This window comes from Paenibacillus sp. PastF-3, assembly GCF_029893135.1.
GTDB lineage: Bacteria > Bacillota > Bacilli > Paenibacillales > Paenibacillaceae > Paenibacillus_AQ > Paenibacillus_AQ nitricinens.
Window position 1 is genome coordinate 57,672 of sequence record NZ_JARXWM010000021.1, and the last position, 53,088, is coordinate 110,759.

The window sequence follows — 53,088 nt, forward strand, 5'->3', positions numbered from 1 at the left end:
CCAAATACGATTCAATTAAAAACATCTGGTCTAAGCTCTCTGGTGAGATTGATCGTATGTACAAGCAAATCCAAGATACTCCTCCTATAGCAAATGATGCTACCACTAAATTAGATACAGGAATATTCAATCAGTACCAGGATGCTTTTAGTGATGAGGTAGATAAATTATCCAATTCTTAGATTAAAATAAATCCCTGCCAACCCCTCAGGTTGCAGGGATTTGTTATACATGCTGAGATTTCAACAACTACTTTATTCTTGTGGCGATAAGCTGGATCGTTTCATCAGAGTCTTTTACAAGACATTTCAAAGTAATGCCCAGTACAAGTGAAAATAAAGAGATCAAAAAACAAATGACTGTAATCATTGCTCCTCTTAAGTCATTTGTGAAATTATAACGCAAGATTTCTGAGAAGCTGCTAGTCGAAAAGAAAATTATAATCAAAATAAAAAACAATCCAAAAACACAAAATAAAATGTTTGATATTTTATTAACTCTTTCAAAATAACTCATTTATTCAACTCCTCTGATCAAGATAATAATCCACCAAGACATAAATGGTACCGGCAATACCAAAGGATTTGTGAACAACCCAAGAGAAAGGAAAAATTATAATTGGGTAAAGAACGGCTGAAAAAAGAAATGCTAAGAAAATAAAAACAAACCCTATATTTTGAACCCCATAGTATTCAGTCGTGTTGATTTTATTTCCTTCCCATAGCTCTAATCCAAAAGTGGCCAAGGTGAATAAAATCGTGAAACAAACCATAACATGATATGCTTAACTACACGCAAAGTAAAATTTCAAGCTTTATATATCAGCCGTTTCATTCATAAGTTCTATTGTTAAATCTGCTTCCAATAATCATTTAGCACTTGGTTCTATTGAAGTTAAAAAAGGTTTTTGCCCTATTCTACTATTATAGGAAACAAAGTACTCCTCATTTATATTAATCAACTTAAATATTCCTTTTGGGATTGTGACTGTAGTTTGATCACCGCTCATATTTTGTACTACTATTTCTCTTTTATCTACTGACACTACATTAACAACAGCAGATGTACCTGCCATCAAAAGGTACCATATTATAAATAAAAATATGATCAAAGGAAGAAAAGAGAAGATTTTACGATTATTCATATCTATCACCTCAGAGTAAGGATCATATAATGGACATGATAGTTACCTCCTATCCATTCCCGAACAATTCTTGTATATATTTTTCCGACATATATTCTCTAAACTCTTTATCTAATAAGTATATTTCATCTTGTTTTATCCACTGGTAGTTAAAAACAGTTCCACAGTCTTCTCCTTCACCCTCTCCAGTGAATCTCCACTTTTCAGGTAATCTTGTTTTTGGAATCAGAAGATAGTCATGTCTTTCAACATTTGCTTCTATATAATCCTTATAATAATATTGTGTTCCTATTTTCTTTACTAATTTAAATTGTTTAAGTCCACTTTCTTCTTGAATTTCCCTGAATAAGGCTTCTTCTTCTGTTTCCCCGGCATCGACATTACCACCTACTAATCTAAAGGGTACTTCTGGTACATTCAGATAAACTAATAAGGTTTTTTCTCCAACTTCATTGTCTTGCAAAATAAAACCGTATACCTTCTTTCTAATCGGTTTCCCTATCTTCATTCATCATGTCCCCCTATTTAGCTTCTTATTAACGATAATAAAAAAGTATTTGATCATTGATCAAATACTCCTCGCGTACGGTATTATGAAATATATACTCCCTTGAGGTCATCAAGTTATACTAGTCGAACATACCATAAATTTACTTTATTGTATTCTGAAAACCTAAATTAAACAAGAGTAACTCTTGTTTTTTGACAGAATACTTCCTCACACTCACTCCGCTTCTGTTTAGCACATTACAATCTATTGTGCATTTTATATAGAGAAGCTTAATAGAAAGGGGTGAATCAGAATGGCAACTCGTCAACCTGATTTAGTGTTGATCACTTGGAGCAGAAATCCTTTGGTTCGTGGCTCTGCGCGTAGGATTATTTCTGTCCGCATCATTGGAGATGCTGAGCCTTGTCGACCTAGCTTAAGACCCAACGGGCTACTTGACACCGCCTTAGCTTGTTTATTAGATAATGACGTTGGTTTTAAAGTGGTGTTTCGTAAAAAAACTTCAAGGATTAGCGGCTATTTGCTGCTACAACGCCATTAATATTTTTAAGGGGCAGTTAAGTTGCTGCTCTTTTTTTTAGCGTTAAATAGAATCTGAATCTGATTGAAATTAGGTGAGTCCATGAACTTACAAGATGTAAAAAAGAGCTATGATTTAATTGTAAGCTTAGGTATGTCTTGTGCTCCTGCTATAAATATGCAAAGAAATAACCTGAGAACATTCTCCATGCCTCTCGACTGGATGATTTCTTATTCATTAACTGATGTAAACAGACTTTATAAAAATAGATTTCAGAATTTCATGGAGTTAACAAATCTGCAAATGCTCGAAGAGACACATTTTTTTCTAGAGGATGGCGTACCTGCTTATCCTAATGGGAACAAAAATGCTTTAGTGAAATCATATTTTATTCAGGACACCTTTTATAACATTATCTCGGTACATGATTTTCCAATCACCTTGGGTAAGCATTGGTCTACGACCTATTCATCTTATAAAGCAAAGCTGGATCTACGAATTAAGAGATTTTGGGACAAATTACTATGCAGTAAAAAAATTCTATTCATTAGATGGTTCGCCACATACGAACAGGCTGTAGAGCTACAAGCGATTTTGTCTGATATATTAAAGCCGAACGAATTCACTGTCCTTATCCTTTATCCCGTTCGTGAATTAACATCAGTACGAGAAATCCATTGGAATATTAATCATATTTGTGTGTTAGAATTTCCTGATGATATGAACGATTATGCTAGCTGGGATTATATTTTGAAAGATATACAAGTAACGAGCGATTAATTTATCTCCTATTTAAAAATGACCCTCTCATGGGTCATTAATGTTGACGGCTTCGGTCCATCAAATGATTAATCATTTCTTGCGCAGCAAAAACATATGGGTTCAGATATAACCTACTGATACTTACAAATATAGCAATAGGGTTACTGACTCCAAAATCACTTTGGCTCCAAAGTGATTTTGGATTTATAAGTTCAGGCTCTGCAAGATCATACTTTTCCATCAGCCTTTCCTTTGTTCCACTATCCATTACAGCTCCGTTTTCTTTATCCGCAAAAACTGCTCCTGATGAAAAATACGCCATGATCATTACAAAGGAAATGATGAGTATTGCTAGTTTCTTTTTACGCATAATACATCTCCTAATTCTTTCTATGTTCTATACTAAACTCTAAACCTTATACCAACTCAAATATTTCTCGGGTAATCGCAGGAAATCTATGTATTCGACAATCTTGATCATATGTAGATAATATTCTATGCATTAAATGGAATAAATAGGTTCAAAATCTATAATACACCTTACTCCATATAAAAACAAAAGCACCCCACAGCTAAAATTAGTAGGGTACTTTGTATTTGTATGATTCGCTGATATTTTACTATATCCAAATTCGGCAGAGTATTTTTATGGGGTTGGAGTTCCTCCGTTGGCATTTAGCGTTTCGCCACTGATATAGCTTGATTCCTGGCTAGCAAGAAATACATATGCCGGAGCCATCTCTGCAGGCTGTCCCGGACGACCTAGTGGTGTGTTCGCACCGAACTCCTTCAGCACCTCTTCCGGTTGTCCACCCACCACTTGAAGAGGTGTCCATACAGGACCTGGAGCCACTACATTCACTCGAATCCCCTTATCAGCGACTTGCTGGGCGAGAGATTTACTGAATGTATTGATAGCAGCCTTGGTCGTCGCGTAGTCCAATAGAATCGGCGAGGGGTTATAGGCTTGGATGGAAGAAGTGTTGATGATGGTGCTGCCTGGTTGCATATGCTTCACTGCCGCTTTGCACAGCCAGAACATGGCATACACATTCGTCTTAAAGGTATCGTCAAAATGCTTGGTAGTAAGATCAGCAATATCGGGGACGAATTGCTGCTTGCCCGCGATATTGGCTAAAATATCAATTCCTCCTAGCTGCTTAACCGCAGTATCGACGAGCTGTTCACAGTATTCCTCATCTTTTAGGTCACCTGGAATGGCGATTGCGGTACGTCCTGCTTCCTGCACCAGCCTGAGAACCTCTTTAGCATCTTCTTCTTCCTCCGGCATGTAGGATAGAACAATATCTGCGCCTTCACGAGCAAAAGCAATCGCAACGGCACGACCTATCCCGCTGTCCGCCCCTGTAACAATCGCTTTTCGACCTGTCAGACGTCCGGTGCCTTGATAGGTATCTTCACCTGTATCAGGTACGGGATTCATCTTCTTCTGGAGCCCCGGCTCTTGTTGCTGCTGTTGAAATTCAGGTCCTGCCTTGATGTACTGAGTGGTAGGATCTTGCATCGTATATTGGTTAGACATCGATCAATTCCTCCTTTATTTTTAGAAAACCATTTTTATTTAACGAACTCTTTGTTATGTAAACACAACAGTACACCGCTAAACATACCTCATCGATAGCACAGTCCTGAATATTTCCACAAAAATACCCCAACAACCTGATAAGGTGCTAGGGTATCTCATACTCTAAGTATCATTGATCATTTAATGGCCTTAAATTTCCTCAGACCTGTCTGGAACCGACTCATAACGAGTACGTATTTCATGATTTTTAGCGTAGATATATAAATCTAAAGCCACTATTCCTCTACGTGTCAATTTTACAAGCTGGACGAAAAAGTAGATTCCCAAGCCAATGGATATCATCCAAATTAAAAAGAACAAAACACCTACTCCCCCTCCGAAAAAAAGACCTGTGTGTTCCATACGATTTATCCGCTCCTTAGGAAATTCCATTTTTTATCAGTCTATATTAAATAAGATTAAATAAATATATGGAAACTCACACATGAATCGGGACACCCTCCACACAGTTTCGCGTATACATTACATAAAGGAGTGATAAATCATGGGCTTTTTTATTTTCCTCTTTGTTCTGTTAGCGCTACTTAACATCTTTTTCCCACAATTCGGATGGTACATGAGATACGGTTGGATGATCAAAGGCGACGTTGAGCCGAGTGAGGCTTATTTATTAATGACCCGCGTCAGCAGTATAGTGGCACTTATTGTCCTCTTTTTTATCTGGTCTAGCTTCTGACTTATCCTAACGCTCTTAATACATCCTCAATCTTGCGCTGATGCGACAATACGCCGTAATTCATCCAGGCCATAAAATCCACCTCATATACGCAACCGTTACGCACAGCAGGCAAGCTGCACCAGAGTTGTGTATCCAGCAGTTCCCGTCCTCCCCCTTCAAGCTGATCAAAGGTAATAAACAAATGGTCCGCCGTCAGATTGGCAAGCTCTTCTTTTGTCAGGTTCACCCGATTCTTTCCACGGGTCAACTTCCGAACCAAGCTGTGGGGCTGCAAGCCCAAATCATGATGAAGCACGCTACCTGTATACCCCAAATGCTCACATCCATAGAGAGTGATTCCGTAGACTGAGATTCTTAAACAAGCGATGGTCTGACTATGGACGGAACGGGTAAGCAGCTGCTTGGCTTGCTGTGCCCGATGCTCATAATTGCCTATCACTTCCTGGACACGCTCCGTTCTGCCAAAGACCGCTGCTGCAGAATATAATGTGGCACGCCAATCCTCTTGATGAACAGGCAGCTTGAACAACGGAGCGATCCGGCTGCACTCCTCCAGATGCCAGCGATGAAAGCCATTATCCAGCAAGATCAATTCGGGCGTATACCGGGAGAGCTCCTGCCAATTACGAGTCGAAATATCTACCGCAGGCACATCATGGAGAGCCAGGTACTCTTGCTTCCCCCACTCAGCGTGAGAATATTGCGCCACAGGAGTAATATCTAGAGCCAGCAGATAATCTTCCAAAAAAGGAGCGAACACCCTCATTCCATCCTGATGGAAGCTTCTGTATTGGCCGGGCGTAACACCAACCGATCTTTTAAAACGCCGATTAAAATAATACTCATTGCTGTACCCGACGGATAACGCGATTTCATGTAAGCGGTCATTCGTGAGCAGCAACTGCTGCTGCGCCCTTTCGATACGAAGCCCGTTCAAATGCTCCAAGGGAATCCGCCCTGTCACTTCTTTAAAGGTTTGTGTGTAGCGCGCACGTGTAATGCCTGCAACTTCAGCCAGTTGATCGACGGTTACAGCTTGATTATAATGTTCCTCCATATAGTGAATGGAACGCTGGATTGCCTCATGATCACCTGTGATCTGAACGACAGAGGAATTTGCACGCATGATTAACAGCAGCAGCTCCTGAAAGCGCGTATGGCCTGCGAACCATTCGATCTCATCTGTGCTTCTACGGCTATTGTAGATAGCCTCTAGCAATAATTTACATTGTGAAAAGGGTCTACAGCTTAACAACCCAGATCGAAGGATGTCCTCTTTAGTCCTTCTTTCTATTTCACTCTGCCTGTTTTCCCCGGTTTCGATGATTTCAAAAGTAAGCCGATAAAAGCTAAGCCCCCGCTCCTCGCCATTGATTTTGCTTAATAACCCAGGTTCGAACAAGAACCCAGTACCTTTTTCCAGTGGAAACTGCCTCGACTCAGCCTCAACGTACCCCTGTCCTTCCGATACAATGAGTAGCGTATGATCCTGAAATACTTCACTCTGTCCGCTTCCTGACAGGGATTGGGTCTCTATATTTATCAAGCTATAGAATAGCTTCCTTCTATTGCTGTCTTGCAAATCTTTTGCCATTCTCCCGCCCCCAATTGAGAATCATTTTCATTCACTTCAGTGTAAAACAAAAAAGAAGGTCTATCAAGGGTGCTGATAGACCTTCTTTTTGCTATTCCTTCAAGGCGGCTGCCGTTTATTTCACCATAGCTTCCAGCAGGTCATCAAGCTTCATCGAATTGGCTGTGATGGCACCAGTCTGCCAATGGGAACGTTCCATTCTATAAACATTCCCGTTCTTCACTGCGGGCAGGCTCTTCCACAGCGGCCCATCAAGAATTTGGATCGCTTCCTGATTCCCTTCAGTATCCCAGCCCCCGTTGTCAGGGAATACGATGATATGATCCGCTTCGAGCTGAGGAATAAGCTCTTCGGAAATAATAGATTGATATTCGGTCATTTCTGCAGCCATAGGCACGGGTGTCAGGCCAAATTGAGAATAAATCACACCGATAAAACGGTTTTTAACACCGAACAAAGCAAAGGTCTTATCCGCTACGTTGAGCCGGATCACTGCTACTTTTTCTTGCCCCAGAGCTTGTTGCAGTTTAGCTTTTCCATCTGCCACTTTCTGATCATACTCGGCGAGTACAGCCTCAGCCTTCTCCGGAATACCGAGCGCATCTGCAATCGCTGTAAGCACTTGTCTTGAGTCCTGCAGTGCCGCCTCAGGGAGACGATAGGTTGGTGCTATCTTGGAATATTGTTCATACCTCGCCGCATCCGCGCCTCCGTCCGCAATAATCAAGTCAGGGTCTTTCTCCAATAACGCTTCCAAGCTTCCGGTAATATCAAATTCTGGCACATCGAGATTTAAGTAATCCTGTTTGCCCCAGCTTGGATGATACCACTGAACCACCGGGGTAATCCCCAATGCCTTCAAATAATCTTCAAGGTAAATCCCGGCCACCCGTTTAGGGTTGACTGGAATCTCAACATCTCCGAATTCCCCTGTAATCGTCCGAGTTGCAACCTCTTCCGAAGCATTTGCACTTCCTTCGCTCGGTGTGCTGCTAGCTGAGGTTGATTCCTCTGCATTCTCTGTTTTAGCAACATTATCTTTCGTAATATTGCTATTCGTTCCGCATGCCGCCAGCGCGGTCAATACCATAATAAGTACTGCTGACCATAAAAACTTCCGACCCCATCTTACCATTATCCCTTCACTCCAATGCTATATTTTCATTGATTATCATTCTCAATAATCATTATCACAATAGTAGCATGACTTTTATAGCTTTCAATGCACTTTCTCCGCAAAAATCTTATACAAACTATTAACTAGTTTCTTCCCTTCCTCACAAATTTCTTTTTATTTACGATTGATTTATACCATGCTTTCGCTTACAATAAACTCATAAACGCGCGTTTATGAAAAGAGGGGAAACATGCGCAGCGAAGACATAGCTAAGTTGGCCGGGGTTTCCCGAAGTACGGTATCCCGCGTGATCAACAATTATTCTAACGTCCCTGAAGAGACCCGGGCCAAAGTGCTGCGGGTGATTGAGCAACATCAGTACGAACCGAACAGCTTTGCAAGGGCTTTAGCCGGTAAGAAGACCGATACGATCGGACTCTTCGCCATCAGTATGAACGAGAAGGAGAATACTACCCGAATTTATCAAAACAATTACTTTGCTCCATTCGTTGATGCCGTAGTCGACACCTCGAATGCCCGCGGATGTTATGTACTGATTCATACGGTGTACTCTCCCGACGATTTCATCAAGGTAAAGCAAGCTTTTCTCCAAAAACGGATTGACGGCGGTATCATTGTCGGCACTCAAAAGGATATTAATATCGTCCGAGAAATGGTAGGGCTCGACTCTCCTCTCGTATTAATTGATTATGATATTTCTGAGATTATGTCGGAGCATCTGGACCGCAATCATCTGGCCATTGTGAACTCCAAAGATTACGAGGGCACCACAGAAGCAATTGAATATTTGATCTCTCTGGGTCATCAAGAGATTGGCATCATCTGTGGTCAAATGAATACGTACTCTGGACGAGAGCGTTATACGGCTTATGAAGATACACTGAAGAAACATGGCCTGCCTGTAAATGAGAGATTTATTCTGAAAGGTGATTTTCTGAAAGAGACTGCTTACGAAGAGGTTAAGAAGCTTCTTGCTTCTGGAGAACCTTTGCCAACGGCCTTCTTCTCCTCCAACGATGATATGGCTATATCAGCGATGGAAGCGTTCTCCGAGCACGGAATCATTATCCCTGAGGATATCTCCATTGCCGGATTTGATGACATTCAGCTAGCATCCCGTATCCAGCCTAAGCTGACCTCTGTACGCTTGCCGATCTATGAAATGTCTAAGGCTGCAGTTGAAAAAGTAATCGAGCTGTGTGATTCACAGCAACCTACGTTCAGCACGATCAGCTTTCCAGCTCGTTTAGTGGAGAGAGATTCCTGTCAACCGCCGAAGAAATAGCTTAGGATCAATTCTTCACTGAAGAAATCTACATATTTTTTCGTGAAGCTGCTATGATTCGGTATCGATGATTGAAGTTACTGTTTAATTATCCTGCTTGAAGCCAATGAAAAAAACTCCCTTCCCTCGAGGGAATTTTTTCTGAAACTTATAAACGCGCGTTCACAATCGAAAGGAGACTTTCTCACATGAAATTCGGTACCTTTGACGACACTCGTAAAGAGTATGTAATTAACACACCTAAAACCCCTTACCCTTGGATTAACTATCTTGGTAATGAGCAATTTTTCGGACTTATTTCTAATACAGCTGGTGGTTACACCTTTTATAGAGACGCTCGTCTCAGAAGATTGACCCGCTACCGTTACAACAATATCCCACTGGATACTGGCGGCCGCTACTACTATCTTTATGACGATGGTGATTTCTGGACCCCAGGCTGGATGCCCGTAAAACGCGATCTCGACTTCTACGAATGCCGTCACGGTCTTGGTTACACTTCCATTACTGGCGAACGGAACGGAATTTCTGTGAACCAGCTTGCTTTTGTACCTATGGGTCATAATGCTGAAGTTCATCGTCTTATCGTGAAGAACACTGGCTCCGCTAAAAAGTCCGTGAAACTGTTCTCTTTTGCCGAATTCTGTCTCTGGAATGCACAAGATGATATGACCAACTTCCAACGCAATCTCAGCACTGGTGAGGTTGAAGTGAAGGATTCCGTTATCTATCACAAAACAGAATATCGTGAGCGCAGAAATCACTATGCTTTTTACTCCGTAAATAAAGAAATCGCTGGTTTCGATACGGATCGTGAAGCTTTCGTAGGGATGTACAACGGTCTGGAAAGCCCGCAAGCTGTAGTTGCAGGTGAACCTACTAACTCCGTAGCCAGCGGCTGGTCCCCTATCGGATCACATGCACTGAACATTACGCTTGAACCAGGCGAAGAACAAAGCTTCATCTTTGTGCTCGGCTACATCGAGAACCCTGAAGAAGATAAATGGGAATCCCTGAACGTAATCAACAAAAAACCAGCAGAAGCTATGATCGCGCAATTTGCTACAGATGCTCAAGTAGACGCTGCACTCGCTGCACTTGCTGCTCACTGGGATAATCTGCTGTCTAAGTATCAAATCCAAAGCGGCGACGAGAAACTGGATCGCATGGTTAACATCTGGAATCCATATCAATGTATGGTTACCTTCAACATGTCCCGTTCGGCTTCCTACTTTGAATCTGGTATTGGCCGTGGTATGGGCTTCCGCGACTCCAACCAAGACTTGCTCGGATTTGTGCACCAAATCCCTGAACGTGCTAAAGAACGTATTCTTGATATTGCAGCTACTCAATTTGAAGATGGCAGTGCCTATCACCAATACCAACCGCTCACTAAAAAAGGTAACAACGAAGTCGGCACCGGATTTAACGATGATCCGCTTTGGTTGATCCTAGGAACGGCTGCTTACATTAAAGAAACTGGCGACACTTCGATTCTTGATGAGCAGGTTCCTTTTGACAGCGATCCGGATAACACCGCTACTCTGTTTGAGCACTTGAAACGTTCCTTTGAGCATGTAACTAACAATCTCGGACCTCACGGCTTGCCACTGATCGGGCGCGCAGACTGGAACGACTGCTTGAACCTCAACTGCTTCTCTACTGAGCCGGGTGAATCCTTCCAAACTACTGCCAACATCGAAGGCCGCGTTGCGGAATCCGTATTTATCGCAGGCTTGTTCGTCTTCGTTGGACCGGACTATACTGAAATCTGCCGGATGCGCGGACTTAACGATGTAGCTGTGGATGCTGAAGCTAAGATTGACAACATGCGTGAAATCACACTGACGCACGGCTTCGATGGCGATTGGTTCCTGCGCGCTTATGATCACTATGGCGACAAGATTGGTTCCAAAGAAAACGAAGAAGGTAAAATCTTCATCGAACCACAAGGGATCTGTGTTATGGCTGGTATCGGTGTGGAAGATGGCCAAGCCGAAAAAGCGCTGTCTTCTGTTCAAGAGCATTTGGATACTAAATACGGTATCGTATTGCAACAGCCACCCTATTCCAAGTACTATCTGAACCTCGGTGAAATTTCTACGTACCCTCCGGGCTACAAAGAAAATGCCGGTATTTTCTGCCACAATAACCCTTGGATCATGATCGCTGAAACGGTACTCGGACATGGCGACAGAGCGTTCGAAATTTACGCAAAAATTGCTCCTGCATACCTGGAGGATATCAGCGAAATTCACCGCACAGAGCCTTATGTCTATTCCCAAATGATCGCAGGGAAAGATGCCGTTCGTCACGGGGAAGCTAAAAACTCCTGGTTGACTGGTACTGCTGCATGGAACTATGTAGCGATCACTCAATCGATCCTTGGTATTCAAGCCGATTTCAATGGTCTGAAGATCGATCCTTGTATTCCTACAGAGTGGGACAGCTTTGAAATCACACGTGTCTTCCGTGGAGATACTTACGTGATTCAAATCCAGAACCCGAACCATGTCTCCAAAGGTGTAGCTAGTCTTACCCTGGATGGCGTAGCTGTAGAAGGTAACATCATCGCTCCTGTTGGAGATGGCGCTGTTCACCAAGTAGTTGTACAACTGGGTTAATGCTTTTATTTAAAAAATCCGCTCAACCGTTCGTTTGAACGATTAAGCGGATCTAAACTAAACACTAGATGACTCCTGAGCTCTTCAGGGGTCATCTTTTTTTACCCTTCCACAACATCTGCTCTTAACTCACTCGCAACCTCAAGCATTCTCGGGATTACAGCTTCATTGCTGCCAGACACGTAAATATCCCCTTGATAATGTCTAAATGGGATTGTAGCATCACCAAAGCTCCACATAAAGAAATCTCCTTCAATGGTCATCGTAGTGGCGCCTGCTACTGTAAAAACGGATGTATAGGTGAAATCAGGTTTGGACGCGAAATACTGCTTGCACTCTTCTAAAGATATCGTTTGTGCCGAATCTCCATCATTCTGCATAGCTCTCGTAATTCGATAACGTTTGCTCATTGTGATGCCTCCAATATGTTCTGTAAAATAATCAACTACCTTGTCCCGATCAAATATAGCATACAATAAAGCTTACAATAAAGCGTAAATTCCAGCTATCCGAAACCATCCGATATGGCGAAAAAACCTGCAAAAGTACATTATTCTAGGATGAACATGCGCAGGGGGCGTAACGTGTCTACCTACCTCCTCATCAAAAAAAGGGACAGGCTGTAAAATACGGCCGCCCCGATCAGTGAATACTGTTAAACAGTAACCAGTCTCGCTATCTTTGCCTACCTATCTCTTACAGATTATCTTCCGGAATCCATACCTTCATTTCGCCACTGCCACGATTTCCCCATAAGTAATATGGAATAGCCTTAACCTTAACAGGTTGAAGGGGTGCTTTCTTTCTGCTGTAAAGTCCACCACTCCAGCCCTCTTGATCTACACGTAGTCCATCTGCCTCGACAACAACAGTACCACCAAGCAAAGTGTCATCAAAAACCGCAGTGAGTTTACTGTCTTCTATTAAAGAAATAGAGCTTAAAGGCTCACCATTATCGATACTTTCAAGGCAATACACAAGCGGTCCGCGTTGAATCGTTACTTTTTGTGCATCTGCACGCAAATTGGGATGAGCGTAAATGCGATGTGCCTCCATTGGGTCATTCACTTCGATTATGTCTCCTGCTCTCCACATTCTCCGAATAACGAGGTATCCCTGCTCCATGTTCTCAGCAGTATTCAGCGCTTCCCCATTGACTCTGATCTCCATTCCCAGACTCCACGATGGAATCCGCAAAGCAATCCCGAACTCCGCATCTACTTCAGGATTAATCTTCATTGACACTGTGCCTTCCCATGGATAGTTGCTCTCTTGATGAATCGTAACATCCGTTCCACTCAGCTTAGTGTTTAGCTCACTTCCAATATACAAATTCGTATAAAGTGTATCGCCATGAACCGTGTAAATATATTGATTGAGCGAAGTCAGTAGACGTGCCACATTCGGAGGGCAGCAGGCGCAGCCAAACCAGCCTTGACGCTCAGACTTCACATGATGTTTCTCGGGGTTGCAACTGCATGCCTGAGGCCACACTTCCAGTGGGTTCACATAAAAATAGTGCTTGCCATCCTGTGCCATCGAGCCCAACACATTGTTGTAAAGCGCCCGCTCCATGACATCGGCATAACGTGCATCCGGTGACATTCTCAGCATACGCTGTGCAAAAAAGATCAGCCCAATAGAAGCACAAGTCTCTGCGTACACCGAATCGTTTGGCAGATCATAATCAAAGGTGAACGCCTCACCTCTATGTGTAGAGCCGATCCCGCCTGTAATGTACATTTGCTTGTTCGTAATGTTATTCCACAGTCTCTCGCATGCTTCACGGAGTGATTCATCTCCCGTAATAGCGGCAAGATCAGCCATAGCAGTATACATATAAACCGCACGTACAGCATGGCCTACAGCCACCTCCTGCTCTCTTACTGGAAGATGACTCTGGTAATATTTCAAATCAAGAACTTCCTTCCGACCTGTGAAAAAATTGATGCCACCCAAATTATCCCATTGTTCCTTTAAGAAATTCGGTTGTTGACCCCGCTCATTAATAAAAAAACTGCTGAGCTTCAAATATCGTTCCTCACCTGTCAATTGATACAGCTTAACGAGCGCGAGTTCAATCTCCTGATGGCCATCATATCCCCGCAATTTGCCTTCTTCCGGTCCAAATATAGAATCGATATGATCGACCATCCGGCACATGATGTCGAGCAGTTTTCTTTTGCCAGTAGCTTCATAGTAAGAAACGGCAGCCTCAATGAAATGTCCAGCACAGTACAGCTCATGACAATCGTTCAGATTGGTCCAGCGTTTACCCGGTTCTTTTATCGTAAAATAAGTATTTAAGTATCCATCTTCCTGCTGGGCCTCGCCAATGAGGTCAATCACTTCATCCGCTTGACACTCTAGCTCAGGATTTCGTGTGATGCTTAAGGAATAACCAACGGCCTCCAGCCACTTAGCCACATCACTATCTTGAAATACCCAGCCGTAAAACTCGCCTGTCTTCCGGCCCGCAGCAATCTCAAAATTAGCAATGGCATGACTGGGTTCAGCTCCTGGTGCTCTATCATGCAATGCTTCATATTGATAGGGGATAACAACGTCCTGGACCAGCCTAATGTATCTGCCCCAGAAATCATCTTGAATGGTAACAGTTTGATCTTTTACAACTTCTTGATCTTGTATATTTTTGTTCATCATCATCTTCCCCTCAGCCTTATTTCATACTCGCTAATTGTAATTATAGGGGGTAGAATAGATTAAAAATACAATCAGAAGCAACCCCTTTTTTGTACTATTTCACACTTTAGAAAGGAGGGATAATTACAAAATGGACCCTTCATGTATACATTTCGCTGCGCCGCCATTTCCTTATTTTCTAGAATGCAATCGCACGGTTTATCAACCAGGAGATCAGCATCCTAGTAGAAGCCATATTGGGGTATTTGATCTGCTTATTGTAGAACAAGGCTGTCTATTTATCGGTGAAGAACATAATCAATGGGAGGTTTCCGCGGGACATACTCTACTTCTGCTACCTGATCGCTATCATTATTCCGTTAAGGCATGCGAAGAGACCACTTCATTCATATGGATTCATTTTCATACCCTCGCAGTTTGGTCCATTTCTGAGGGTGAACCCGTGTATATTAACCGTGAGACACATTTTCGGCAGTTTCTTACTCATCCGTATACCATTCGAGTGTCACAGTTCGGCCCCCTCCCTGACCCTTTTGAACGGAGCGGACAAGCCGAGATGCTATTACAGCTGTCTACGGGTCGGCGTTCCAGCGCAGTTTGGCAGCAGCAACGGATATTTGAAGAAATGCTGCGGATGATGGATCTAGCACAGCATGATACATCAGAAAGTCATGCGGTGGAAATCGCAGAGCAGACAGAGACTTATATCCGTAATCATTATACGGAGCCTCTCTCCAATGCCTCACTCGCGGACGCACTGCATTTTCACTATAACTACCTTACCCGCTGCATGAAACGAGTATATGGGCTGACTCCAATGGAATATTTGACGGATTACCGCTTGGAGCAAGCCAAGCTATTGCTTCTTAAGACAGAGCTCTCTATAGCCGGAATCGCAGAACGTACCGGCTTCGAGAGCGCCGCCTACTTCTCGCGTCGATTTGCTCAGCAGATTGGAATTTCTCCGCTTCGCTTCCGTAAGCGTTACTCCCGTTAAAAACACAGCCGCATGTCTCAAATTATTGGAGATGTGCGGCTTGTGTTTCATGAGATGCGTTTGCTAATGCGATTGGACAACACTCCGCTTGCTCACGCTTACCTATAACTCAATGTAAATCACTTTGCTCGATCCTCCGAATGTATAAGTAGCTTGATTAAAATGAAATTAACTACGGTGGTCCGATGAGTTGGCTAAGCGTAAACGGACAATCGCTACGTAAGGAAGGATGTTGTTGTTTGTTTGGTTTGTTGGTTTGGAAGCCGGATTCATAATCAGGTTTTTTTGTTCAACTGCAATTTTTTGGAAGTGACAAGCATATTTATAGACATGCCTTTAATGTGGAGATGTTAAATATGCGGCCATTAAGATACCTTATCATTCTTTTAGGAAGCTTACTCGTTGCTGCGGGAACTAATTTTTTTCTCGTACCATATAAAATCCTGGATGGGGGAATAATAGGGATAGCCCTCATTATTAATTATTTATCCGACGCTAAAATTGGCGTAGCTATAATTCTCTGCAGCTTCCCTATCTTTCTGCTCGCTTGGTTAAAGGAACGCGATATCTTTTACAACAGTGTACTCGGCCTATTGATTTCATCCTTTCTGATCGAGCTTCTCGGTCCTTTCCAATATCACTTTCTGTATTATTTTGAGTTTGGTTCCATTTCTAGCGCCATTATTGGCGGTTTTTTGATGGGAACGGGACTTGGGATTATGCTGCGGTTTAAAGCAAGTACGGGTGGCACCGATCTGCTCGCACAATTTATAAAAAGGTATGTCCCGCTAAATCTTGGACTCATCATTTTTTTGACAGACTTCATTATTATCGGGGCTGGAGGTATTCTGATTTCCAAGGAAACCTTCTTCCACTCCATCCTCACGATTATCTCTGGGGGTGTGGCTACAGGTCTGTGCACCCTTGAAACTAAAAATAAATGGAAGAAAATATGAATATACACGATCATATGTTCGTATTATAATAATGAGATAAAATATAAGGTACCTCTACCTCACCTGGAGCGTGTGAACCTATGAATAAAGAGCGTGTCGTTATGCTATCTGATTGTCAAAGCTTCTATGCCTCCGTAGAAAAAGCCTCTAATCCGCTGTACAGCAATAAGCCGCTGATCGTTGCTGGAGACCCAGCTAGACGGAGCGGTATTGTGCTGGCTGCCTGCCCTATAGCCAAATCCTATGGCATTACTACCGCCGAGACGTTGAAGGAAGCGCTGGCAAAATGCCCCGAAGTCATCGTGGTCAGACCACATATGCAGCAATATATCGATGTCTCCTCTCAAATCACAGATATTCTACGTAAGTTTAGCGACCAGGTAGAGCCCTATTCTATCGATGAACAGTTTATTGATGTCAGCGGTAGCCTCAGCTTATTTGGCAGTCCAAGGGAAATCGCTGCCGCCATTCAGGATCTAATTCGTAGAAACACAGGTGTGCGTGCGCGCATCGGCATAGGATATTCCAAGGTTACCGCCAAAATGGCTTGCGACCTGTGGGCCAAGAAGAACGCGGATGGTATATTCACCCTCGCTCACGAGGAGCTTCCGAATATGCTCTGGCCCCTCCCTATTAGCGAGCTGTTCATGGTAGGTCGCCGTATGTCCGCCCACTTCCAGAGTATGGGTATTTCAACAATTGGCCATTTAGCGCAGATGCCGCTAAGCGAGCTAAAATGGCGCATGCGGGAGAAATTCCACAAAAAATGCGATATCGACGCCGAGCTATATTGGCGGATAGCCAATGGCATCGATGACAGCCCCGTGAGCCCAAGCACCTATGAAGTCGCACCCAAAAGTGTCAGGCACCAAATGACGCTTCCACGGGATTACAATAAGCTGCAAGATATTAAGACCATCATTCTTGAGCTATCTGAGCTTGTATGTAGACGTTGCCGCAAATTGTTAATGCATGGTGCAGTCGTGTCTATCGGCTGCCAAGGTGCCAGCTTTGATGACCCAACAGGCTTCTCAAGACAGACTACAATGAGCGATCCTACAAATGCCACCCTACTGGTAAATGAGGCAGCTCTTTCTCTCTTCAAACTCCACTGGGACGGTCAGCCTGTGCGTAGAATCCACTTAAGCCTGTCCAGTCTATCTGACGAAAGCCAGTACCAGCTGACCCTATTTGAGTCTCGCCCTCGCTATCGAGAACTCGAACGTGCGACCGATGCCCTCAAGAATAAATACGGGGAGACGATCATTGGGCGAGCAGCTTCTTTTACAGATGCCGGGCAGCTTAAGGACAGATCTGGAAAGATTGGCGGACACTATAAATAAAAACTATATTAAAATACACACCATATCGTTTATAATGCTATATTGGGGTTGTTATTTTCACGTAGATGAAGCGACAATCGAAATATGTAAACATAGATAATCACATTCCTGAGGAGGACCGGAGAAGTTGGATAGCACGAGCAACACTAACACTACGTATTATGAAATCGTTGATCTCTGTCTTCTTGCTGGCAAGATCATGCTGCAGAATGGTGCAGAAACATCCAGAGTGGAAGATACGATGACACGAATGGCAGGATCTCTCGGGTTCCCAGGAGCACATAGCTATGTGACGCCAACCGTTATTATGTTCACCACAAATAGAATAGAACCTGTTAAGTTATACAGAATTGCGGAGCGGACAACAGATCTGCAGAAGGTATCGGAGGTCAATGACATTTCTCGGCGTCTAAGCGAACGTCAGATTACAGCTGAGGAAGCTCGTGCAAAATTAGGAGAAGTCGATGAAGCCTCACCTGTCTATCCCGTATGGCTGCAGATCTTAGCAGCCGCTCTTACTGGTGCTTGCTTCACCGTTATGTTTAAAGGCAGTTTGTGGGATGCTCTCCCCGCCTTGCCGATTTCCGGACTAGGCTTCGCTGCGGTCATCTATTTGCATCGTTTAGTGCAGACTAAATTCTTTGCAGAGTTTTCTGCTTCCTTCCTGATCGGACTTCTAGCCTTCTGTTCTGTAAAGCTGGGGATAGGTCAAGAGATGGACAAAATCATTATCGGCTCCGTTATGCCTCTAGTACCCGGGCTACTCATTACCAATGCCGTTCGTGATCTGATGGCCGGCCATCTGGTCTCAGGCATATCTAAGGGAGCCGATGCCTTTCTAACTGCATTTGCGATCGGTACAGGTATCGGGCTTGTACTATCACTATTTTAATATCCATGTGAAAGAGGTTAGCCCTTCATGATTTTGCAACTTATAACCAGTTTTATCGCTGCGGCAACCTTCTGTATTCTATTTAATGCGCCTAAGCGCTCACTACTACAGTGTGGTTTTGCCGGAATGGTGGGCTGGATGGTGTATGTGCTTCTTAATGTAGATTTCGGGCCTGTCGTAGCTACGTTTGCAGCTAGTGTAATAGTGGGCATCGTCAGCCAATTTTTCGCGCGATCCTTCAAAATGCCGGTTATTATTTTTAGTGTAGGTGGTATTATCCCGCTTGTTCCGGGTGGTCTCGCTTACGATGCTATGCGTAAATTTGTGGAAGAGGACTATACCCTGGCTGTAGAAATCGCTGTTCGGGCATTAATGCTCTCTGGAGCCATTGCAGCTGGACTCGTACTAAGTGATGTAATTGGACAAATGTTCCGTCGTCGTGCAATCAAATAACAGCATACTTCTTCAAAAAAAAGAAATCGCCTGTTGGTACAATGGTGGTCACCCATCCATCTCCCAAGGAGCGATTTCTTTGTTCATCTCTATGCAAATACTGCTTCAGGGAAGGCTAAAGGCGCACTCGGATGAATACTATTGATGCTAGTGTTCTTGATCCAGGACAGCCCTACAGTACCCTCACCCGCATGAACAGCCACAGCAGGAATATAGGTCATAATCTCAGTTCGTAAGTCAGGTGCCATTGCTTTTATGTCCTCTTCTAGCTTGAGTGCCATCTCTAAATTATTAGAATGCATGATACATACATCACTAACAAGCCCTACATCCTGTTTAAATATCTCCAAAAGCGCCTGTTGCGTCTTCTTCATTGTACGGATTTTCTCCACAACAACGACCTTTCCTTCGTCAAAACGAAGCAGCAAGTTTATGCGCAGCAATTGGCTAAGTACAAATTGTGTTCCAGAAACACGTCCACTGCGATGAAGCTGTGTCAAGCTTGCAGGAATTAAGTAAAAGGACATATTCTCAATAATATTTTCAATCTTCGCTTTAATTTCTAATCCAGTAAAGCCCTTCTTCTGCCAATGTATACCGCGCATGATCATTTCCCGGATCGGATAAGCGCCAACCTTGGCATCAATTCCAATCACATTGGCCTCCGCTATTTCGGCGCCTTGCATCGAAGCATTATAGGTGCCGCTAAGCTCTGACGATAGATGTACAGCGATAATTTCATCGTATTCTTCCTTCAGCCGTTCATATAGCTCAATAAACTCACCGATTGGAGGCTGTGAGCTGCCTACCTTTTCATGCTGGCGCATTTTCTCATAGAAGTCATCAATCGTAATATCTATATTTTCTTTATAACATTCGTTGTTGATAATAATCCGTAACGGAATAATATATACATGATTATTCTTAGCGAACTCCGGATCTATGATACTTGTACTGTCGGTTACCCAGGCAATTGATTTCATGGTCATTTGTCACTTCTCTCTCTCATAAAAAGGAATAGTAGAATGAATGAGGAGACAAGGGCCAAAAATTTCAGACCATTGAATCACACGCTCACCCTGAATAATCAACTTAAGAATTGAACAGCGGTTAAGGACTCCGCGTATTCGTAAATTATACAGGATAACAAGTGTGAATATAGGCAAAACAGGCCGTTCATGCAAATTTTAATCCATTTAATTCAACATTATTCGACATTTTTTCACATTATATATGACGAATATACCTATCCTAATAGCGCCACTTCATGTTATGAAAAAGCTAAACCACAGCAAAAATATCCCCGTCCCCACCCTCACCGTTCTTCCATAAATCAACGCGCGGTAGTTACATTAATAGGTACACTTTACATTTGTAACAGTACGGGGCTAAATTATAATTTGGTCAGATATGGCCCGGCATCTGTCGATGGTCCAACTTTCCCTGTTGGCGGGCTGCGTTCACCTTTATGAAGATTAGTTACCTTCTGCTGTGGTAAATCTTTTTACGGTGTTGTCAAGGATACCGTCCAGTTCTTCTCCTGAATCTTAAAATCCAACTCGCGGTAAGCTTTGGACAGCTCATCCATCTGCTTCTGAATTTGAGCGACATCCACCGTTCTCTGAAAACGAACCTCCGTGCGGCTGTAACGATCCTGAGTAATAGAAGCCTGTTCGAGCAAATCGCTAAACAGCTTCCGTAGCTGTAACATTTTGTCCCGTTCCGCTAGCGCATCGGCGATACTCCAAATCTCATTGAAGGCTACGGATGAATTCGTTCGATTGATCGCTCGGATCAGAATTGTCTGTTCATTCACAGCTCTTTCTAACTCCTGCAAAAGAACTTCAGGTTGTTCAGCCGGCTCCTCACCCTCTTGAACTTTAACGACTCGCTCCAGCCGCTGCTTTAGCTGCGCGATTTTACGGGTTAGATCACTTCGATTCACTAACGCTTCCGCAAGTTTCATATCTGGATTCCCCCTAAAATTTTTTGATAGCTGGCGATATCCAGCCTCCGGCCAAATTTAGAGCCAATCTCCTTAAAGTAAGCACATTGTTCATATCCATTTTTCAGAAAAAGTTGGCAACTGCGCTCATTCTCTGAGCATACAGTAGCCACTAACACATGAAAATCCATCTCGACAGCCTTTTTTTCAATAAAGCGTAAGGCATGCCCTCCTATTCTTTTACCCACACAAGCTGGTTTCAAATACACACTGATCTCCCCAGAGCTATCATAAGCCGGTTTACTCTTATGTCTAGCAATCAGCACATAACCCTGAATGATATTATCCCAGGATAAAATCACGTACGATTTGAATCGCGGATCATCATTCATTACGGATTGACGCATTTCGTCCAAACTTAAGGGCTCCGTGTGAAACGATACCGTGGTGTTCAGCACATAGTAGTTATAAATATCAAGGACATCCGCCAAATGCTCTTCCCGAATTTCAGTGAATAACAAGCTTTCTCCCACTACTTTGTTCAGCACAGCTAATCCTCCCAAATCGATGTCTCTAAATGATCTACGAACTTGCGTAATTTACCGGCTAGCTTGCGGTTAATGGTTCCATCCTGATACATCTGCTGCACCTTATCCCGCTGCTCTTGAATGGCTTTTAGCTTCATTTCAAGCTTTTGATCATCAACCAGACCATCCTTTGTCCAGCCTTTCCCTTGCTCAAGACGAGAAATTAGCTGCTCATAACTGCTGGCAACCTTCTCGGCTGCACTTCGGTTGTTCTCGTTCTTACTGACATCAATAGCAGCTATAGCAGCATGGGCCATGGCAATTTTCGCTTCTTTAGCACACTCAGTCCGTTCCAGCATTTGTTGGCTAGCTTCCCCTTCATTCTGTCCTGAGAACATTCCCGCAAACAGCCGTCTAATCTCGGTAATCGATATTCTGATTTGTGAATTTAGACTTCTGGCTAGAAAAACCTCACTATGATCCAAGAATTCTCCCAGCTTCTGAGCCACTGAGGCGGGAATCTCATTGTTCTCTAGCAATCGGTTCAGTTCTTTACGTTCAGCTTGCAGACCTACAATCCTCGCTTCAACACCCAGTCGGCGGAAGTTCTCAAGTACTGGATCATTCGCTTGGTCCTCACGGTTTAGACTATAAACCTTTTCTCTAAATTCACTCAAAGCCGGTTGTGCGGATTCCTTACTTTCTTCTGTCATCATACTTTGCAGCATGGTTAAACCGGCAGCAATAACTTTAGACTTGGCCGCCTGCTCGGCTCCTGTCTCACCTGATTCGGCAACTGGCTCTTCTTTACCTGCTAGGATCGGCAAAAAGATACTGGCGATCAGAAGCGACATTAGAATAACACCTGCGGCGATAAAGATGATTAAGTCACGCTCAGGAAATGGCGATCCATCCCCAAGAAAAAAGGGAATCGAGAATGCACCCGCTAAGGTAACCGCTCCACGCACTCCTGAAATCGTGAGGATTACTAGTGACTTAACAGATGATTCCTCCATTTTTCGCATACGAGATCCTACTAAAGAGAACACATACACCCATACAAACCGTAGTACAAACAGCAGCAAAGTAATGGCTAATACAAAACCTACAACTATAAGATTATCCACGGCCGTATCACGGTAGATCACTTCAATAACGTCTGGAATAGATAAGCCAAGAATAAGGAAGACCAGGCCATTCAATATATAGAGCAGAACAGACCATGTACTAGCGGATACCAGTTGTAGCTTATACTGCGGAGATACGGCACGGTCCTTCTCAACCGCATGAATAATCCCCCCTGCAACCACTGCCAAAATGCCAGATACCCCTATCTCTTCACTGATCAAATAAATAATAAAAGGAGTTAGGATTTGCAGCAGCACATGCACTGTGATATCCTCCATCCCCAGTCTGCGAATAATTACACTTAGCCGAATCAGAAGAAAAGCCAATAATGCCCCAACGATCAACCCGCCTACAGCTATAACTACAAAGCTAATGGAGGCTTTTGGTAAAGAAAACAAACCCGTAACTGCTGCAGCAATGGCAAAGTTAAAGGCAACAAGTCCGGAGGCATCATTCATTAATGATTCGCCCTCTAGAATGCGATGAATACTCTTAGGAAGATGCACCCTTCCAGCGATTGCGCTGACCGCGACCGCATCTGTAGGTGATAAGATCGCTGCCAGCGCAAATGCAGCTGCTAGCGGTATCGTTGGAATCATCCAGTTTATCGAATATCCAGCAATAAGCACCGTAGCAAAAACCAATCCCAGCGCTAGCATTAAGATCGGACCCCGTAAGTTCCATAATTCATTTCTTGGTGTCCGTTTCCCATCATTGAACAAAAGCGGTGCAATAAACAATACGAAAAACAGCTCTGGTTCCAATGTCACATGTATTCCCAAAGGCATTAACACAACCATTACACCCAGACCAATTTGAATTAACGGTATTGGCACAAAGGGAATAAATCGGTTTATGATGTTCGATATTGCGATAAGGCCCAGTAGGACGAGTACAACTAGAAAAGTCTCCAAACCACATCAACTCCCTTTTTAATTTGGTTATTATATCGTAAAGCTTCGGGTAAGGGAAAAATTTAGAAATAGAAGTTCTCATAATAATGTCCCCAAGAAATTACACAAAAAATACATCAGATGAATATTGACAATAATATTTATTTATGTTATAATTATAAATTACACTATTGAAATTATATTTTATTTTAAGTATTATATGCATTAGCCTAACGGCATCGCTCTTATCATCAATCACGGAGGGATCTTATGCATATTGCTAGTGGAATAGAAATGTTAGAGATTACAGCACAGGTTATGGGCGGGAGTGACACGATTTACCCCACACTGCTCTGGGATCACAATTCTGCTGTACTCGTTGACACTGGATTTCCGGGCCTGCTCCCAAAATTCAAAGAAGCTCTAAAAGAAACCCACGTGCCTTGGGAACAACTACGCACCGTAATCATCACACATCAAGATCTAGATCACATCGGGAGCTTACCTGATTTACTGTCAGAAGAATGTCTAGAACTGACAGTTCTGGCTCACGAAATCGAGCAGCCTTATATTGAAGGAGAGCGAATGCTCCTCAAACACACCCCTGAAGCTTTAGCTGCGGCAGAAGCCATGATCCCCCCTCATGTACCAGAGGAATGGCGCCGCGCTTTCCTATCCGTGTTATCTCATCCCCCTAAAGGAAGAGTAGATCGAACCATAGTAGACGGGGAAATACTGCCTCTTGCCGGTGGAATTACGATTATCCATACACCAGGACATAGCCCTGGACATCTGAGTCTATACCATCATGATAGCCGTACGCTAATTGCCGCGGATGCTCTTACCGTTCAAGGCGGTGAGCTGCACGGCCCCACGCCTTCGGCAACGCCTGACATGAAGCAAGCTTTATCCTCTCTAACGAAGTTCGCCGATTATGAGATTGAAACGGTCATTTGCTATCATGGCGGAATTTATCGCGGAAACGCAAACAAACGGATTGCTGAAATTGCGGAAGCAAGAGAATAAACTGATGCAAGAAAGCAGAGCCCTGATCTGGCTCTGCTTTCTTTTTATACATAGTCCCTACTCGTTATACTCACTTATGATTCCGAAACCACTGTAAACCGTTCACGAATATGCTGCGGCTGTTCAATTTCATCTACAATAGCAATCGCATAATCATCATAGCTGACATAGCTCTCACCCTTGGAATTCACAAGCAGATGATCTTTGCCTTTCACATAAGAACCCGTTCTAGTCCCAATTGCAAAATTAGCGGATGGACTAACGAAAGTCCAAGACAGCGAATCTGTACCTTGCAGGATTTCCAGGTTCTTCCCTTGATTCATAGCCGTTGGCTTGATAAAGTCAGGGAAATCAGGAGTATCTGCCACTTTAAACGTCTTAGCCTCATCTACATATAGACTTCCCGCACCTCCAACTACAATTAATCTTATATTAGGGGCATCCTTTAATGCTTCAATAAGCACATTTCCGGCATCCACATGCAGATGCTCTTGTCCGAACGGTGCTCCAAAAGCATTCACAACAACATCAAAACCCTTCAAATCTTCAGCGGTAAGTGCAAATACATCCTTTTCGATGACCTTTGCCTTACGAGTTGCAACTTTCGATGCATCCCGTACAAAGGCTGTAACTTCATGGCCTCTATCTAACGCTTCCTGAGTGATTCGACTTCCGGCTTTACCACTTGCTCCAACAACTGCGATCTTCATAAGCTTGTCCTCCTGTATATGTTTAAGATTTTTTTACTGTAGTATTTATATTAAGGAGCTCCTGAACGATGCTTCGGTCGATATCCAGATCTAACTTTCTCCCCAGTTCGTACATTATTCTTAAACGCACTATTCAAAATGATCGTATGGAAGAAGATTTCATCTCCACATAATGTGTTCTCATAGGCCCTTTTGAATGATTCCAACAACCCTTATCCATTGGTGATTAGTTATTTGGTATGACTTTTCACTATAAGTCTGATTCCAATATTCCACGGATCTTTGAATGTAGGGATTCCATTCTCTTCTACAACGGTGTAACCCGCCTGCTTAACACGCTCCACTACAGACGTACGCTCCGCTTCATTCGGAAGAAGTAAGGTGAAATAATCAATTCCTACTGCATCTGCAGGTGCCACAGGTGCGCCTTGCCCCGCCCATATATTCAATCCAATGTGGTGGTGATACCCACCTGCAGAGATAAACATTGCCGCACTGCCATAATTAGCCACTAGATCAAAACCAAGCAAACCAACGTAGAACTCCTTCGCCTTAGTTAAATTACCCACATGAAAGTGTACATGTCCGATCACCGTTCCAGCTGGAAGCCCATTCCATTCCAACCCTTCAGAAGCCGCCAACAAACCATCTACATCCACTGGGTCCGTTGTCATCATTACATGCCCTTCCGCATCATACTTCCATGTATCCCTAGGACGATCTCGATAAATTTCGATTCCGTTGTTATCCGGGTCCTGAATATACAGCGCTTCACTCACCAAATGATCTCCCTGGCCCACATCAATTCCCAAAGCGATCAAATTGCGCACAACGAGTCCCAAGCTAGGACGATCCGGAACAAGAATAGCAAAATGATACAGTCCAGCTACGGAGTTTGGACGAAGCACCCTTGCATTCTCAATCTCCCGCAGAATCAATAACACATTCTGACCATCAGCAGTCATTTCCACCTCACGGCCAGATTGCCGCAGAACACTTAACCCCACTACGTTCTGATAAAAGGTGAGCGAACGCTCTAAATTACTTACTCTAATTTGCACCAGACCAATCTCTACGTCCGGATGAAGTGTTGTTTTAGTTGTCATTATGTTTCCTCCCACTATTCCTGTAACTTAATCAGTTACAAATTAACTATCTTTAGTATAGTTACCTTCTATATGTTTGTCAATTACCAACAAAAAAATCATGCTGACTGATTCACAGCCAAACATGATTCATAAGAACACTTCATCCATTTACTAATAATCATCTGTTATATTCAAACAAATTATTCTTTTGCCGATTACACCCTCTCTGAATTTATATTGAATTCTTCGAACATGCTTCTTCTCCATCACAAAAATAACATCCGCCCAGCCCACATGCCCCTCAGAAAGTTTGATTCTCTGTTCCAGCAGATCTCACATCATGACCATCGATTCCTTGAAATATCTTCTCTGCAGTTAGACTTGCCAGCGATTCTGACTGCACACAAACAGTAGTTTAATTGAGAGCACCTTCCTTATCCGAGTAAAACCTTATTTCGTTTGTCCGTTTAGATAAACCCTCCTATTTAAGGAGGCATCCGAAACCCAGGTTGTTAATAAGTCTTTGTTAAAAAGATATTCATTACCAACTCTGATGTAAGGAAACATAGTTCCTTGAAAAATGCCCGATCTGCTTAAATTCTCATGCTCCGTTTTAATAATATTCATCACTTGATCTTCAGTCATATTTAAGTATAAGGCCGTCTCTTTAATATCGATCAAAAGCTTATCTGCCGTTACTATGGATGGCGTCTGGTCTTGATCAACTTCCAACTCTTTATCGCCATTAGTTATTAAACATCCAATAATAAATGAAACTCCTAGAATAAGACTCGCCACGATCATTGAGATTTGATTAGACTTCATTGATCACCTCCACCATACACTTCTTGAAGTGGTTTGTAGCTTGGGTGTTCTTCGATTTGCGTAACGACAACACCTCGCTCCGAGTCCATCACACGGTAGGCTTTTGCTTCTTCTCTGGTTGATATCACCTTATATTCATTATCTCTGTAGATGATGGCACAGTTATTATCCACTGCGATTCCGCGTATACCCCCACCATTAACCATACGCGAAAAATCCTCAACCCGAATATCCTCATCATAATGCGGACAATGAATACCTGGCAGAATCCCCAGCGCTTCAAGCTTAATATACTGCCAGTTCCCTTCATCATCAAAGGCTTCAGAGTCACTATGCCCATATTCAAACCAGCAAATGGAACCTGCACTCAGCCCTGCTAATATGGTCCCAGCGGTGTACGCTTCTTTTAGAAGCACATCCACGCCGGTATTTTTCCAAATTTCAAGCATCTTTCGGGTATTGCCTCCACCAACATAAATCAGATCAGCGGATATAATTAACTCTGCGATTTCTTCATGGGTATTGGTTTGGCTCACAAGCAATAAATGACTTGTTTCACATCCTAGAATCTCGCCATACACTTTGTTGAACGTATCACAATAACCTGGTGCATCACTGCTAGCTGTTGGTATGAATAACGCTTTCGGATTAGCTTTCTGGGTTAACTTCACAACTTCACGATCCATTTCAAGCGTTTCTAGATCGATTAGCTCCCCCCCGCCGATTACCACGATAGTCCCCATAATTCCCCCTACTTTCACTAGGATCTGTTTTTTCCCTTTCCGTATTCCTCTGCTAAAATACTGTAAATCTCCAAATCAATGAGCCCTTTACCTGACCATACATGGGCTTGTCTTAACGTCCCCTCTTTCATAAAGCCACTTTTCAAAAGGACCCGCTTGGACCGCTCATTAAAAGGCATGACTTCAGCTTGAATTCGATTGACCTCTGCCGTCTCAAATAAATATTTTTTCACCGTTTCAACGGCCTGAGTTGCAATCCCTTTTCCCCAATAAGACTCCGCCAAAAAATAACCAATCGTGACCATATCCACTTTTTGATTAAAATCCATAGCTTCGATAATACCTAGCAGTATGTATGGATTATTTTTACGGAAAATTCCCCACTTCACTCTTAACCCTTTATTAAAATCACGCTCGAAATGTCCGATCATATTCTTTACTGTATCTTTATTATGTTTCGGAATGATTCCGCAGTACTCAAACACTTGATCATTGCTATAAATACCAAATACCTCTTCAAGGTTACTAACTTCAATTTTTTTGAGGATCAGTTGCTCTGTTTCTAAAATAGGGAATTGCTCAAACACCTGACTAAGCTTCAATACGTTCCCTCCGTTACTTTTTGATGGCATGAATTAAGGTTGCCTTAAATTATCCCCGACCATTCCCTCTGTACTGCGCAGTTCTAAGCTCTCGAATATAGGGCTCTGTGGCTGGCATAATCGCATCTATGGCTTGTTGAATGGCTAACTCAATATCATAAGGAACTCTTACAAATTGTATATTCAAAGATGCTGTTGTCAGGCCCCCATACTCCCCCTCCAAAATCACATATGATGCCTGAGTGACATCAAGAGGATTCCCCACACTGCCCACATTAAATAAAGTCTTCCCTTCTAAATGTTGAATAAAAGCATTGTGAATATCCCCATAGCCTACGATATCCGCTTGTCGTTTCTCCTGACAGAGATCGGAATAACCAAACATAGACAGTCGCTTCTCATAATCATCCCAAGGCTGAATCCGTTCATAGTAACTTCTTGGCGAAGCATGAAATAATCGGATAAACTTACCACTCATCATAAACTCAATCGAGAACGGTAATGTGCCTAAATAAGCCAAACGGTCCTTCCCTAACAATTCCCGGCACCACTGGGCCATCTCAAAATCAACATCCTGATTCATTAGATCATCCCAGTTTCCCATAACACTGATTTCACAATTGTTCTTAATGATATCAACGGCTAGATCTGAATTCGGCCCTTTTCCAACAATATCCCCTAGGCACAATATCCTGCTAATTCCACGCTGCTTAATATCCTCTAATACGGCTGTCAAAGCCGGGACATTCCCATGAATATCTGAGATTAATGCGATCTGTTCCACTGTAAATCCTCCGTTCATTTTTCCACTTCACCATCTTAGAGTTTCCCTATATGAAGTATTATCTGTTTTCTGCCTTCTAAATACAGATTCTATGATTACGCCCTACTTCCCTTCTTTGAGTCACTGCTCTCAATCCCCGAAATGGCATGAAAGATATATTTCTAATAAAAAAAAGACCACAAGCATGTTAGCACATGTTGTGGTCTTCATTCTAAGTTGCGATATGAGATGGTTATATTTCAGGCATTTCATTCACAATCTGCTCCAAAGTAACCTCTTGAAGGACATTCTCCATTGCCTTTTGCGCGAGAGAGAATACGGGTACAATGGCGCTAGCTATATTTTTGCCGACTGGACATTCAGGGTTAGGGTGCTCATGAACTGAGAACAACGAATCCTCCTCCACCGCGTTTACTGCCTTATAAATCTGAAGCAGTGTAATCTCAGCGGCACTACGTGACAGCGAGGCTCCTGCGACTCCAGGGCGGGCTGTTACCAGTCCTGCTTTTTGCAGCATACTCGTTAGCCGGCGGATAACAACAGGGTTCGTGTTCACACTACCAGCTATCCACTCCGAGGTACTTTTGCCCTCTTTATTACTGTCGATTAACGTTAATATATGAATGGCTACCGCAAATCGGGTGCTAATGTTCACTATAAATCTCTCCTTCTGCCTTACTGTCGTACAATTAACAAGTGCATTAATCAGATGCAACAATAATAGTTACATTTTATGCATTTGTCAAACACGGAGGAGATGTCACTTCAGGATCGTAATTAATGAATATTATGCTTTTTGAAATTACCGCCCTTAACTTCTGCAACATCATATACTACGACAAAAGCGTTAGGGTCAATTTCATGAATGATTTCTTTGATTTTGCTTTCTTCCAGACGGTTAATTACACAGGTGATTTCTTTGAATTGTTCATTCGAGTAACCACCGTAAGCATCTGTATAGGTTGCCCCGCGACCCAATCGGTCACGAATCGTTTCTACCATGATTTCCGGCTGAACGGTGATGATTTTAAACGTTTTAGAACCGCTCAGTCCTTCTTCAACAATATGAATCACTTTAGAAGCAATAAAATAAGCAAGTGCGGATAGAATCGCCCCTTGTAGACCAAATGCAGTTGAAACAACAATAAAGACAAACATGTTTAGGAATAAGATTAGATCACTTGTCCCAAAAGGTATTTTTCGTGAAAGCAATACAGCCAACATGTCGATCCCATCTAACGCCCCACCATTACGTAACGCTAAACCCATACCAAAACCGATGATAATCCCGCCTACAACAGTAATTAATAATGTATCCCCTTCAATAATCGTTGGCACATGGTGCATAAGGCTTGTACCAATAGCTAGTGAAGCAATACCAATAATGGAATAAATAGCAAAGCTTTTACCAATTTGCTTATATCCCAGCCAAACAAAAGGGATGTTAATTATAACAATTAGCAGCCCTAACGGTAATCCAAACAGCTGTGAGCCCACGATACTTAGGCCTGTCACACCACCATCTGAAACATTGTTAGGGATTAATACGGACTCCAGACCATATGAAGTAATAAGTGCCCCTATAATAATTAATATGACTTTTGAAAATATCTTCAGTTTATTTGATTTTTGATGCTGTCTTATACTATGCATTCCATTTCCCCGCTTCAAATTAGTTTTTTATATCACTGCAAGTGAATAACATCCACTGGACAAAAGCCGATAAAAAATAGTCTATAATAAATGTCACCACTTTTGCAAATCAGTCGCCGCTAGTATACTATCGATTATTTTACCCAGATGACTTAAAATAATTTTATCGTTCCATAAAAAATGAAAAACCAGACTACGAAAATTCGTAATCTGGTAATCTGGTAATCTGGTATTCTTATCTATCATACCTTCATATATTCGTTATATAATTCCTCAAAATTATCGTATCGCTCAACTTTCCTTCCTACCTTATTGTATTCTTCCAAATATTCATCCATGACCTGCAGGAACTGCTCTTTAAATAAATGCAGATGATCTGAATCAAAACACTGCATAAGATCAAACTTTTTTGTTCCCCTTGATTCTGTCATTTCATCAAGAAAATTTTGTGTGCCCATGGCTGCATAATAAGCATAAGATTTATCATTTGATTCCACACTGGCTATAACCTTATTACGGCTGTTACACCATAATTCCTCATAGCTGCCACCAAGATTATCATAGGTTGGAATAGGCTGAATCACAAAAGTCTTATACATTTTATTATATAAATTATTAACGCTTTCTAAAAATCTATAGGATGCACTTCTGATTTCAACGATTGTCTTCGCATCAATCACAGCTAAATATCTATTTTCAAAATCATCAGGAATATACCGATACGTAGCTATTTCCTCCGGATATCTCTTAAGTCCCCTTTTAAAATAGGTATTGTTCAAATGTGTTAGCGCATTCACCAAGTTGTATACAACTTCGCTTGAAGCATATCTCACTGCTCCGATATCTTCAAAAAGTAATGTATTTGTATATTCTTGCTTTGCTATGTCTATACTCTTTTTCGCTCTACTAATACATTCACTCCCTATAGGCTTTGCCAAAGCATCGAGTGCTCTTTGTCTATATAAATTTAGCTTTTCCAGATATTCAGGTTTCGCACAATATAACAGCTCTAGATCTATTAGACACGAAATCATCGGACTCTCAAGATTCGCTTGTTCTTCTATCCTTGTTTCCCATGGCGTACAGTATATGTCGTAGCCAACATCCTCCAAAATAAAACATGAAGATATCCCCCAGCCTTGGGCCGTGTTATTAATTATGATTAGATCAAGATCGCTTTTTTCATGAAAATCTCCGGTACTGAAAGAACCTGTAAGCCCAATGATTGCAATGTCATCAGGAAAATCTCTCTTAGCACGTTCAATAACCATATGAATAAGTCTGTCGTTTTTATTTAAAATTTTTTGTCTAATACCAGCATCCATATCCAATCCACCTCTAAATTCAATTTAATTCCATTGTAGATGGATATGGCTCAAGTAAATATTCCGACTTTATATATATTCAATCTATACCAAGAAAATTTCATCTAAAACTCTTCCGTCACAAGGATTAAAATCAATCCCTAAAATCTTTGCCATCGTAGGAGCTATATCTACCATTTCCAGATCCCCTATAGGAAAATCACTTTTCACCTTATTCCCTGAGATCACCAAGTTGCATCTATAATCCTCTTTATTGGGAGAGTAGCCATGCGTAGCATATTTAATCCCTTGTTTGTTCAAATCAACAATCGTAGGTTCATCCATGCTCTCATCGAAACAATAGCCTCTCCTAGCTTCAAGCATATATTTAGCGGATGGGCCCACATGAAGTTGATTCAGCTGCTCTCTAGTATACATTTCCTCTATACCTGAAGCGTCATCTTTCATATATTCCTGAATAACAGCTAACGCTAATTGTTCAGCTTCTTCATCACCTTCTTTAATATGCAGATAAGCGGCTCCGCCCCCACACTGAAAGTAAGCCCTCCACTTCATTTCGCCGTTATCTTCATAGATCAACCCTTTTTCCTGCAAAAGGTTGTTCAGATGCACTTTATACCTAACATTGAACTGGCCATGGTCACCCAATACCAAAAAAATCGTATCCTCCTTTATTCCGGCATCATCCACTGCTTGCATAATATCACCTAACCGTTTATCCATACGTGTGATTACCTGCATCACTTCATCGCTGTCAGTGCCGTAGACATGCTTGGCGTCATCCAGATCAATCAAATGCATCATAAGAAGATTTGGCTTTTTGCGCTTAATCGTTTCTATCGCACACTTTGTCGTGAAGTCATCCAGATAGGGCTGCTCAATCCCTTTTCGAAGCCGGCCGTATTTCAGCTCCATTTCGATACAATATAAGGGGCTCCCGCTTTTCAACACCTTCAGTGCCTGGTTTTCGTTATTGATGGCTCTGATTTCAGGGATATTGTATTGGATGGAGGATTTCCCTGATACCGGCCAGAGGATTCCAGAGGTACTTAAGTTATGCTCGCGCGCAGCATCATAAATCGTAGGCACCTTTATCGCATTTCTAAACCAGAACCAGCTTTGCTCCTTCTCCTTCACAAACGGCTGAAACGGATTGTTATGATGGATACCATGCTTATCTGGATATACACCGGTTGCTATCGTAGTGTGCACCACATAAGTGAGCGTAGGATATACACTTTTTAATTGATTACTATGTGCTCCGCTCTTTATCAATTTCGATAAGTTTGGAAGACGGCTGGCCATTTCCCATTGATCTTCTGAAAAGGCATCGTAAGAGATGACAATCAGATATTTGGCCATTGCCGTTTGTTCTACGCTTGACTTCATAGGATAAGTCCCTTCGGTTCATCTTGTTCAAGCTGCTCTTTAGGTAAAGTTATAAATACGAAGAATCCAATAATGAATAGTGGAATAATCGCTAAAATACTAAATTTAGCGTTGCCTGTCAGGGTAGTCGTTAAAGACATTACAGCAGGACCAACAATCGCCGCAAACTTGCCAAAGATATTGTAAAACCCAAAGAATTCATTGGATTTTTCCTTAGGAATAATCTTAGCATAATAAGATCTGCTGAGCGCTTGAATCCCTCCCTGGGCAGAACCAATTAGCGCTCCCAAAATAAATATATGCCACACTGAAGTAATAAAGTAAGCCGCGATACAGGAAATGATATATGTAAAAATCCCCACAATGATCATCGTTCTAGCGGAGTATTTTTTAGCGAGATTACCGTACAGGATAGCACATGGAAATGCGATAATCTGGATCACTAATAAGATTCCCAGTAGAGTAAAGGTATCAAAAGCATCCGCACCCAGAACCGATGTCGCATAGGGTACTACCATTTTAATAATGGTATCTACTCCATCAATATAGAGAAAGTAGGCGATCAAGAATACAAATACTACTTTATGCTGTCTGACATTTTTAAACGTGTCCCCTAGTCTTTTAAAGCTATTAATGATCGGTTTTGGTTCAGGTTCTATGTAATATCTTTGCTGCACATCCTTGATCATAGGCATGGTCAGCAGTCCCCACCAAAGGGCGGTGATTATAAATCCAATCTGATAGCCAACCGATTTATCCATTCCCATAAACAGAATCAGCAGTAGGCTAATACCGAATGGAATGACGCTGGCGATATATCCAAAAGCAAACCCTTTTGAGGATACCTTATCCATCCTTTCATCCGTGGTTACATCCACCAGAAAAGAGTCATAAAAAATATTGGCCCCGGCAAAACCTATGACTGACAAAATATAAAAAACAATCAATAACTGCCACTGCCCACTCGCAGGTGCAACGAAAGCCAGCGAAGCAGTAGCTATCACGCCGATCAATGAGAAAAATATGAAGAAGCGTTTTTTCTTATCCTTATAATCTGCCATCGTCCCTAAAATCGGGCTAAGGATAGCCACCAGAATACTCGCTATGGAATTAAAATACCCCAAATCCATGCTGCTGTTAACATTCGAAAACATCCCAAAAACAATGGGCAGTAAAGCCGTTGTAACTGCCATCGAATAAGCCGAATTTCCACAGTCATATAAAATCCATGATTTTTCCTCTTTACTTAGTTTCATCTAACAGCCACCTTTTCACCTAGTTCCTTCAGTTATATCACTTAAGCATATGTGGCATGTTAAATGTATGTAAAACTACACTTCATAATTCCAATGGAGAGCCGATCCTCATGTTCTCTCCTGTATTGTCAAACTCTTGAGGATCTCAGCAACTTGTAGAGCATACTTTTTACTCAAACGTGACTTACCAAGATTACTCTTCACAATCTTAATAATCCGGTGATCAGGGCTCTTAGCAAATTTCTCCAGCATGGCAAAACCCGCTTCAGGTTCACTCGCCACAAATACACTTAAGCTGTATTCAAGTCCCTTAGATAATACACGAAAATGCTCAGCTTCCTCATATTGCACTTCCCCACTCCCCATACTCTCGATGATTCGAGTAGCCAACTGAAGACAATAAAGCGTATTCTCTTTCTTTTTTAAAAGAGGAGGATGAGCTAACGCTGCTACAAAAGCTCGTTGTTCAAACCCATTCGCACCCTCCTCCCACATGTCGATCAGCTGCCTGACAAGGGCAAAATCATCCTCCCCTATACTTTGCAGCGCCATAGCAGACGCTTCACGCATCCTCCACCTGGAGTCGTTCATAGCTGTCTTAATGATGCTCTGAATCATAATTTGCTGATCTTCTTTAGCGTAGCTGTAATAAGCACCCAGCGCTCTAACCGCACAAAACGGCAGAAACTCACGGGGATCATTCACCCCAGCTTCTGCCTCTGTAAGATTAGCCCATGAAATAAGAAACTCCCAGTCTGTTTCTGTTAGTTTAGGATGAGCGAAATATTCGGAAAAATTTCCTGAGAGCTCCAAATTCACTCGCGGCCCGGGAAGATTGCTCTCCTTCATCAGCAAATCTCTAAGTTGTACCCACTGTTCTGTATCGCTTACCCATTGCTGAAACAGCATAACCATCATTTTTTGTCCAGCCATCTCTGATCCCTCCGGTATTTAACTTCAGATTCGAACAATCCCCTGCATCTCATATGGATAATCAATCTGCTTTTTTACCGAATTCTTTGCTGCTTCTCCAGCCAAGTGTGAAATCAGATATAACCCCAGATCAATGGAAGTGGAAACTCCACCACCTGTAATCACATTACCATCATGCACAATACGGGTCTCTAAGACTTCTTCACAGTAAGGTTTTAGTAATTCATAGGCAGATGGATGGGTAGTAGCTTTTTTCCCTTTTAGCAGCCCCGCAGCCCCAAGCAGCAGTGAGCCTGTGCAGACGGATACCTTATAAGGAACATTGTGAGCACCTGCAATCCACGATACAAAAGCTTCATCATACTGGAGTTTACGTGTCCCCATTCCTCCAGGTACAAATACCATGTCATACTCCGAAAGCACTGGCAGCACTTTTCCAGCTTTAACTGTGAAACCTAACTCATCCGTCACTTCCTCCGACGCTGCACATATATCCCAAGACAAATTTTTGCCGATTTCAAATTGCCCCAATCGATAAATTACATCATAGAACCCCGCAAAATCTAAGAACGTAATCCCGTCAAAAAGTATAAAGGCGATTTTCAATTTCGCACTCTCCTCTTTATGGTTTGGTTAGGATGATAGGCTCACCTTTAGTCACAATAATCGTATGTTCAAACTGTGCTACCCGGCCATTGTCTACAACACTTAGTGTCCATCCATCCGACTGTTGCTCCACGTAATCTGCCCCAGTTGAGAGAAAGGGTTCAACTGTAATCACCTGTCCCTCTTTTAATACTGTAGTCACTCTTGGATTGTAGAATGGTAAGATTTCAAAAGGCTTCTCATGGAGTGATTTGCCAATCCCGTGGCTGCACAGATTACGTACCACTCTATAGCCGCGTTTCCGAGCTTCGAGTTCCATCATTCTGCCAATCTCATTGACCTTCATCCCTGCTCTCAGATGATTGATCACGCTCATCATAGTTTCCTCTGCACTCTGGCATAGACGAAGAATATCATCATTATAAGGTGGTAATTGAAACGAAACTCCGGCATCCCCATAATATCCATTTAGCTCAGCAGATACATCTATATTGATCAAATCACCAGCATTAATCACTCTAGGACCAGGAATCCCATGTGCAACCTCTTCATTCACACTGATGCAGGTGCTGCCTGGAAAATTATACGTTTTCATCGGGGCTGAAGATGCTCCGAATTCCGCTAGAATTTTAGCTCCAATGCTATCAAGCTCCGCTGTTGTCATACCTGGAGTTACTTTCTTTTTCATCTCGGCGATGGTATGTCCTACTACTTTCCCTATGGCTTTTAGCCCTTCTAAATCTTGTATGGTATCACTCGTCATCTATCACACATTCCTCTCACTTCTGGTATGAATCACTTGTCTAACTTCTGAAATGCACTTCCATTCCACTGAAAAATATCTTCCATCTGTTTACCCGCTACATTATCGTAATAACTTCTCTTGAAGCTATGATCATCCACTTTATCAAGCTTTATCGAATACCCCTTAGGACTGCTGATAAACAAATCAGAGTCTGGTTTGGTCTCTAATTCCTCTATACTGTTATTTTTCCTAAGCGTAAACAGCTTATAGAAGTAACCGTTACTGGATCCGTACTGACCAATCGTAAAATCCGGATCGCCGTCGCCATTATAATCCTCAAACTGAATTTGAAAAAAATCATTAAATATTAAGGGGTCCTCAAAATGTTCGCTGAGCGGAAAACGATACAAAGTTCTTCCTTGATCATCGATAAGCGCAAGCCCAAATCGGCCACTCCAATTTCTTCCCATCAACGGACCTGGTGTTGTCCAATTCTCACTGTAGGTTCCATCTAAAAGCTGCAGATCCAAGAATTCGGCTCTAGTAGTGACCGAAGAGAGGTCATTATGTGATATTGTTACTGGCCCTTTAACCTTGACCGATGACTCCAACGACTCCGTCTGTTCAATGTTCGCCTTATCTGCTGCCCCAAAAATGAGTTTCCTTAATTGGTCCGAATTCTTCACCGGAATAGAGTAGCCCTGACCACCATTCTCGGCTGTAGTAAATACTCCTCTATAGCCGGGTTCATCACCTATTGCTATGTAATACTCCTTCGAGTAGCCATCACCGTAAACAAGCTTCATTTTAAATTCAGGAGCCCAATCCAGCTCTCCCAACAATTTATTGCTCTTGTTCATAGCTTCCGCAAGTGTCTTAATCAGAGTGGAGTCCTTCAGCATCAGGGTCTCAGAATATTCTGATTGGTCAGCTTGATTCTGATCACTGGTTGTTACTGAGGTTAATGACACTCCGGTGATCCACCTGGCATTGATGAAGCCCACATCATTCTTACATCCACTTAACAACGTAACCACTACCAATGATACAACACACAGTAAATGCCTAATGCGGACCGCCTCCAAGAAAAGAAACATAATCCAATTATAACAGCGTCCATAAATATAAAGAAATCGGCTTTCCGAACCGTTACAAGCATAAACGCTTTCGCATCCCTATAGGGGCGACAAGTGTTTAAGCGAGAAATATAAGGATAATTTATAACATGGAACATATAAATTCTTATATTTTTAAAAAAAAGACTATAACCTGCTCCTTTAATGAGTGGTTCTAGTCTTATAGAATCAAGTAAATATGTAGTGATACGATCAGACGATTAAGCTTGAATTGCGCCTACCGTCTTAAGCCAAGCCTCTGCAATAAGCGCATGACCCGCAGGTGATGGATGTACTCCATCCGGAGCCCAATAAGCAGGTTCTGCTTTCACGGATGCCGCAGCAAACAGGCCATCCAGCGGAACAAGCAATGCACCATATTCACGTGCCAGTTCACGAACAATGTGAATTTTAGGGTCCAGATCCTGGCGCCAGGTTTTACGATCTTCTGGGACAGGCAACACGAATGGCTCGATTAAGACTAATTTAGCAGCCAGCGAATGCTGCGTGCGTTCGATCAGGTCACGATAGGCAGCTTCAAATTGTTCAGGCGTTGTTTCCTGACCAGAATCAAAGCGGCGCCAAGTGTCGTTAATCCCAATATATAAGGATACCCAAGTCGGCTTCAGATTCAGGCAATCCTTCTCCCAGCGTTCCTGCAAATCTACTGCACGGTTTCCGCTAATTCCACGATTATAAAACGTAAGATTCTTCTCAGGATATAAATGCCCCAGACGAGCGGCGATCATCAATGCATAGCCTACACCAAGCGATGACGCATCTTCATAATTGCGACCCCAATCCGTTATACTGTCGCCTTGAAACAGAATGACATCGTTTTGTCGGAATAACATCACGTAATCCTCCCCTATTTCCACTGTTAATATTAGCCAATATAGTATATCAAAAATGATTACTACGTACCAGGACAATCATTAACAATTCATGGTAGAAACCACTAGAGATCAACAAAAAAAACCTGCTCTATTTAGAGCAGGTTTTCCAATAATACAATTAATAAGCTAAGCTAAACAATCCTTTAATGTGAGACAAGTAACGAATATTACTTGCTTCCTTCATCAAGGTTGCAGGCAAGCCTTTTAGCGGTGTTGAGCTAGCACCAACGATGGCTACACCGTCTTTACGACCCAAGCTGGCAAGCGTACCTGAGTTGATCGGACTAAAGGATTCAAATGATTTATCCTTCAAGTATGCATAAAGATTGTACCCGATCAATTCACCCATTTGCCAAGCGATTTGTGCAGTTGGTGGATATGGACGACCATCTTCGGCAAAGACAACAGCGCTGTCGCCAGCAACGAATACATCCTTGTGAGATGTGGATTGCAAGAATTCATTTACCGTTGCACGACCACGGTTCACTTCAAGACCGGATTCACCAATCAGTGGATTTCCTTGTACGCCGCCAGTCCATACGAAGGTGTTAGCAACAATTTTTTGACCATCTTTCAAGTCAATGACATTATCCGCTACATTCGTAACAGGTAGACCTGTCAAGAATTGAACACCACGTTTTTCTAAGCTAGCCACTGCACGTTCGATCAGTGCATCTGGCAATACTGGAAGAATCTTAGGACCTGCTTCAACGAGCATCAGTTTAATTTCTTTAGGATCTACGCCATATTTCTTAGTGAGTGTTGGCAACACATCAGCGATTTCACCAACAAGTTCAACACCTGTTAAGCCACCGCCGCCGATTAGGATGCTTGCATCTGCTGGATTCTTAGACTTCGCATATTCACGGATACGCTCATCAATATGACGATGAATTCTGTTAGCATCCGCTGCCGATTTCAATACCATACTGTATTGCTCAAGACCTGGAATGCCGAAATAAGCCGTAGTGCTTCCAAGACCCACAACTAGAGCATCATAGGACAATGTCACACCATCAGATAGTGTAATTTGTTTGTTCTCAACAGAAAAAGAGTTAACCTTTGCGATTTTCAGGTCGATATCTTTGCCGGCAAAAAGCTTAGCCAGTGGCATAGCAACAGCACCCTCTGCAACACTACCCGCTGCAAGACGATGTAATTCTGTAATAATTTGATGTGTAGGATATTGGTTAACGACTGTAATTTTAGCTTCGTCTTTCTTCAGGTACTTGCGTACAGTTAAGGCGCTTAGTAGACCACCATAACCTGCTCCTAGAATGACAATATGTTTAGACATGATGTTTCCTCCGTCCTTACGAATGAGATATAAAAAATATTATTTCTGCTGAATGCGTTCGCCGGCGACTTGAAGATAAGCATTTACAAAACGGAAAAGCTTCTGTGCTTGTGGATCTTTAAGCATCTTCATTAGACCAAATACACCGATCACTTCTTTGCTTTCATTCGCACGATCTTGCGCTTCGATCACTGTAGCTGCCATATTCTTCGCCGAATGCACCACAGGTTCAGCAAGTTCTTTAATTGCACTTACCGTATCACTTTTCAAGACTTCATCCGCAGCGACAGTTTGAACAAAGTCATATGACTTTGTGAGCACGCCGGCAAGCTCTGTTAATTTTGGCAACTGTTCCACTAGAACCGTTAACGATTCCTGAACTTCAGGTTTCAATAGCTGCTCCAGAACATTCATTTGTTCTTGAGTGACAGCTAATTTTGGTGATTCTTGTTCAGGGGTTGTTTGAGTGATTGTTTCTGACATATCCGAATCTCCTCTGCAAATAAGCTTTGCTGCTTAGTAGTAATAAAAAAATAATAACTTGTGACGCCATATTTCTATTATAGCACTTATCAAGTTATAAATGTCACAAAGTTTTTGAATTTCTCTAAAGTTTTGTGATTTTTATTACATTAAAACGGGATAGTTAAAATTCTTGATATCATTTATACACATTTGATTGAGTAAATGCTTATTGAGTAAATGCTTATTCAGTAAATTCATTCAAATTCATTTCCGCCTTCAATATAACGGATACCATATCCGGATTCTTCTTTGGAAGCAACCTAAAATAAAGTGAACGAAGGAAATTCTTTGTATTCACACGAGCGACATACTTGTTACGACTTCGCGGCCACCCTCCGCATTGCTCCAAACTTCCGATCCAATCCACTATAGACAGCTCTGCAAGTAAATGATGATCTATCATTGTAGCTACAATCGTAGCGATCCGTTCATCCTCTTCATCACTAAATATGTACTGATCGTTGTAAAGCATCCTTTGGATCACTGCCAGAACCTCTTCCCGGATCGTTGCATCACTCTCTGAGCACAGTACCAGTTCATCCAAAGCATCTGCGCCATGGGCCGCAGCGTGTGCCCAGCCTGCTTCAGGTGTAAATCCTCGTAAATCCTGTTCTTCCTCATAATATCTAATCAAGGATTCCTTCACATTTGTAAACGCAGCGCTATCTAACAACCCCTGTTCACTATGCCGCTGAAGAATAAGCGCAACGACCAGTACAGAAAATGTTCTGGTGAACACAGCCGAATCGTCCTTACTGCCAATGTGATAGAACAAATGCTGCTCATCAAGAAGAATCAGGAGCAGCTCACGAAGCTCCGCATCACTAAACCATTGTTTCTCGTTAATCCATTTGTAGAAGGTGGAATAGATCAAGTCATCTCTTAGCTTCGGCTGAGGATCTCCTATGTACTCAAGCATCAATTTCACATAATCCCTTAATTGCTCCCCACTTCTAAGATCGTAATCGTTCTCTTCAATTCTTTGCAGGTCTATTATCAACTGCGCTCTAGTATCGTTCAACATTCCCACCCTTTCATTAATAAAAGCAATTTAAATTTTTTATATCCTAATATCCTAATTTACATCCTAATATTTTACAACGTAGTATTTATTCTTCGACACTCCAAAGTACTTCGATAGCTGAATGTAAATGAAATGAATTTAATCATTGACGAATATAATTAACTGTGCTATTTTGAGTTAGTAACTAATAGTTAGTTCATTTATAAATATCACCTATTTATAATTAACAAGCAAATACATACACATATGGAGGAATAACTCATGAGCACTTTTACAGATTTAATTGAATCCCGCAGGTCTGCTATGAATTTTGTTGAAGGGGTGAAGATCCCTCAGAATGAACTAGAGGAAATGTTCTCTTACGCCAGATTGGCTCCATCGGCTTATAATCTTCAACATACCAATTATAAAGTGGTTGCTGATGAGAATTTAAAAGAAGAGATTCGTAAGGCGGCTTACGGTCAATATAAAATACATTCCGCCTCAGCGGTAATTGTAGTACTCGGAGATAAACATGCTTATTTGAAAGCTCCAGAAATCTACGGTGGACTTAAAGCTTTAGGGGCGATGAGCCCAGAGGATTATGATGCAGAGATTGAAACGATTAACAATGCTTACGCAGGAAAGGATGCTTTTCAAAGAGATGAAGCGATACGAAATGCCTCCCTGTCTGCCATGCACTTCATGCTGATTGCCAAAGATAAAGGCTGGGATACCTGCCCGATGATCGGTTTTGATCCGGAAGCCATTCAATCCACTTTAAATCTACCCGATCATATGGTACCGGTTATGCTGATTACAATTGGCAAAGACAAGAAACATAAAATCAGACCACGTGGCTATCGCAAGCCGGTCAATGAATTCGTTGAATTTATCTAAGGGTTACAGGAAGATATCGATAGATATAACAAAAGCGTTTCATCCGATATTGAAGTTCGGACGGAACGCTTTTTTTACTAAGGATGAGGAGCTTAAACCTCTTTCCACTACTTAGCATACTGAAGAATTGCAATCGCTGCTCGTTCCCGTCGTTCGGCGCTCTCACTAACAAGAGCTTCCTTCAAAATATCGAGCGCCATTGATATAGTCTCTTCATCCACATGCACTCGATTAATCACCGCTTGCTCTGAATCAGAAGAACCTGTAATCCACAGATCCACACGAGCACTAGGCATCGGCCCCTTATACTGTTTAACTATCCCACTATCGCTAAGAAATTCTTTTACCTCTACGTTTAGATCGGTTATAGGAAGACTTTTCAGCCAAGTTACACCACGTCGATGGCATGTACCGAGGTCTGGCGCGTCAAATAATTCATTGTAAAAATAATCGCCAAGATCACCTAGATGTACCCAATCTCCATCACACACCAGCACATAATCACCATCCTGCATCGTATGTACGAACAGATGAATGGCTTGTAAATGTTCTGTAAGCTCCAACTCACTGTATTGGTATGTATGAATCATCCGATCGCGGAGCTCCACTTTACTGATGTTCTCCAAATCCCCTATTCCGGGATATCCGATACTCACATAATTATCCTCTAAAAATGTCGTGATTCTTTCGGTCCCAAGCGGCTTTGATCCCATCTGAAACAGATTCACAGATCATCCCTCCAAGTAATTAATATAATATTTTTCAACGAAAAGAACTCTTCTTAGCAAGCTCATATGACTATCCTCCATCCTGCGTCCTCATTGGTGTAATTAAAAAAAGTGTGGATGAAGTCATGTCTACAGGCTGTATCACCAGTGGTCTTTCTTTTCCAGCAAACCTTATGATAAGCGTCTCACTATCAATCGCCCGAAGGATGTCTCTGAAATATTTCCCGTTAAAAGCTGCTCGAAAATATTCACCTTCTAGATACTCCAATGGAATCTCCTCTTTTGCCTCACCTACGTCGGCGGTCCAGGATATTAAATGAAGTATACCGGAGGGAAGTACACCGAGCGTTACACTTTCACCAGCCAATATAGCAATACGTTCAACGACAAGCAACAAACGCTCTGTATTAACAATCACTTCGGAGAGGTACACCTGCGGAATTAAATGATCGACAAAGGGATATGTGCCCTCTAGTAGCGCAGACTGAACCCTCAAGCCATCAGAAATAAATCTGATTTGTTTCTGACCTATCTCGATTTGGGTGCTGCTGCCCTCATTATCGTTTATCATTTTTAAAAGATCCTGAATAGTGCTGCCCGGTATAATGACATTTAAAGGACTTGCTTCGTAATCTTCTACGTTTTCCACAACATGCTGAGCAAGGCGGATGCCATCAGTGGCGACTACGCGAATATTGTGATTATCTATTTGAAGTGAAACACCTGTGAGTACAGGTCTAGTTTCCAACGAAGAAACCGCAAAAACCACATGTTTAAATATTCGCTTCAAAAGTGTGTTCTTCATGCGTATCTTTTGGATGTTTGGATGATCCATGTAATGGATTCTTGGAAATTCTGCAGTGTCCATCCCGCATAAACGAAACTGGGTATTGCCCGATTGGATATTTAGAATCAATGTCTCTGCGATTTCCAGGCTAATTAATCCAGGGTCAAGCTTGCGGATGATCTCATAAAAATAACGTGCGGGCACTAAGATCTCACCTGATTTGTGTACAATCATCGAATCCATCTTCACAGGAAGCTTATATTCAATGGTCATTCTTATATTGCTGGCTGTTAAAGTCAGACCCTCCGCTTGCGCCTGAATATATATTCCGGTAAGAACACGGGAGGAACTATTCGCGGATATGGCTCTTAAGGCTGCTTGTAGTGCAGTGCTAAGAGAATCTTTTGACACATGGATTAGCAAAGACCTCACCTAACTCTCCTTAGATTCCTTTGCAAAATGCGCCTCAATAATGTTCCGAAATACCTGGGAGCGAGATACTTTCTGTTCCTCACAAGCCAGCTCTATCTCCTGCCAGATGTTTTCTGGAAGCGTCAAAGAGACCTTTTTAGTTATACCGGTGCTTTTTCTGCCAGCCCCTTCCCGAAGACCTCCCCTCGTAAAAAGAAACCCTAACTGCCCGTCTTTAGTAGCTACGCCTACCTTAACTGTATCCTTAGAGCTACTTGTGATATCGCTTGTGATTTTAGAATTGAATTCACTTAAAATTTCATCGCTGTGTTCTTCTTCGAATTTATGATCATTCAATCCTTACACCTCATAGTTTGAATTTAGTAACTAAAATCAATATAATTACTATTCTAATAATACCATATACGGCAATAATCCACCACCGTTCTAGACACACAAAAAAACACCCCATAGATCGGAGTGTAGTTAGCTGGGTAGTGTTCGAAATTGTGATTGTAAGAGTTAATTACCGTCCTACCTCAAGATATTCTGGTAATTTGGTGTAAGGTCAGACTTTCTCGGGTCTCTCAAATGCTTGAATGATTCTAACTTCACCTTAGGGCCAGGAGTGATTCTAAAAGTCATAGTATCCTCTCCAACGGAAAGATGTGGACCCACTGTAGGGTGTATGTTGAGTGTAATTAAGAAATCGAACCGACGAAACCCATTCACTCGCTTCATATCAGTAACGTCCACTAAATAAGGATAGACAGTCGGAGTTATCGTTAGAAGTGGCGCATAAATCTCAGCCATTTTTTTCTCAATATAGGGTAAAAGAAAGAGCATCATTGTGTCTTTATACATGAGCTCGCGGGAATCCAGATCTGGATTCGGTTCCGAATCAGATCTGGACGGAGCCTCGGCTGGCGGTTGAACAAACCCATTAGCGGAGCAAGGTTGTTGCCCCAGCAAGAACATCACTGCGATAAGAAGAGGAGCAATCCAGTTTTTTTTCATCAAAACAGCCTCCTTAGGGAACTTTTAATAAATTCCCCAATGAGGCCCTATTTTTATACGCTAAATCTCAATGGTGTTAAAAAGGAAGGGAGCTCCCCTAAGATAATTCCTTAGAATCGCTTGCGCATAAGGCTGTTCTGCTTTCAGTCCCTCGGTTTCTCTAGGGTCGGGTGCGTAATGGCAATAATTTTCGATCATAACCATGACCATAAAATTCTCTAAAGTCTGAAACCACTCCCCATCAAGCTTGGCCACACTTTCGTAACCCCTAATGACCAGTTCTCTTTGTAAAGGATACAGCCCTAGAATGGTATGTGCCACATCATAAAGATAATATCCCCAGCCACATCTTCCGAAATCAATCGGTCGAGGTTCACCCTCTTTAAATATGATGTTCCCTTGATGTAAATCACCATGGATAACCCCATATGTCCTTCTGTTCTTATTTTTGTGCTGCTTGCTTAACCAGCCGTATAATTTCTCAGCCGCAGACTGATACCTAACGAACTCATCATCCGAAAGAAAACTATGGTAGTGCAGCTTTAATCGGAGCATTGCTTTTCTAAAGCTATGTTCATCCCACACGGGACGATTAAAACCTGGAGGTAACTCAAGCTCCTGTGCCGCTTTATGTAGCTCGGCTAATAGAACGCCTTCTTTGTAAATTTGTTCTTCGGTAAGTCTTTCGTTCGCATGTTCACCTTCAACCCAGCGCATTAACGATGCATATATACCATCCCCATTACCTTGCTCCACTTTGAACGTAACAGAACCTGTTCGATCATGAACCCCTTTCGGCAGGGGGACATCCATTTTGCTCGTCAAAAGCTCCAGCCAAGCGATTTCAGAGTTAATTTCCTCTTTAGATCTCCCCGAGTGAAGACGCAGCAAAAAAGTCCCCTCTTTATTGGTCTCTATTACAAAAGTGCAAGTGTCCGATCGTTGGTTGAAACGAATCTGTGTCCAATCGAGGTCAAAGTGCTGGAGCGCCATTAAAGCTGCTTGCTTATAATTATTTCTCATCGCAATGGAATGTACACATCAACCTCATCAGGCCATGTACGATTAGCAAACTGATAAACTTCAATCGCCAGTGCACGATCATTACTTTGCAAATCGTTTTCCCTTACATAACTATGAAGAACCTCATAGGAATCACCTTTGGATTTTACATGAACATACTGCTCTCGCTTCATCGCTTCTACTCTTTCCGTCTCGTCCCCTACAAAAGAAGAAGTAATACTCAAGCCTATTAGCTTCATCTCCGGTAATTCGAGCACTTGAACTACACCTTCATCCATCATGAATAATTCATCCCTTCTATGATTACTTAAAATGAAAATATCTGAAATAAATATTTCTCTTGAAAATAATTTCAGAAAACTAAATAATATAAAGCAGTACTACATGTCGGATCTATCATCTCAATAAGGGTGGAGCTTCATTACAGACAGAAGAAAGGTTGAACATCGGCACCATGAACGCAATTCCAAGCCTCAACAAGGAACCAGCCCGTGTGGAAAAAACACGCAAAGAACCTTTCCCCATCTCTATTCTTTCGCTTACGGTAGGCGCTTTTGCCATTGGAATGACTGAATTTGTCATCATGGGTATTTTACCAAATGTAGCCAAGGATTTACAGGTTAGTATTTCAACGGCAGGCCAGCTCATTACGATGTATGCCCTTGGGGTAGCCGTCGGCGCTCCTATCCTAACCATCCTTACACAACGAATTCCGCAAAAGAAACTGTTATGCCTGCTCATGGTATTATTTATTCTAGGTAACGGAATCTCAGTATTTGCTCCAAACTATGCCGTTCTTATGATAGCTCGGATCATCACAGCTTTAACACATGGAACTTTCTTTGGCGTGGGCGCAGTGATCGCTTCTAATCTGGTCAAGCCCAATAGGAGGGCCGGAGCCGTATCTATTATGATGGCGGGTTTAACGATATCCAATATTGTTGGCGTTCCTTTAGGAACATTTATTGGACAAAGCATGGGCTGGCGCGCCTCATTTGCTGCGATAGCAGTCATGGGAGTCGTTGCACTAATCGGCATTCTTATTTTCATTCCAAAGCTTAAACAAGACAAACCTGCTAGTGTAATCCAGCAAATTTCTGCGCTAGCTAATCCTAAATTGCTTCTATTCTTACTGATCGGTGCGCTTGGTAACGCCAGCTTGTTCACGGTGTTCACTTATATTGCGCCCCTGCTTCAGCAGGTGACCGGATTTGCCGAGCATAGCGTGACATGGATTCTAGTCCTCTTTGGCTGTGGTGTAACCATCGGAAATATCATTGGTGGGAAGCTAGCGGATTGGAAGCTGATGCCTTCTATCGTGGGACTTTATTTTGCAGTTAGTGTCATTCTTACGATATTTTCCTTTACAATGCACAGTCCAATTGCTGCGGTCATTACAATCTTCTTCTGGGGTTTGGTGTCCTTTGCGGTTATGCCAGGACTACAAATACGGATCATGAGTCTGGCTCAGGCCGCTCCCGCACTCGCTTCAACGACTAGCCACTCCGCAGGGAATCTAGGGAATGCAACGGGTGCCTTCATCGGTGGATGGGTCATTTCTCATCTTGCGATTACTTCGCTGCCATGGGTCGGTGCCGTTCTGGTAGGACTCGGTCTGGTACTTGGGATTGCTTGTTATATAGCAGAACGCAAAGAGAAAGTAGCGTAATTTTTTATAGGGCAATATTAAAAAAACGAGGGTGTCTCCAAAGCGATAAAAATAGCTTAGAGACCCTCGTTTTTATTTTACAAACTATAGCTATCTACTATCTTATGGCTTCATTCTTCTAATGCTTAGCATCTGATTTGCCCCTTTTTGAAATTCGTAAGGAACCTCCATCTCCGCCACAGCAAAGCCTTGTTGAACCATCTCATCTATTAGGCGATCTAGATGCTCATATCTTTTGCAAGACAGATCAACTAAAGGGAAAATACGAAGCTCTCCTCTAGTCACCCGCATAAGTTCATTAACAGTCCTTAGATGAAAATCATAGTCCAGCCGATCATTATACGTAAATAGGAAATGCGCAGACAATGTCAGATCAAAATCCTCATCATTGAACGGCAGATTAGGTAAAATCACAGGAACATATCGCTTCGGGGTTTGTCTCTGATCCTTGATGTTATCGTTTAATGCCTTACTTCTCGCTTGTGTTAAATCCTCTATAGACTTGAAGTAGTCCCATACAAAATTGCCCTGTACCTTATCCAACTCAGACATAGCATGCTCAATATCTTGAACCCCTTTATCTCCAAGCTCTTCCGCAGAGTAGTAATAAGCGATATCCGCAGCAGTCACGTCACTCCCTAACTGATTCGATATTGCTGTAAAAGAGCAGGCACCTGCAGGACAATCTAAAATCCGCCGGCCTACAAGATCCGCTTCTTGCAATTTGAACATCTGCAAATACTCTTCAAAGGTCCTTCCAATAAAAACAATCCTCTCTAACTCAAGCTTTCTCTCTGCTCCGCTCATCTCATCTCACCTTTCCTCATCTCGGCTAATAGGCTCGCTTTTCACTTCTGTTTAAATATATGTATAAGATAATCTATAAGAAGTCCTAAAATTAGGAACGTCCCAAAATGAATTACATACGTGGGGAATTTGACGCTGATTAGTATACTGCTTGCAGCCCATTCCGTATTATTAACATCAACCATCCAGTTTGCAAAGGGCTTCATAAAGATCAGCGTATCTATAATTGGATTAAGTCGCACAAGAATGATGTTTGCAATCACAATCCCCAAATAATCACCCAGACAGATGATGATACTAATAATCGAAAGCCAGAAACTGAATTTCCTCCTAAAAAACATCAAACACCGCCCTCTCTATTTTTTCTATTTCTTAACAATTCGTTTAAAATTCAAAATATCCTTGTTGAGATTAGTTCCTGCTTTAAAAAATGATACAATCTGGAGCTCGCTAGCTTGAACGGATAATCCGAAAGTTTGCATAGGATTCCGCAAGTCATATCAATCATTTCTCCCTCCAGCTTCCGCAATACCGTTCCTGCAGGCGCTGGATTCAGCATAATCTCAGGGACAAGAGCGACACCTAAACCACTTTCCACAAAATATTTTAGAGCTGTCATGCTTCCAATCTCCATAGTATCTACTGGTGCTCCACCTGATTCCTGCAGCACATTTTCTAGTTTTTTGCGATAAGGACAGTTCACTGCCGTTATAAGTAACCGATGAGCCCGTAAATCCTCTGGCGTGATATTCTCTTTGGAAGCTAACGGATGCTCTTCTGGCATAAGTAACACAAATTCCTCCGTAAATAAGGGTTCAAAATAAAGCTCTTTCCCCAGCTCTGGTGCTGAACAAACAGCCATATCAATTTCGCCTCGCAAAAGTAGTTCACTGAGTGCAGCGGTTCCCGCGATCTCCACGGAGACCCTCACTTTCGGAAACTGCGTCATAAAACTACTTAACAACTGCGGCAAACGATAGCTCGCCGTCGGATCCGTTACCCCTATGCGGACGTTGCCAGCCTCGCCTATCTTCAAATCGGCCAAACGGCTCTGTAGCCGCTCCATATCCTTAACAATATGTAAGCTCTCTTCATAAAACAATCTACCAGCTTCTGTTAAGCTGATTTGTTTTCCCCGCTCAAGCAATTGACATCCTAAGTCGGTTTCAAGCCTCTGCATTTGCATCGTGACCGTTGATTGAGCATAATTTAATGCCTCTGCTGCACGGTTAAAGCTTCCTGAAATCACAATGGCTTGAAAGGTTTTTATTGTTTTTAGATCCATTCCTGAGCCCTCCACTACTTAGTTCAATTAAATTGAACCAAATCTTCAATTAATTCAATTATACGAAATCCGATAATCATTATAGAATACTCTCTATCAACAACATATGCCAACCAAAGGAGTGAATGAGGATGAATCTAAACCATAAAGTAGCCTTAGTAACTGGTGGTGGTACTGGAATTGGCATGGCTGTAAGTCTGGAATTAGCCCGACGCGGAGCCTTTGTTGCAGTGAACTATTCCAGATCCGAGGCAGAAGCTAATGAAACCGTGAATACGATTATAAATCAAGGTGGGCAAGCGATAGCAGTACAAGCCGATGTTTCTAAGGATCAGGAAGTGCGAAGTATGGTTCATTCGATTATTCAGCATTTTGGGACGGTTGATCTGCTGGTGAATAACGCCAGTATTACTAAACATATTTCGCTGGGTGATCTGGAAAAAGCAACGGAGGAAGTCTGGGATGAACTATATGCTGTAAATGTGAAAGGAATGTTTTTTTGCGCCAGAGCAGTTGCACCGTATATGCATAAAAGTGCCTCAGGAGCCATCGTCAATCTCGGCAGTATCGCCGGAAACACTGGATTAGGCTCCTCCCTTCCTTATGCCGTCTCCAAAGCGGCTGTTCATGGCCTTACGAAATCTCTAGCTCATGCGCTAGCTCCAACGATTAGAGTGAACTGTGTCGCACCGGGTGCTGTTGCTACTCGATGGTGGTCTGGTCGAGAAGAACAGATGCATCAATTAGCCCCTAATCTGCTGCTCCAGCGTATTTCATCCACTGAGGATATCGCTCAATTCGTCTGCGCAACTCTGGAACAGGAAGCCATAACCGGGCAGATCATTACTGTAGACAGTGGACAAACATTGTAACAACAAAACAAACGGCATATCAATTGAAGCGCCGATAGAATCATTAGGGAATTTCTCCCTATAATTCTGACAAATCTACTCATCCAATTAGTAATTACGGAAAATCTCCCTATAATTTAGCTGATTTGCTGAAAAATAAAGAAATCCCCCTGATTTTTAGGGAGGAATTCCCTGTTTTCGTTCATTTAAGGCTAAAATCGGCTATTTACAGGGAGTTATTCCCTAATTATTCTCTAGCCTACACCTGGCCATGGTTTAGCTTATTCTACAAAAAAAGAAGCCGCCCCAAAAGTAGAAATCTCTACTTTTAGGACAGCATTTTCAATGTAATGCTTGGTGAAGATTCTTAGTTAGGTTCACTACCCCAAATCAGATTACCTGAGACGTACACGGGTGCTTTGCTCCAGTCCACATAATTGGTATCCACCGCATTAAAGGAATAATCTCCGGTTTGCGTGTAATTCGTCCAGTCCTCTTTAGACACACGCACCTGGATATCGATGCTGCCACCCGCAGCAAGTGAACCTGCTGCACTTGTGAATCCGATCTCAAAATAATAATCCGCATCCGCTTTAGCGGTTGGCAGCTTCACAAATGCTCCAGTTACATTCGCACTTCCCACCTGTGACCAATCGCAGAAGAAGCTTTGCGGCTTCTCCCCATCAATCGTGTAATAGTATCTTAATTTCACATCAGAGAGAGTAACTGCACTTGTACTCGTATTCACCAGTTTAAACTTTGGATTCAGTGTATTTCCAGAAGCAGATAATGTACCGTTATACATCTGTACCTTCAGTGCTGCTGTAGGAGCTACTGTCGTATCTGCAATGGTGAACGCCAAGGATTGCGCAGCTCCTGCACTAAACTCAAAAGATAACGTTGTTGTTCCTAACGCTTGTGTCGCTAGATACGATTTTTTAATCGTCACCGTCGATCCGCTGACTGTGTAATCCGTTCCAGCTACGAGCGTGGCTGTTCCGTTCTTGATCGTGCTGAGTGTGTTTCCGTTCAGCGTCATGGTTACTGCTACATCTGCTTGATTCGCAGTTTTCTTATCAAAGCTTGCGGTTGTTGGCGTTATCGTGGAGTTGGATACTGGTGTTGTCGTATCTGTCACCGCAACCGCTAAGGATTGCGTAGCTCCTGCGCTAAAGCTGAACGTCAGTGTAGTCGTTCCTAACGCTTGTGTCGCTAGATACGATTTTTTAATCGTCACCGTCGATCCGCTGACTGTGTAATCCGTTCCAGCCACGAGGGTGGCTGTTCCGTTCTTGATCGTGCTGAGTGTGTTTCCGTTCAGCGTCATGGTTAGTGCTACATCTGCTTGATTCGCAGTTTTCTTATCAAAGCTTGCGGTTGTTGGCGTTATCGTGGAGTTGGATACTGGTGTTGTCGTATCTGTCACCG

56 protein-coding genes (1 of these 56 cut by a window edge) are annotated in these 53,088 nt (G+C 42.4%); 15 read left to right on the forward strand and 41 right to left on the reverse strand.

What is annotated here, in order from left to right; genetic code table 11:
• On the forward strand, nucleotides 1-182 hold the final stretch of the coding sequence (locus M2444_RS28530) for a hypothetical protein (protein ID WP_094871376.1). 262 nt of this gene lie to the left of the window's left edge; 182 of the gene's 444 nt are visible here — the last part of the coding sequence; its start codon lies off the left edge, out of view; its stop codon occupies nucleotides 180-182.
• A 686-nt stretch (nucleotides 183-868) separates the two neighbouring features.
• Here the strand turns inward: M2444_RS28530 and M2444_RS28535 are convergent.
• Nucleotides 869-1,144, reverse strand: coding sequence for a hypothetical protein (locus M2444_RS28535; protein ID WP_042187280.1), 276 nt, complete (start codon nucleotides 1,142-1,144; stop codon nucleotides 869-871).
• 49 nt (nucleotides 1,145-1,193) lie between these two features.
• Nucleotides 1,194-1,652 carry an NUDIX domain-containing protein gene (locus M2444_RS28540; RefSeq protein WP_280788677.1) on the reverse strand — a complete coding sequence of 153 codons (459 nt, stop codon included), beginning with the start codon at nucleotides 1,650-1,652 and terminating at the stop codon, nucleotides 1,194-1,196.
• 295 nt (nucleotides 1,653-1,947) lie between these two features.
• On the opposite strand from M2444_RS28540, the gene M2444_RS28545 reads away from it, so the two are divergent.
• Both M2444_RS28545 and M2444_RS28550 read left to right on the forward strand, forming a co-directional pair.
• Nucleotides 1,948-2,196 (forward strand): hypothetical protein, encoded by a 249-nt coding sequence (locus M2444_RS28545; protein WP_094878161.1) that lies wholly within the window; start codon nucleotides 1,948-1,950, stop codon nucleotides 2,194-2,196.
• Between the two features lie 81 nt (nucleotides 2,197-2,277).
• Nucleotides 2,278-2,955 (forward strand): DUF1796 family putative cysteine peptidase, encoded by a 678-nt coding sequence (locus M2444_RS28550; protein ID WP_094878162.1) that lies wholly within the window; start codon nucleotides 2,278-2,280, stop codon nucleotides 2,953-2,955.
• 37 nt (nucleotides 2,956-2,992) lie between these two features.
• On the opposite strand, the gene M2444_RS28555 is transcribed toward M2444_RS28550, so the two are convergent.
• On the reverse strand, nucleotides 2,993-3,307 hold the full coding sequence (locus tag M2444_RS28555; protein ID WP_094878163.1) for a hypothetical protein: 315 nt from the start codon (nucleotides 3,305-3,307) through the stop codon (nucleotides 2,993-2,995).
• 276 nt (nucleotides 3,308-3,583) lie between these two features.
• On the reverse strand, nucleotides 3,584-4,480 hold the full coding sequence (locus M2444_RS28560) for an SDR family oxidoreductase (RefSeq protein ID WP_094878164.1): 897 nt from the start codon (nucleotides 4,478-4,480) through the stop codon (nucleotides 3,584-3,586).
• 547 nt (nucleotides 4,481-5,027) lie between these two features.
• Between M2444_RS28560 and M2444_RS28565 the strand changes: the two genes are divergently transcribed.
• Nucleotides 5,028-5,219, forward strand: a complete 192-nt coding sequence (locus M2444_RS28565) for a DUF6199 family natural product biosynthesis protein (protein WP_280788678.1) — start codon at nucleotides 5,028-5,030, stop codon at nucleotides 5,217-5,219.
• Between the two features lies 1 nt (nucleotide 5,220).
• Here M2444_RS28565 and M2444_RS28570 read toward each other — a convergent pair whose 3' ends face one another.
• A complete protein-coding gene (locus tag M2444_RS28570; RefSeq protein ID WP_280788679.1) occupies nucleotides 5,221-6,816 on the reverse strand; it encodes a helix-turn-helix domain-containing protein in 1,596 nt (531 codons plus the stop codon).
• Nucleotides 6,817-6,931: 115 nt separating this feature from the next.
• Nucleotides 6,932-7,951 (reverse strand): ABC transporter substrate-binding protein, encoded by a 1,020-nt coding sequence (locus M2444_RS28575; RefSeq protein WP_280788680.1) that lies wholly within the window; start codon nucleotides 7,949-7,951, stop codon nucleotides 6,932-6,934.
• Between the two features lie 232 nt (nucleotides 7,952-8,183).
• Between M2444_RS28575 and M2444_RS28580 the strand changes: the two genes are divergently transcribed.
• Complete coding sequence (locus tag M2444_RS28580; protein WP_280788681.1) at nucleotides 8,184-9,239, forward strand: LacI family DNA-binding transcriptional regulator; 1,056 nt, start codon at nucleotides 8,184-8,186, stop codon at nucleotides 9,237-9,239.
• A gap of 188 nt (nucleotides 9,240-9,427) precedes the next feature.
• Nucleotides 9,428-11,863 carry a glycoside hydrolase family 94 protein gene (locus M2444_RS28585; RefSeq protein ID WP_280788682.1) on the forward strand — a complete coding sequence of 812 codons (2,436 nt, stop codon included), beginning with the start codon at nucleotides 9,428-9,430 and terminating at the stop codon, nucleotides 11,861-11,863.
• 101 nt (nucleotides 11,864-11,964) lie between these two features.
• On the opposite strand, the gene M2444_RS28590 is transcribed toward M2444_RS28585, so the two are convergent.
• A complete protein-coding gene (locus M2444_RS28590; RefSeq protein ID WP_094871350.1) occupies nucleotides 11,965-12,273 on the reverse strand; it encodes a hypothetical protein in 309 nt (102 codons plus the stop codon).
• Nucleotides 12,274-12,559: 286 nt separating this feature from the next.
• Nucleotides 12,560-14,524: a glycoside hydrolase family 127 protein gene (locus tag M2444_RS28595; RefSeq protein ID WP_280788709.1), complete on the reverse strand. Its 1,965-nt coding sequence runs from the start codon at nucleotides 14,522-14,524 to the stop codon at nucleotides 12,560-12,562.
• Between the two features lie 133 nt (nucleotides 14,525-14,657).
• Here M2444_RS28595 and M2444_RS28600 point away from each other — a divergent pair, with 133 nt between their 5' ends.
• The 5 genes from M2444_RS28600 to M2444_RS28620 all read left to right on the forward strand — a co-directional run bounded on the left by M2444_RS28600 (nucleotide 14,658) and on the right by M2444_RS28620 (nucleotide 19,168).
• Nucleotides 14,658-15,524, forward strand: coding sequence for a helix-turn-helix transcriptional regulator (locus M2444_RS28600; protein WP_280788683.1), 867 nt, complete (start codon nucleotides 14,658-14,660; stop codon nucleotides 15,522-15,524).
• Nucleotides 15,525-15,871: 347 nt separating this feature from the next.
• Nucleotides 15,872-16,480, forward strand: a complete 609-nt coding sequence (locus M2444_RS28605; protein WP_094871412.1) for a YitT family protein — start codon at nucleotides 15,872-15,874, stop codon at nucleotides 16,478-16,480.
• An 80-nt stretch (nucleotides 16,481-16,560) separates the two neighbouring features.
• The gene (locus M2444_RS28610; RefSeq protein ID WP_280788684.1) at nucleotides 16,561-17,823 is read left to right on the forward strand and encodes a DNA polymerase IV; all 1,263 of its coding nucleotides are present in this window, start codon (nucleotides 16,561-16,563) and stop codon (nucleotides 17,821-17,823) included.
• 127 nt (nucleotides 17,824-17,950) lie between these two features.
• Complete coding sequence (locus M2444_RS28615) at nucleotides 17,951-18,715, forward strand: threonine/serine exporter family protein (protein ID WP_042187254.1); 765 nt, start codon at nucleotides 17,951-17,953, stop codon at nucleotides 18,713-18,715.
• 27 nt (nucleotides 18,716-18,742) lie between these two features.
• Nucleotides 18,743-19,168, forward strand: coding sequence for a threonine/serine exporter family protein (locus M2444_RS28620; protein ID WP_094871344.1), 426 nt, complete (start codon nucleotides 18,743-18,745; stop codon nucleotides 19,166-19,168).
• A gap of 89 nt (nucleotides 19,169-19,257) precedes the next feature.
• On the opposite strand, the gene M2444_RS28625 is transcribed toward M2444_RS28620, so the two are convergent.
• The 4 genes from M2444_RS28625 to M2444_RS28640 all read right to left on the reverse strand — a co-directional run bounded on the left by M2444_RS28625 (nucleotide 19,258) and on the right by M2444_RS28640 (nucleotide 23,682).
• Nucleotides 19,258-20,157 (reverse strand): DegV family protein, encoded by a 900-nt coding sequence (locus M2444_RS28625; protein WP_306440402.1) that lies wholly within the window; start codon nucleotides 20,155-20,157, stop codon nucleotides 19,258-19,260.
• A 515-nt stretch (nucleotides 20,158-20,672) separates the two neighbouring features.
• Nucleotides 20,673-21,134, reverse strand: a complete 462-nt coding sequence (locus M2444_RS28630; RefSeq protein WP_094871342.1) for a DIP1984 family protein — start codon at nucleotides 21,132-21,134, stop codon at nucleotides 20,673-20,675.
• On the reverse strand, nucleotides 21,131-21,661 hold the full coding sequence (locus M2444_RS28635; RefSeq protein WP_256989874.1) for a GNAT family N-acetyltransferase: 531 nt from the start codon (nucleotides 21,659-21,661) through the stop codon (nucleotides 21,131-21,133). Before M2444_RS28635 ends, M2444_RS28630 begins: the two co-directional genes overlap by 4 nt.
• 2 nt (nucleotides 21,662-21,663) lie before the next feature.
• A complete protein-coding gene (locus tag M2444_RS28640; RefSeq protein ID WP_280788685.1) occupies nucleotides 21,664-23,682 on the reverse strand; it encodes a Na+/H+ antiporter in 2,019 nt (672 codons plus the stop codon).
• 249 nt (nucleotides 23,683-23,931) lie between these two features.
• Here M2444_RS28640 and M2444_RS28645 point away from each other — a divergent pair, with 249 nt between their 5' ends.
• Complete coding sequence (locus M2444_RS28645) at nucleotides 23,932-24,687, forward strand: MBL fold metallo-hydrolase (RefSeq protein WP_280788686.1); 756 nt, start codon at nucleotides 23,932-23,934, stop codon at nucleotides 24,685-24,687.
• A 74-nt stretch (nucleotides 24,688-24,761) separates the two neighbouring features.
• On the opposite strand, the gene M2444_RS28650 is transcribed toward M2444_RS28645, so the two are convergent.
• From M2444_RS28650 to M2444_RS28745, 19 genes are all read right to left on the reverse strand, one after another.
• Entirely contained in the window at nucleotides 24,762-25,397 is a 636-nt protein-coding gene (locus tag M2444_RS28650; protein WP_094878307.1) for an NAD(P)-dependent oxidoreductase, read from the reverse strand.
• A gap of 230 nt (nucleotides 25,398-25,627) precedes the next feature.
• Nucleotides 25,628-26,503: a VOC family protein gene (locus M2444_RS28655; protein ID WP_094878306.1), complete on the reverse strand. Its 876-nt coding sequence runs from the start codon at nucleotides 26,501-26,503 to the stop codon at nucleotides 25,628-25,630.
• Nucleotides 26,504-26,935: 432 nt separating this feature from the next.
• Nucleotides 26,936-27,310, reverse strand: a complete 375-nt coding sequence (locus tag M2444_RS28665) for a hypothetical protein (RefSeq protein ID WP_094871333.1) — start codon at nucleotides 27,308-27,310, stop codon at nucleotides 26,936-26,938.
• Nucleotides 27,307-28,053 carry a Type 1 glutamine amidotransferase-like domain-containing protein gene (locus M2444_RS28670; RefSeq protein ID WP_280788687.1) on the reverse strand — a complete coding sequence of 249 codons (747 nt, stop codon included), beginning with the start codon at nucleotides 28,051-28,053 and terminating at the stop codon, nucleotides 27,307-27,309. Before M2444_RS28670 ends, M2444_RS28665 begins: the two co-directional genes overlap by 4 nt.
• A gap of 17 nt (nucleotides 28,054-28,070) precedes the next feature.
• Nucleotides 28,071-28,655, reverse strand: a complete 585-nt coding sequence (locus M2444_RS28675) for a GNAT family N-acetyltransferase (protein WP_094878304.1) — start codon at nucleotides 28,653-28,655, stop codon at nucleotides 28,071-28,073.
• Nucleotides 28,656-28,704: 49 nt separating this feature from the next.
• Nucleotides 28,705-29,439 (reverse strand): metallophosphoesterase family protein, encoded by a 735-nt coding sequence (locus M2444_RS28680; protein WP_280788688.1) that lies wholly within the window; start codon nucleotides 29,437-29,439, stop codon nucleotides 28,705-28,707.
• A gap of 232 nt (nucleotides 29,440-29,671) precedes the next feature.
• A complete protein-coding gene (locus tag M2444_RS28685) occupies nucleotides 29,672-30,094 on the reverse strand; it encodes an Rrf2 family transcriptional regulator (protein ID WP_094871326.1) in 423 nt (140 codons plus the stop codon).
• Nucleotides 30,095-30,216: 122 nt separating this feature from the next.
• Nucleotides 30,217-31,092 carry a YitT family protein gene (locus tag M2444_RS28690; protein WP_179283763.1) on the reverse strand — a complete coding sequence of 292 codons (876 nt, stop codon included), beginning with the start codon at nucleotides 31,090-31,092 and terminating at the stop codon, nucleotides 30,217-30,219.
• Between the two features lie 242 nt (nucleotides 31,093-31,334).
• A complete protein-coding gene (locus M2444_RS28695; protein ID WP_280788689.1) occupies nucleotides 31,335-32,417 on the reverse strand; it encodes a nucleotidyltransferase domain-containing protein in 1,083 nt (360 codons plus the stop codon).
• 84 nt (nucleotides 32,418-32,501) lie between these two features.
• The gene (locus tag M2444_RS28700; protein WP_094878300.1) at nucleotides 32,502-33,806 is read right to left on the reverse strand and encodes an alkaline phosphatase family protein; all 1,305 of its coding nucleotides are present in this window, start codon (nucleotides 33,804-33,806) and stop codon (nucleotides 32,502-32,504) included.
• Nucleotides 33,803-35,062, reverse strand: coding sequence for an MFS transporter (locus M2444_RS28705; RefSeq protein ID WP_280788690.1), 1,260 nt, complete (start codon nucleotides 35,060-35,062; stop codon nucleotides 33,803-33,805). Before M2444_RS28705 ends, M2444_RS28700 begins: the two co-directional genes overlap by 4 nt.
• A gap of 108 nt (nucleotides 35,063-35,170) precedes the next feature.
• On the reverse strand, nucleotides 35,171-35,995 hold the full coding sequence (locus tag M2444_RS28710) for a hypothetical protein (protein WP_280788691.1): 825 nt from the start codon (nucleotides 35,993-35,995) through the stop codon (nucleotides 35,171-35,173).
• A 24-nt stretch (nucleotides 35,996-36,019) separates the two neighbouring features.
• The gene (locus tag M2444_RS28715; RefSeq protein ID WP_094871317.1) at nucleotides 36,020-36,601 is read right to left on the reverse strand and encodes a DJ-1/PfpI family protein; all 582 of its coding nucleotides are present in this window, start codon (nucleotides 36,599-36,601) and stop codon (nucleotides 36,020-36,022) included.
• A 16-nt stretch (nucleotides 36,602-36,617) separates the two neighbouring features.
• Nucleotides 36,618-37,364 carry a type I methionyl aminopeptidase gene (map, locus tag M2444_RS28720; RefSeq protein WP_280788692.1) on the reverse strand — a complete coding sequence of 249 codons (747 nt, stop codon included), beginning with the start codon at nucleotides 37,362-37,364 and terminating at the stop codon, nucleotides 36,618-36,620.
• Between the two features lie 32 nt (nucleotides 37,365-37,396).
• Nucleotides 37,397-38,317 (reverse strand): YhfM domain-containing protein, encoded by a 921-nt coding sequence (locus M2444_RS28725; RefSeq protein ID WP_280788693.1) that lies wholly within the window; start codon nucleotides 38,315-38,317, stop codon nucleotides 37,397-37,399.
• Nucleotides 38,318-38,682: 365 nt separating this feature from the next.
• The gene (locus M2444_RS28730) at nucleotides 38,683-39,315 is read right to left on the reverse strand and encodes an SGNH/GDSL hydrolase family protein (RefSeq protein ID WP_094878295.1); all 633 of its coding nucleotides are present in this window, start codon (nucleotides 39,313-39,315) and stop codon (nucleotides 38,683-38,685) included.
• Between the two features lie 160 nt (nucleotides 39,316-39,475).
• A complete protein-coding gene (locus M2444_RS28735; protein WP_042126690.1) occupies nucleotides 39,476-40,654 on the reverse strand; it encodes an NAD(P)/FAD-dependent oxidoreductase in 1,179 nt (392 codons plus the stop codon).
• Nucleotides 40,655-40,693: 39 nt separating this feature from the next.
• Nucleotides 40,694-41,137, reverse strand: a complete 444-nt coding sequence (locus M2444_RS28740; RefSeq protein WP_280788694.1) for a helical membrane plugin domain-containing protein — start codon at nucleotides 41,135-41,137, stop codon at nucleotides 40,694-40,696.
• Between the two features lie 223 nt (nucleotides 41,138-41,360).
• Nucleotides 41,361-42,200, reverse strand: a complete 840-nt coding sequence (locus M2444_RS28745) for a DUF2785 domain-containing protein (RefSeq protein ID WP_481857545.1) — start codon at nucleotides 42,198-42,200, stop codon at nucleotides 41,361-41,363.
• Nucleotides 42,201-42,464: 264 nt separating this feature from the next.
• Here M2444_RS28745 and M2444_RS28750 point away from each other — a divergent pair, with 264 nt between their 5' ends.
• Nucleotides 42,465-43,082, forward strand: a complete 618-nt coding sequence (locus M2444_RS28750) for a nitroreductase family protein (protein WP_280788696.1) — start codon at nucleotides 42,465-42,467, stop codon at nucleotides 43,080-43,082.
• Between the two features lie 107 nt (nucleotides 43,083-43,189).
• On the opposite strand, the gene M2444_RS28755 is transcribed toward M2444_RS28750, so the two are convergent.
• From M2444_RS28755 to M2444_RS28780, 6 genes are all read right to left on the reverse strand, one after another.
• Nucleotides 43,190-43,810 (reverse strand): hypothetical protein, encoded by a 621-nt coding sequence (locus tag M2444_RS28755; protein ID WP_280788697.1) that lies wholly within the window; start codon nucleotides 43,808-43,810, stop codon nucleotides 43,190-43,192.
• A gap of 70 nt (nucleotides 43,811-43,880) precedes the next feature.
• A complete protein-coding gene (gene dnaN, locus M2444_RS28760; RefSeq protein WP_280788698.1) occupies nucleotides 43,881-45,029 on the reverse strand; it encodes a DNA polymerase III subunit beta in 1,149 nt (382 codons plus the stop codon).
• Nucleotides 45,030-45,365, reverse strand: a complete 336-nt coding sequence (locus M2444_RS28765) for a hypothetical protein (protein ID WP_280788699.1) — start codon at nucleotides 45,363-45,365, stop codon at nucleotides 45,030-45,032. It lies immediately after the preceding gene.
• Nucleotides 45,366-45,542: 177 nt separating this feature from the next.
• The gene (locus M2444_RS28770) at nucleotides 45,543-46,025 is read right to left on the reverse strand and encodes a DUF3888 domain-containing protein (RefSeq protein WP_280788700.1); all 483 of its coding nucleotides are present in this window, start codon (nucleotides 46,023-46,025) and stop codon (nucleotides 45,543-45,545) included.
• A 60-nt stretch (nucleotides 46,026-46,085) separates the two neighbouring features.
• On the reverse strand, nucleotides 46,086-47,048 hold the full coding sequence (locus M2444_RS28775; protein WP_280788701.1) for a phosphotransferase enzyme family protein: 963 nt from the start codon (nucleotides 47,046-47,048) through the stop codon (nucleotides 46,086-46,088).
• Entirely contained in the window at nucleotides 47,045-47,329 is a 285-nt protein-coding gene (locus M2444_RS28780; RefSeq protein ID WP_280788702.1) for a hypothetical protein, read from the reverse strand. The genes M2444_RS28775 and M2444_RS28780 overlap by 4 nt, the downstream gene beginning before the upstream one ends.
• A gap of 173 nt (nucleotides 47,330-47,502) precedes the next feature.
• On the opposite strand from M2444_RS28780, the gene M2444_RS28785 reads away from it, so the two are divergent.
• Nucleotides 47,503-48,717: an MFS transporter gene (locus M2444_RS28785; RefSeq protein ID WP_280788703.1), complete on the forward strand. Its 1,215-nt coding sequence runs from the start codon at nucleotides 47,503-47,505 to the stop codon at nucleotides 48,715-48,717.
• 102 nt (nucleotides 48,718-48,819) lie between these two features.
• Here M2444_RS28785 and M2444_RS28790 read toward each other — a convergent pair whose 3' ends face one another.
• The 3 genes from M2444_RS28790 to M2444_RS28800 are packed head-to-tail and all read right to left on the reverse strand — an operon-like array spanning nucleotide 48,820 to nucleotide 50,809.
• The gene (locus tag M2444_RS28790) at nucleotides 48,820-49,524 is read right to left on the reverse strand and encodes an SAM-dependent methyltransferase (RefSeq protein WP_280788704.1); all 705 of its coding nucleotides are present in this window, start codon (nucleotides 49,522-49,524) and stop codon (nucleotides 48,820-48,822) included.
• 41 nt (nucleotides 49,525-49,565) lie between these two features.
• Nucleotides 49,566-49,868, reverse strand: coding sequence for a hypothetical protein (locus tag M2444_RS28795; protein WP_280788705.1), 303 nt, complete (start codon nucleotides 49,866-49,868; stop codon nucleotides 49,566-49,568).
• Between the two features lie 47 nt (nucleotides 49,869-49,915).
• Nucleotides 49,916-50,809, reverse strand: a complete 894-nt coding sequence (locus M2444_RS28800) for a LysR family transcriptional regulator (RefSeq protein WP_280788706.1) — start codon at nucleotides 50,807-50,809, stop codon at nucleotides 49,916-49,918.
• Nucleotides 50,810-50,940: 131 nt separating this feature from the next.
• On the opposite strand from M2444_RS28800, the gene M2444_RS28805 reads away from it, so the two are divergent.
• Nucleotides 50,941-51,681 carry an SDR family NAD(P)-dependent oxidoreductase gene (locus M2444_RS28805; protein WP_094878776.1) on the forward strand — a complete coding sequence of 247 codons (741 nt, stop codon included), beginning with the start codon at nucleotides 50,941-50,943 and terminating at the stop codon, nucleotides 51,679-51,681.
• Between the two features lie 346 nt (nucleotides 51,682-52,027).
• On the opposite strand, the gene M2444_RS28810 is transcribed toward M2444_RS28805, so the two are convergent.
• A partial coding sequence (locus M2444_RS28810; RefSeq protein ID WP_280788707.1) for a X2-like carbohydrate binding domain-containing protein occupies nucleotides 52,028-53,088 on the reverse strand: 1,061 nt, incomplete at its 5' end.

Bases quoted from the DNA above. Each gene is read 5' to 3' on its own strand.
- M2444_RS28650 (WP_094878307.1), bottom strand. From the start codon at position 25,397: ATGAAGATCGCAGTTGTTGGAGCAAGTGGTAAAGCCGGAAGTCGAATC.
- M2444_RS28565 (WP_280788678.1), top strand. From the start codon at position 5,028: ATGGGCTTTTTTATTTTCCTCTTTGTTCTGTTAGCGCTACTTAACATC.
- M2444_RS28655 (WP_094878306.1), bottom strand. From the start codon at position 26,503: ATGACAACTAAAACAACACTTCATCCGGACGTAGAGATTGGTCTGGTG.
- M2444_RS28605 (WP_094871412.1), top strand. From the start codon at position 15,872: ATGTTAAATATGCGGCCATTAAGATACCTTATCATTCTTTTAGGAAGC.
- M2444_RS28585 (WP_280788682.1), top strand. From the start codon at position 9,428: ATGAAATTCGGTACCTTTGACGACACTCGTAAAGAGTATGTAATTAAC.
- M2444_RS28735 (WP_042126690.1), bottom strand. From the start codon at position 40,654: ATGTCTAAACATATTGTCATTCTAGGAGCAGGTTATGGTGGTCTACTA.
- M2444_RS28705 (WP_280788690.1), bottom strand. From the start codon at position 35,062: ATGAAACTAAGTAAAGAGGAAAAATCATGGATTTTATATGACTGTGGA.
- M2444_RS28695 (WP_280788689.1), bottom strand. From the start codon at position 32,417: ATGGATGCTGGTATTAGACAAAAAATTTTAAATAAAAACGACAGACTT.
- M2444_RS28670 (WP_280788687.1), bottom strand. From the start codon at position 28,053: ATGGGGACTATCGTGGTAATCGGCGGGGGGGAGCTAATCGATCTAGAA.
- M2444_RS28790 (WP_280788704.1), bottom strand. From the start codon at position 49,524: ATGAGCGGAGCAGAGAGAAAGCTTGAGTTAGAGAGGATTGTTTTTATT.
- M2444_RS28590 (WP_094871350.1), bottom strand. From the start codon at position 12,273: ATGAGCAAACGTTATCGAATTACGAGAGCTATGCAGAATGATGGAGAT.
- M2444_RS28700 (WP_094878300.1), bottom strand. From the start codon at position 33,806: ATGAAGTCAAGCGTAGAACAAACGGCAATGGCCAAATATCTGATTGTC.
- M2444_RS28775 (WP_280788701.1), bottom strand. From the start codon at position 47,048: ATGAGAAATAATTATAAGCAAGCAGCTTTAATGGCGCTCCAGCACTTT.
- M2444_RS28770 (WP_280788700.1), bottom strand. From the start codon at position 46,025: ATGAAAAAAAACTGGATTGCTCCTCTTCTTATCGCAGTGATGTTCTTG.
- M2444_RS28750 (WP_280788696.1), top strand. From the start codon at position 42,465: ATGAGCACTTTTACAGATTTAATTGAATCCCGCAGGTCTGCTATGAAT.
- M2444_RS28540 (WP_280788677.1), bottom strand. From the start codon at position 1,652: ATGAAGATAGGGAAACCGATTAGAAAGAAGGTATACGGTTTTATTTTG.
- M2444_RS28785 (WP_280788703.1), top strand. From the start codon at position 47,503: ATGAACGCAATTCCAAGCCTCAACAAGGAACCAGCCCGTGTGGAAAAA.
- M2444_RS28600 (WP_280788683.1), top strand. From the start codon at position 14,658: ATGGACCCTTCATGTATACATTTCGCTGCGCCGCCATTTCCTTATTTT.
- M2444_RS28730 (WP_094878295.1), bottom strand. From the start codon at position 39,315: ATGTTATTCCGACAAAACGATGTCATTCTGTTTCAAGGCGACAGTATA.
- M2444_RS28595 (WP_280788709.1), bottom strand. From the start codon at position 14,524: ATGAACAAAAATATACAAGATCAAGAAGTTGTAAAAGATCAAACTGTT.
- M2444_RS28805 (WP_094878776.1), top strand. From the start codon at position 50,941: ATGAATCTAAACCATAAAGTAGCCTTAGTAACTGGTGGTGGTACTGGA.
- M2444_RS28550 (WP_094878162.1), top strand. From the start codon at position 2,278: ATGAACTTACAAGATGTAAAAAAGAGCTATGATTTAATTGTAAGCTTA.
- map (WP_280788692.1), bottom strand. From the start codon at position 37,364: ATGACGAGTGATACCATACAAGATTTAGAAGGGCTAAAAGCCATAGGG.
- M2444_RS28545 (WP_094878161.1), top strand. From the start codon at position 1,948: ATGGCAACTCGTCAACCTGATTTAGTGTTGATCACTTGGAGCAGAAAT.
- M2444_RS28625 (WP_306440402.1), bottom strand. From the start codon at position 20,157: ATGACCATGAAATCAATTGCCTGGGTAACCGACAGTACAAGTATCATA.
- M2444_RS28580 (WP_280788681.1), top strand. From the start codon at position 8,184: ATGCGCAGCGAAGACATAGCTAAGTTGGCCGGGGTTTCCCGAAGTACG.
- M2444_RS28800 (WP_280788706.1), bottom strand. From the start codon at position 50,809: ATGGATCTAAAAACAATAAAAACCTTTCAAGCCATTGTGATTTCAGGA.
- M2444_RS28645 (WP_280788686.1), top strand. From the start codon at position 23,932: ATGCATATTGCTAGTGGAATAGAAATGTTAGAGATTACAGCACAGGTT.
- M2444_RS28555 (WP_094878163.1), bottom strand. From the start codon at position 3,307: ATGCGTAAAAAGAAACTAGCAATACTCATCATTTCCTTTGTAATGATC.
- M2444_RS28575 (WP_280788680.1), bottom strand. From the start codon at position 7,951: ATGGTAAGATGGGGTCGGAAGTTTTTATGGTCAGCAGTACTTATTATG.
- M2444_RS28610 (WP_280788684.1), top strand. From the start codon at position 16,561: ATGAATAAAGAGCGTGTCGTTATGCTATCTGATTGTCAAAGCTTCTAT.
- M2444_RS28620 (WP_094871344.1), top strand. From the start codon at position 18,743: ATGATTTTGCAACTTATAACCAGTTTTATCGCTGCGGCAACCTTCTGT.
- M2444_RS28570 (WP_280788679.1), bottom strand. From the start codon at position 6,816: ATGGCAAAAGATTTGCAAGACAGCAATAGAAGGAAGCTATTCTATAGC.
- M2444_RS28630 (WP_094871342.1), bottom strand. From the start codon at position 21,134: ATGAAACTTGCGGAAGCGTTAGTGAATCGAAGTGATCTAACCCGTAAA.
- M2444_RS28560 (WP_094878164.1), bottom strand. From the start codon at position 4,480: ATGTCTAACCAATATACGATGCAAGATCCTACCACTCAGTACATCAAG.
- M2444_RS28535 (WP_042187280.1), bottom strand. From the start codon at position 1,144: ATGAATAATCGTAAAATCTTCTCTTTTCTTCCTTTGATCATATTTTTA.
- M2444_RS28740 (WP_280788694.1), bottom strand. From the start codon at position 41,137: ATGTCAGAAACAATCACTCAAACAACCCCTGAACAAGAATCACCAAAA.
- M2444_RS28665 (WP_094871333.1), bottom strand. From the start codon at position 27,310: ATGAAGTCTAATCAAATCTCAATGATCGTGGCGAGTCTTATTCTAGGA.
- M2444_RS28690 (WP_179283763.1), bottom strand. From the start codon at position 31,092: ATGCATAGTATAAGACAGCATCAAAAATCAAATAAACTGAAGATATTT.
- M2444_RS28780 (WP_280788702.1), bottom strand. From the start codon at position 47,329: ATGATGGATGAAGGTGTAGTTCAAGTGCTCGAATTACCGGAGATGAAG.
- M2444_RS28710 (WP_280788691.1), bottom strand. From the start codon at position 35,995: ATGGCTGGACAAAAAATGATGGTTATGCTGTTTCAGCAATGGGTAAGC.